The organism is Barnesiella intestinihominis YIT 11860, from assembly GCF_000296465.1.
Classification (GTDB): domain Bacteria; phylum Bacteroidota; class Bacteroidia; order Bacteroidales; family Barnesiellaceae; genus Barnesiella; species Barnesiella intestinihominis.
The window spans coordinates 173015-228901 of sequence record NZ_JH815205.1; the positions used below are offsets into that span (position 1 = coordinate 173015).

General features: G+C 43.2%; 63 protein-coding genes and 6 tRNA genes (2 of these 69 only partly in view). 21 read left to right on the forward strand and 48 right to left on the reverse strand.

Annotated features, from left to right (window positions below):
* From rpoC to rpsU, 16 genes are all read right to left on the reverse strand, one after another.
* Window positions 1-1312, reverse strand: partial view of a DNA-directed RNA polymerase subunit beta' gene (gene rpoC / locus HMPREF9448_RS09570; protein WP_008862367.1) — the beginning only. The gene continues 2963 nt to the left of window position 1, outside the view; 1312 of the gene's 4275 nt are visible here — the first part of the coding sequence; the start codon lies at window positions 1310-1312; its stop codon lies off the left edge, out of view.
* A gap of 71 nt (window positions 1313-1383) precedes the next feature.
* A complete protein-coding gene (rpoB, locus tag HMPREF9448_RS09575) occupies window positions 1384-5196 on the reverse strand; it encodes a DNA-directed RNA polymerase subunit beta (protein ID WP_008862368.1) in 3813 nt (1270 codons plus the stop codon).
* Window positions 5197-5300: 104 nt separating this feature from the next.
* Window positions 5301-5675, reverse strand: a complete 375-nt coding sequence (gene rplL, locus HMPREF9448_RS09580; RefSeq protein ID WP_008862369.1) for a 50S ribosomal protein L7/L12 — start codon at window positions 5673-5675, stop codon at window positions 5301-5303.
* 51 nt (window positions 5676-5726) lie between these two features.
* Window positions 5727-6242 (reverse strand): 50S ribosomal protein L10, encoded by a 516-nt coding sequence (gene rplJ / locus HMPREF9448_RS09585; protein ID WP_008862370.1) that lies wholly within the window; start codon window positions 6240-6242, stop codon window positions 5727-5729.
* A gap of 11 nt (window positions 6243-6253) precedes the next feature.
* On the reverse strand, window positions 6254-6952 hold the full coding sequence (gene rplA / locus HMPREF9448_RS09590; protein ID WP_008862371.1) for a 50S ribosomal protein L1: 699 nt from the start codon (window positions 6950-6952) through the stop codon (window positions 6254-6256).
* Between the two features lie 15 nt (window positions 6953-6967).
* A complete protein-coding gene (rplK, locus tag HMPREF9448_RS09595; protein WP_008862372.1) occupies window positions 6968-7411 on the reverse strand; it encodes a 50S ribosomal protein L11 in 444 nt (147 codons plus the stop codon).
* A gap of 63 nt (window positions 7412-7474) precedes the next feature.
* Window positions 7475-8020: a transcription termination/antitermination protein NusG gene (nusG, locus tag HMPREF9448_RS09600; RefSeq protein WP_008862373.1), complete on the reverse strand. Its 546-nt coding sequence runs from the start codon at window positions 8018-8020 to the stop codon at window positions 7475-7477.
* 16 nt (window positions 8021-8036) lie between these two features.
* Window positions 8037-8234, reverse strand: a complete 198-nt coding sequence (gene secE / locus HMPREF9448_RS09605) for a preprotein translocase subunit SecE (protein ID WP_008862374.1) — start codon at window positions 8232-8234, stop codon at window positions 8037-8039.
* Window positions 8235-8251: 17 nt separating this feature from the next.
* A tRNA-Trp gene (locus HMPREF9448_RS09610) sits at window positions 8252-8324 on the reverse strand.
* A gap of 62 nt (window positions 8325-8386) precedes the next feature.
* Entirely contained in the window at window positions 8387-9571 is a 1185-nt protein-coding gene (tuf, locus tag HMPREF9448_RS09615) for an elongation factor Tu (RefSeq protein ID WP_008862375.1), read from the reverse strand.
* A 43-nt stretch (window positions 9572-9614) separates the two neighbouring features.
* Window positions 9615-9686, reverse strand: a tRNA-Thr gene (locus HMPREF9448_RS09620).
* Between the two features lie 9 nt (window positions 9687-9695).
* A tRNA-Gly gene (locus tag HMPREF9448_RS09625) sits at window positions 9696-9771 on the reverse strand.
* Window positions 9772-9779: 8 nt separating this feature from the next.
* Window positions 9780-9862: transfer RNA gene (locus HMPREF9448_RS09630), tRNA-Tyr, on the reverse strand.
* A gap of 164 nt (window positions 9863-10026) precedes the next feature.
* Window positions 10027-10329, reverse strand: a complete 303-nt coding sequence (gene hpf, locus HMPREF9448_RS09635; RefSeq protein WP_008862376.1) for a ribosome hibernation-promoting factor, HPF/YfiA family — start codon at window positions 10327-10329, stop codon at window positions 10027-10029.
* Window positions 10330-10342: 13 nt separating this feature from the next.
* Window positions 10343-11224, reverse strand: coding sequence for a tyrosine-type recombinase/integrase (locus tag HMPREF9448_RS09640; protein ID WP_008862377.1), 882 nt, complete (start codon window positions 11222-11224; stop codon window positions 10343-10345).
* 79 nt (window positions 11225-11303) lie between these two features.
* The gene (rpsU, locus tag HMPREF9448_RS09645; protein ID WP_008862378.1) at window positions 11304-11495 is read right to left on the reverse strand and encodes a 30S ribosomal protein S21; all 192 of its coding nucleotides are present in this window, start codon (window positions 11493-11495) and stop codon (window positions 11304-11306) included.
* A 254-nt stretch (window positions 11496-11749) separates the two neighbouring features.
* Between rpsU and HMPREF9448_RS09650 the strand changes: the two genes are divergently transcribed.
* The 3 genes from HMPREF9448_RS09650 (at window position 11750) to HMPREF9448_RS09660 (ending at window position 15369) form a co-directional block, all read left to right on the forward strand.
* Window positions 11750-13528 carry an aminopeptidase P family protein gene (locus HMPREF9448_RS09650; protein WP_008862379.1) on the forward strand — a complete coding sequence of 593 codons (1779 nt, stop codon included), beginning with the start codon at window positions 11750-11752 and terminating at the stop codon, window positions 13526-13528.
* 25 nt (window positions 13529-13553) lie between these two features.
* A complete protein-coding gene (locus HMPREF9448_RS09655) occupies window positions 13554-14072 on the forward strand; it encodes a gamma carbonic anhydrase family protein (RefSeq protein ID WP_008862380.1) in 519 nt (172 codons plus the stop codon).
* A gap of 259 nt (window positions 14073-14331) precedes the next feature.
* Window positions 14332-15369: a YeiH family protein gene (locus HMPREF9448_RS09660; RefSeq protein ID WP_008862381.1), complete on the forward strand. Its 1038-nt coding sequence runs from the start codon at window positions 14332-14334 to the stop codon at window positions 15367-15369.
* Window positions 15370-16220: 851 nt separating this feature from the next.
* On the opposite strand, the gene HMPREF9448_RS09665 is transcribed toward HMPREF9448_RS09660, so the two are convergent.
* From HMPREF9448_RS09665 to ribD, 9 genes are all read right to left on the reverse strand, one after another.
* A complete protein-coding gene (locus tag HMPREF9448_RS09665; protein ID WP_008862382.1) occupies window positions 16221-16745 on the reverse strand; it encodes a S4 domain-containing protein in 525 nt (174 codons plus the stop codon).
* Between the two features lie 17 nt (window positions 16746-16762).
* Window positions 16763-17608 (reverse strand): glutamate racemase, encoded by an 846-nt coding sequence (gene murI / locus HMPREF9448_RS09670; RefSeq protein ID WP_008862383.1) that lies wholly within the window; start codon window positions 17606-17608, stop codon window positions 16763-16765.
* Between the two features lie 76 nt (window positions 17609-17684).
* Window positions 17685-18200: an OmpH/Skp family outer membrane protein gene (locus HMPREF9448_RS09675; protein ID WP_008862384.1), complete on the reverse strand. Its 516-nt coding sequence runs from the start codon at window positions 18198-18200 to the stop codon at window positions 17685-17687.
* A gap of 58 nt (window positions 18201-18258) precedes the next feature.
* A complete protein-coding gene (locus HMPREF9448_RS09680) occupies window positions 18259-18774 on the reverse strand; it encodes an OmpH/Skp family outer membrane protein (RefSeq protein ID WP_008862385.1) in 516 nt (171 codons plus the stop codon).
* Between the two features lie 145 nt (window positions 18775-18919).
* On the reverse strand, window positions 18920-21553 hold the full coding sequence (locus tag HMPREF9448_RS09685; protein WP_008862386.1) for a BamA/OMP85 family outer membrane protein: 2634 nt from the start codon (window positions 21551-21553) through the stop codon (window positions 18920-18922).
* Window positions 21554-21586: 33 nt separating this feature from the next.
* The gene (locus HMPREF9448_RS09690) at window positions 21587-22324 is read right to left on the reverse strand and encodes an isoprenyl transferase (RefSeq protein WP_008862387.1); all 738 of its coding nucleotides are present in this window, start codon (window positions 22322-22324) and stop codon (window positions 21587-21589) included.
* 7 nt (window positions 22325-22331) lie between these two features.
* Window positions 22332-23006, reverse strand: a complete 675-nt coding sequence (porG, locus tag HMPREF9448_RS09695) for a type IX secretion system protein PorG (protein WP_008862388.1) — start codon at window positions 23004-23006, stop codon at window positions 22332-22334.
* Between the two features lie 79 nt (window positions 23007-23085).
* Window positions 23086-24576, reverse strand: a complete 1491-nt coding sequence (locus HMPREF9448_RS09700) for a DUF6242 domain-containing protein (RefSeq protein ID WP_008862389.1) — start codon at window positions 24574-24576, stop codon at window positions 23086-23088.
* Between the two features lie 209 nt (window positions 24577-24785).
* Window positions 24786-25841 carry a bifunctional diaminohydroxyphosphoribosylaminopyrimidine deaminase/5-amino-6-(5-phosphoribosylamino)uracil reductase RibD gene (ribD, locus tag HMPREF9448_RS09705; RefSeq protein ID WP_008862390.1) on the reverse strand — a complete coding sequence of 352 codons (1056 nt, stop codon included), beginning with the start codon at window positions 25839-25841 and terminating at the stop codon, window positions 24786-24788.
* 120 nt (window positions 25842-25961) lie between these two features.
* On the opposite strand from ribD, the gene prmC reads away from it, so the two are divergent.
* The 10 genes from prmC (at window position 25962) to HMPREF9448_RS09755 (ending at window position 32616) form a co-directional block, all read left to right on the forward strand.
* Window positions 25962-26822, forward strand: a complete 861-nt coding sequence (gene prmC / locus HMPREF9448_RS09710; RefSeq protein ID WP_040296160.1) for a peptide chain release factor N(5)-glutamine methyltransferase — start codon at window positions 25962-25964, stop codon at window positions 26820-26822.
* A complete protein-coding gene (locus HMPREF9448_RS09715) occupies window positions 26815-27282 on the forward strand; it encodes a regulatory protein RecX (protein WP_008862392.1) in 468 nt (155 codons plus the stop codon). Before prmC ends, HMPREF9448_RS09715 begins: the two co-directional genes overlap by 8 nt.
* Window positions 27279-27974, forward strand: coding sequence for a ComF family protein (locus HMPREF9448_RS09720; RefSeq protein ID WP_008862393.1), 696 nt, complete (start codon window positions 27279-27281; stop codon window positions 27972-27974). Before HMPREF9448_RS09715 ends, HMPREF9448_RS09720 begins: the two co-directional genes overlap by 4 nt.
* Before the next feature lie 282 nt (window positions 27975-28256).
* A complete protein-coding gene (gene pyrE / locus HMPREF9448_RS09725) occupies window positions 28257-28913 on the forward strand; it encodes an orotate phosphoribosyltransferase (protein ID WP_008862394.1) in 657 nt (218 codons plus the stop codon).
* Complete coding sequence (locus tag HMPREF9448_RS09730) at window positions 28910-29332, forward strand: SRPBCC family protein (RefSeq protein ID WP_008862395.1); 423 nt, start codon at window positions 28910-28912, stop codon at window positions 29330-29332. The genes pyrE and HMPREF9448_RS09730 overlap by 4 nt, the downstream gene beginning before the upstream one ends.
* 45 nt (window positions 29333-29377) lie before the next feature.
* Window positions 29378-30718: an argininosuccinate lyase gene (argH, locus tag HMPREF9448_RS09735; RefSeq protein WP_008862396.1), complete on the forward strand. Its 1341-nt coding sequence runs from the start codon at window positions 29378-29380 to the stop codon at window positions 30716-30718.
* Window positions 30719-30781: 63 nt separating this feature from the next.
* Window positions 30782-31774: an aldo/keto reductase gene (locus HMPREF9448_RS09740; RefSeq protein WP_008862397.1), complete on the forward strand. Its 993-nt coding sequence runs from the start codon at window positions 30782-30784 to the stop codon at window positions 31772-31774.
* On the forward strand, window positions 31771-32259 hold the full coding sequence (locus tag HMPREF9448_RS09745; protein ID WP_008862398.1) for a hypothetical protein: 489 nt from the start codon (window positions 31771-31773) through the stop codon (window positions 32257-32259). The genes HMPREF9448_RS09740 and HMPREF9448_RS09745 overlap by 4 nt, the downstream gene beginning before the upstream one ends.
* Before the next feature lie 192 nt (window positions 32260-32451).
* Window positions 32452-32524 (forward strand) — tRNA-Gly (locus HMPREF9448_RS09750).
* An 8-nt stretch (window positions 32525-32532) separates the two neighbouring features.
* Window positions 32533-32616 (forward strand) — tRNA-Leu (locus tag HMPREF9448_RS09755).
* A 549-nt stretch (window positions 32617-33165) separates the two neighbouring features.
* Here the strand turns inward: HMPREF9448_RS09755 and HMPREF9448_RS09760 are convergent.
* From HMPREF9448_RS09760 to HMPREF9448_RS09780, 5 genes are all read right to left on the reverse strand, one after another.
* Window positions 33166-33498, reverse strand: a complete 333-nt coding sequence (locus tag HMPREF9448_RS09760; protein ID WP_008862399.1) for a helix-turn-helix domain-containing protein — start codon at window positions 33496-33498, stop codon at window positions 33166-33168.
* A gap of 5 nt (window positions 33499-33503) precedes the next feature.
* On the reverse strand, window positions 33504-33845 hold the full coding sequence (locus tag HMPREF9448_RS09765) for a type II toxin-antitoxin system RelE/ParE family toxin (RefSeq protein ID WP_008862400.1): 342 nt from the start codon (window positions 33843-33845) through the stop codon (window positions 33504-33506).
* A gap of 217 nt (window positions 33846-34062) precedes the next feature.
* Window positions 34063-34362, reverse strand: coding sequence for a hypothetical protein (locus HMPREF9448_RS09770; RefSeq protein WP_008862402.1), 300 nt, complete (start codon window positions 34360-34362; stop codon window positions 34063-34065).
* A 172-nt stretch (window positions 34363-34534) separates the two neighbouring features.
* Window positions 34535-34867 carry an SH3 beta-barrel fold-containing protein gene (locus HMPREF9448_RS09775; RefSeq protein WP_008862403.1) on the reverse strand — a complete coding sequence of 111 codons (333 nt, stop codon included), beginning with the start codon at window positions 34865-34867 and terminating at the stop codon, window positions 34535-34537.
* Window positions 34868-34974: 107 nt separating this feature from the next.
* Window positions 34975-35262 carry a hypothetical protein gene (locus HMPREF9448_RS09780; protein WP_040296161.1) on the reverse strand — a complete coding sequence of 96 codons (288 nt, stop codon included), beginning with the start codon at window positions 35260-35262 and terminating at the stop codon, window positions 34975-34977.
* 167 nt (window positions 35263-35429) lie between these two features.
* On the opposite strand from HMPREF9448_RS09780, the gene HMPREF9448_RS09785 reads away from it, so the two are divergent.
* From HMPREF9448_RS09785 to HMPREF9448_RS09795, 3 genes are all read left to right on the forward strand, one after another.
* Window positions 35430-35723 carry a helix-turn-helix domain-containing protein gene (locus HMPREF9448_RS09785; protein ID WP_008862405.1) on the forward strand — a complete coding sequence of 98 codons (294 nt, stop codon included), beginning with the start codon at window positions 35430-35432 and terminating at the stop codon, window positions 35721-35723.
* 65 nt (window positions 35724-35788) lie between these two features.
* A complete protein-coding gene (locus tag HMPREF9448_RS09790) occupies window positions 35789-36334 on the forward strand; it encodes a DUF4468 domain-containing protein (RefSeq protein ID WP_008862406.1) in 546 nt (181 codons plus the stop codon).
* A gap of 25 nt (window positions 36335-36359) precedes the next feature.
* A complete protein-coding gene (locus tag HMPREF9448_RS09795) occupies window positions 36360-37121 on the forward strand; it encodes a Fic family protein (protein WP_008862407.1) in 762 nt (253 codons plus the stop codon).
* A 960-nt stretch (window positions 37122-38081) separates the two neighbouring features.
* On the opposite strand, the gene HMPREF9448_RS14640 is transcribed toward HMPREF9448_RS09795, so the two are convergent.
* The 12 genes from HMPREF9448_RS14640 to HMPREF9448_RS09855 all read right to left on the reverse strand — a co-directional run bounded on the left by HMPREF9448_RS14640 (window position 38082) and on the right by HMPREF9448_RS09855 (window position 44381).
* Window positions 38082-38264 (reverse strand): hypothetical protein, encoded by a 183-nt coding sequence (locus tag HMPREF9448_RS14640; RefSeq protein WP_008862408.1) that lies wholly within the window; start codon window positions 38262-38264, stop codon window positions 38082-38084.
* 208 nt (window positions 38265-38472) lie between these two features.
* Window positions 38473-38664 (reverse strand): hypothetical protein, encoded by a 192-nt coding sequence (locus tag HMPREF9448_RS09805; RefSeq protein ID WP_008862409.1) that lies wholly within the window; start codon window positions 38662-38664, stop codon window positions 38473-38475.
* Entirely contained in the window at window positions 38648-38830 is a 183-nt protein-coding gene (locus HMPREF9448_RS14645; RefSeq protein ID WP_157260367.1) for a hypothetical protein, read from the reverse strand. The genes HMPREF9448_RS09805 and HMPREF9448_RS14645 overlap by 17 nt, the downstream gene beginning before the upstream one ends.
* Window positions 38811-39119: a hypothetical protein gene (locus HMPREF9448_RS09810; protein WP_008862411.1), complete on the reverse strand. Its 309-nt coding sequence runs from the start codon at window positions 39117-39119 to the stop codon at window positions 38811-38813. Before HMPREF9448_RS09810 ends, HMPREF9448_RS14645 begins: the two co-directional genes overlap by 20 nt.
* A gap of 321 nt (window positions 39120-39440) precedes the next feature.
* Complete coding sequence (locus HMPREF9448_RS09815) at window positions 39441-39752, reverse strand: hypothetical protein (protein ID WP_008862412.1); 312 nt, start codon at window positions 39750-39752, stop codon at window positions 39441-39443.
* Between the two features lie 10 nt (window positions 39753-39762).
* Window positions 39763-40035 (reverse strand): hypothetical protein, encoded by a 273-nt coding sequence (locus HMPREF9448_RS09820; RefSeq protein ID WP_008862413.1) that lies wholly within the window; start codon window positions 40033-40035, stop codon window positions 39763-39765.
* Window positions 40036-40073: 38 nt separating this feature from the next.
* A complete protein-coding gene (locus tag HMPREF9448_RS14855; protein WP_008862414.1) occupies window positions 40074-40886 on the reverse strand; it encodes a DUF6291 domain-containing protein in 813 nt (270 codons plus the stop codon).
* 45 nt (window positions 40887-40931) lie between these two features.
* Complete coding sequence (locus HMPREF9448_RS09835; RefSeq protein ID WP_008862415.1) at window positions 40932-41207, reverse strand: hypothetical protein; 276 nt, start codon at window positions 41205-41207, stop codon at window positions 40932-40934.
* A 12-nt stretch (window positions 41208-41219) separates the two neighbouring features.
* Complete coding sequence (locus HMPREF9448_RS09840) at window positions 41220-41798, reverse strand: hypothetical protein (RefSeq protein ID WP_232297243.1); 579 nt, start codon at window positions 41796-41798, stop codon at window positions 41220-41222.
* The gene (locus HMPREF9448_RS09845) at window positions 41753-42043 is read right to left on the reverse strand and encodes a helix-turn-helix domain-containing protein (RefSeq protein ID WP_008862417.1); all 291 of its coding nucleotides are present in this window, start codon (window positions 42041-42043) and stop codon (window positions 41753-41755) included. Before HMPREF9448_RS09845 ends, HMPREF9448_RS09840 begins: the two co-directional genes overlap by 46 nt.
* Window positions 42044-42291: 248 nt before the next feature.
* Window positions 42292-43134, reverse strand: coding sequence for a hypothetical protein (locus HMPREF9448_RS09850; protein ID WP_008862418.1), 843 nt, complete (start codon window positions 43132-43134; stop codon window positions 42292-42294).
* Between the two features lie 23 nt (window positions 43135-43157).
* Window positions 43158-44381: a tyrosine-type recombinase/integrase gene (locus HMPREF9448_RS09855; protein ID WP_008862419.1), complete on the reverse strand. Its 1224-nt coding sequence runs from the start codon at window positions 44379-44381 to the stop codon at window positions 43158-43160.
* Window positions 44382-45208: 827 nt separating this feature from the next.
* Here HMPREF9448_RS09855 and HMPREF9448_RS09860 point away from each other — a divergent pair.
* Window positions 45209-45670: a hypothetical protein gene (locus tag HMPREF9448_RS09860; protein WP_008862420.1), complete on the forward strand. Its 462-nt coding sequence runs from the start codon at window positions 45209-45211 to the stop codon at window positions 45668-45670.
* A 98-nt stretch (window positions 45671-45768) separates the two neighbouring features.
* Here the strand turns inward: HMPREF9448_RS09860 and HMPREF9448_RS09865 are convergent, their stop codons facing one another.
* A complete protein-coding gene (locus HMPREF9448_RS09865) occupies window positions 45769-46665 on the reverse strand; it encodes a helix-turn-helix domain-containing protein (protein ID WP_008862421.1) in 897 nt (298 codons plus the stop codon).
* Between the two features lie 233 nt (window positions 46666-46898).
* Here HMPREF9448_RS09865 and HMPREF9448_RS09870 point away from each other — a divergent pair, with 233 nt between their 5' ends.
* From HMPREF9448_RS09870 to HMPREF9448_RS09880, 3 genes are all read left to right on the forward strand, one after another.
* The gene (locus HMPREF9448_RS09870) at window positions 46899-47438 is read left to right on the forward strand and encodes a flavodoxin family protein (protein ID WP_008862422.1); all 540 of its coding nucleotides are present in this window, start codon (window positions 46899-46901) and stop codon (window positions 47436-47438) included.
* Between the two features lie 211 nt (window positions 47439-47649).
* Window positions 47650-48204: a flavodoxin gene (locus tag HMPREF9448_RS09875; RefSeq protein ID WP_008862423.1), complete on the forward strand. Its 555-nt coding sequence runs from the start codon at window positions 47650-47652 to the stop codon at window positions 48202-48204.
* Window positions 48205-48219: 15 nt separating this feature from the next.
* Window positions 48220-49050 carry a carboxymuconolactone decarboxylase family protein gene (locus HMPREF9448_RS09880; protein ID WP_008862424.1) on the forward strand — a complete coding sequence of 277 codons (831 nt, stop codon included), beginning with the start codon at window positions 48220-48222 and terminating at the stop codon, window positions 49048-49050.
* Window positions 49051-49210: 160 nt separating this feature from the next.
* Here HMPREF9448_RS09880 and HMPREF9448_RS09885 read toward each other — a convergent pair whose 3' ends face one another.
* Together HMPREF9448_RS09885 and HMPREF9448_RS09890 are read right to left on the reverse strand one after the other, a co-directional pair.
* The gene (locus HMPREF9448_RS09885; RefSeq protein ID WP_008862425.1) at window positions 49211-50068 is read right to left on the reverse strand and encodes an aldo/keto reductase; all 858 of its coding nucleotides are present in this window, start codon (window positions 50066-50068) and stop codon (window positions 49211-49213) included.
* A gap of 1 nt (window position 50069) precedes the next feature.
* Window positions 50070-50918, reverse strand: coding sequence for an aldo/keto reductase (locus HMPREF9448_RS09890; RefSeq protein WP_008862426.1), 849 nt, complete (start codon window positions 50916-50918; stop codon window positions 50070-50072).
* A gap of 126 nt (window positions 50919-51044) precedes the next feature.
* Here HMPREF9448_RS09890 and HMPREF9448_RS09895 point away from each other — a divergent pair, with 126 nt between their 5' ends.
* Complete coding sequence (locus HMPREF9448_RS09895) at window positions 51045-51872, forward strand: helix-turn-helix domain-containing protein (protein ID WP_008862427.1); 828 nt, start codon at window positions 51045-51047, stop codon at window positions 51870-51872.
* 61 nt (window positions 51873-51933) lie between these two features.
* Here HMPREF9448_RS09895 and HMPREF9448_RS09900 read toward each other — a convergent pair whose 3' ends face one another.
* The 3 genes in view from HMPREF9448_RS09900 to HMPREF9448_RS09910 are tightly spaced (at most 13 nt apart) and all read right to left on the reverse strand, a layout consistent with a single transcriptional unit that may run on beyond the window.
* A complete protein-coding gene (locus HMPREF9448_RS09900) occupies window positions 51934-53541 on the reverse strand; it encodes an efflux MFS transporter permease (RefSeq protein WP_008862428.1) in 1608 nt (535 codons plus the stop codon).
* Entirely contained in the window at window positions 53525-54580 is a 1056-nt protein-coding gene (locus tag HMPREF9448_RS09905; RefSeq protein ID WP_008862429.1) for an HlyD family secretion protein, read from the reverse strand. Before HMPREF9448_RS09905 ends, HMPREF9448_RS09900 begins: the two co-directional genes overlap by 17 nt.
* A 13-nt stretch (window positions 54581-54593) precedes the next feature.
* Window positions 54594-55887 carry the 3' portion of a TolC family protein gene (locus tag HMPREF9448_RS09910; protein WP_008862430.1) on the reverse strand. 26 nt of this gene lie beyond the right edge of the window, so the window shows 1294 of its 1320 coding nt (coding positions 27-1320); its start codon lies beyond the right edge, outside the window; its stop codon occupies window positions 54594-54596.

Here is a 55887-nt window from a genome sequence, read left to right on the forward strand (position 1 = left end):
TCGGGGCACGGTTCAACAGCACGGGGTGTCCCTTCATCACGTGTTCGAGGATATCCCATACCACAGGCTCTTTGCGATCGACGATTTTCTTAGCCGATTTTACCGTCTTAACGATACCACGCTCGATAAGTTTACGGATAATAAACGGTTTATACAATTCGGCCGCCATATTTTTGGGCAGACCGCATTCGTGCATTTTCAATTCGGGACCTACGACGATAACCGAACGCGCAGAATAATCGACACGTTTACCCAACAGGTTTTGGCGGAAACGTCCTTGCTTACCTTTCAAACTATCGGAAAGAGACTTTAACGGACGATTAGCCTCGGTTTTCACTGCGCTAGACTTGCGAGAGTTGTCGAGCAAAGAATCCACAGCCTCCTGCAACATACGTTTTTCATTTCGAAGAATAACCTCAGGAGCCTTGATCTCCATCAATCGTTTCAAACGATTGTTACGGATAATTACCCGACGGTACAAATCGTTCAAATCGGAAGTAGCGAAACGACCGCCATCGAGAGGAACCAATGGACGCAATTCGGGAGGGATAACCGGTATGACTTTCAAAATCATCCATTCGGGCCGGTTCCTACCCTTAGAAGCCCGGAACGACTCAACGACTTGGAGCCGTTTCAAAGCCTCGGTTTTGCGTTGCTGAGAGCCATCGGTGCTGGCACGATGACGCAAATCGTAAGACAGCTCATCGAGATCCAAACGAGAAAGCAGATCGTAGATAGCTTCTGCTCCCATCTTAGCGATAAACTTATTCGGATCGGTATCTTCGAGCATCTGATTTTCACGAGGAAGTGAATCCATGATGTTCAAATATTCCTCTTCGGAAAGCAAATCGTAAGTAGCCAAGTCCGATTGAGGTCCCGGCTGTATGACAATATAACGCTCGTAATAGATAACAGCGTCCAATTTCTTGCTGGGCAATCCCAACAAATACCCAATCTTATTGGGTAACGAACGGAAATACCAGATATGAGCTACCGGAACAACAAGCTGTATATGCCCCATGCGTTCGCGGCGCACCTTTTTCTCTGTTACTTCCACACCACATCGGTCGCACACGATACCCTTGTAGCGAATACGTTTATATTTTCCGCAATGACACTCGTAATCTTTTACAGGTCCGAATATACGTTCGCAGAAAAGACCGTCCCGCTCGGGTTTATAGGTACGGTAATTGATGGTTTCGGGTTTCAAGACCTCACCGCTCGAATTTTCCAGAATCTCTTCGGGCGAAGCCAAACCGATCGAAATCTTCGAAAAGTTACTCTTTATTTTGTTATCTTTTCTAAAAGCCATATGTTTTTAATGTATAAAGAGTTATTGGCCGACTGTCACATTTCTGCGACAGTCTGGCCATTGGATTTTATTTATTCTAAGTTGACGCTAAGACCAAGACCTCTCAATTCATGCAATAACACATTCAGAGACTCGGGAATACCGGGTGTCGGCATGGGTTCGCCCTTAACGATTGCCTCATAAGCTTTCGAACGTCCAACCACGTCGTCCGACTTGATCGTCAGGATTTCCTGCAAAACATGAGAAGCACCGAAGGCTTCGAGAGCCCAAACCTCCATTTCTCCGAAACGCTGACCACCGAACTGTGCTTTACCACCCAAAGGCTGTTGCGTAATCAAAGAGTACGGACCGATGGAACGGGCATGCATCTTGTCTTCAACCATGTGACCCAGTTTCAGCATATAGATTACCCCCACCGTAGCCGGCTGGTCGAAACGCTCGCCTGTGCCACCGTCATACAAATAGGTCTTACCATAACGAGGAAGCCCGGCTTTATCGGTCCAAGTATTCAAATCATCAAGGCTCGCCCCGTCGAAAATCGGAGTCGCAAATTTTTCTCCCAACTCGGCTCCAGCCCAACCTAAAACGGTCTCGAAAATCTGTCCCAAGTTCATACGAGAAGGCACACCCAACGGGTTCAAAACGATATCGACCGGAGTTCCGTCAGCCAAGAAAGGCATGTCTTCCTGACGAACGATACGCGAAACGATACCCTTGTTACCGTGACGTCCGGCCATCTTATCGCCCACGCTTATCTTACGCTTCTTGGCAATATACACTTTGGCCATTTGCACGATACCAGAAGGAAGTTCATCTCCGATAGAAATATCGAATTTCTTACGACGCAACTCGGCATCATATTCTTTATACTTCTTCAAATAATTGATGATGGTAGCGCGTATCAATTCGTTCTTAGCGGCATCGGTCGTCCACTTGCTTACCTGTACCGTCGTATAATCGATTTTATTCAGAACAGCCTGAGTGAATTTCGTTCCCTTCGACACGACATCGGTTCCCATGAAATCTTTCACACCCTGAGAAACCTTACCTTGTGTCAAAACAAGCAACTTATCGATGAGAATGGCTTTCAAACCGTTCATCTTTTCTTCATATTCCTCGTCGAGTTTCGGAAGAATGGCTTTGTCGCTGAGTTTCGATTTTTTCTTTTTAATGGCACGAGAGAATAGATTCGTACCGATAACGACACCTTTCAACGAAGGAGTAGCTTTCAAGGAAGCATCTTTCACATCGCCGGCCTTATCACCGAAAATCGCACGAAGCAATTTTTCTTCGGGAGAAGGATCGGATTCTCCTTTCGGAGTAATCTTACCGATCATAATATCTCCGGGATTAACCTGAGCTCCGATACGAATAATACCACGTTCATCGAGGTCTTTCGTAGCATCCTCGCTTACATTGGGAATATCGGAAGTAAGTTCCTCCATACCGCGCTTGGTCTCACGCACTTCCAACGAATATTCATCGACGTGAACCGAAGTAAGAATGTCTTCACGAACGACACGCTCGTTCAACACGATAGCATCCTCGTAGTTATATCCTTTCCACGGCATGAATGCGACTTTGAGGTTACGTCCCAAAGCCAACTCGCCATTCTCGGTGGAATAACCTTCGGTAAGAATATCCCCGGCTTTAACCCGGTCTCCCTTGTGGCAGATAGGACGCAAATCGATAGTCGTGCTCTGGTTCGTTTTACGGAACTTGGGTATGATATATTCTTTTACGGAATCTTCAAAACTTACAAATTCTTCATCTTCCGTACGATCGTAGCGAATACGAATCGTAGTGGCATCGACAAACTCGATAACGCCATCGCCCTCGGCCGTAATCTGCGTACGAGAATCGCGAATCAACTGACCCTCGATACCCGTTCCCACAATAGGAGCTTCGGGACGCAATAAAGGAACTGCTTGGCGCATCATGTTCGACCCCATCAATGCACGGTTCGCATCATCGTGTTCGAGGAACGGAATCAACGATGCCGCGATAGAAGCTATCTGAGTAGGCGACACGTCCATCAAATTCACCTGATCGGGCGACACGACGGGGAAATCGGCCTCCAAACGAGATTTTACCCGATTGCGGACAAATGTACCGTCGTCATTCAACGGAGCATTACCCTGCGCTACCACCAAGTTTTCCTCGGCTTCGGCGGTCAAATAAACCACACCCTCGGGCGACAAATCTACTTTCCCATTTTCTACTTTTCGATACGGAGTTTCGATGAAGCCCAGATCGTTAATTTTAGCATATACACAAAGAGACGAGATCAAACCGATATTAGGACCTTCGGGAGTCTCGATAGGACAAAGACGTCCATAGTGCGTATAGTGCACGTCACGAACCTCGAAACCGGCGCGTTCGCGAGACAAACCGCCGGGACCCAAAGCCGACATACGACGCTTGTGAGTAATTTCGGCCAACGGATTCGTCTGATCCATGAACTGCGACAAAGCGTTCGTCCCGAAGAATGTATTGATAACAGACGATATCGTCTTTGCATTAATCAAATCGATGGGAGTAAACACCTCGTTATCCCGCACGTTCATTCTCTCACGAATGGTACGCGCCATACGAGCCAACCCCACTCCGAACTGATTATATAATTGTTCTCCTACCGTGCGCACACGACGGTTGCTCAAATGGTCTATATCATCGACATCGGTCTTCGAGTTAATCAACTCGATAAGATATTTGATAATTTCGATGATATCCTCTTTCGTAAGCACCTTCACATCGGGCGAGGTAGAGAGGTTTAATTTCTTGTTTATTCTATAACGTCCTACTTCTCCCAAATCGTAACGTTTCTCCGAGAAGAAAAGGTTGGTAATCACCTCGCGGGCACTGGCATCATCGGCAGGCTCGGCATTACGTAATTGGCGATAAATATACAACACGGCTTCTTTCTCCGAGTTGCTGGAATCCTTTTGCAACGTATTGAATATAATCGAGTAATCCGACGTGTTGCTATCCTCTTTATGCAACAAGATATTTTGGACTCCCGATTCGATAATATCGGCAATATGCGATTCTTCAAGGACAGTTTCACGAGGAATGACAATCTCGGTACGTTCGATAGAAACGACCTCACCGGTATCCTCGTCTACAAAGTCTTCCACCCAAGCCTTAACGACATTACCCGCCAATCTGCGGCCAATGGCTTTTTTCAAACTTGCTTTGGAGACTTTCAAGTCTTCTGCCAAACCGAATATTTCGAGAATATCCTTATCGGTCTCGAAACCAATCGCACGCAACAAAGTGGTAACGGGCAACTTTTTCTTCCGGTCGATATAGGCATACATCACGTTGTTTATATCAGTGGCAAATTCAATCCAAGAGCCCCTGAACGGAATAATACGTGCCGAATAAAGTTTTGTACCGTTAGCGTGTATACTTTGTCCGAAGAACACGCCCGGAGAACGGTGCAACTGCGAAACGACAACACGTTCGGCCCCATTGATAACAAACGTACCCTTAGCAGTCATATAAGGGATAGGACCTAAATAAACGTCTTGAATTACCGTAGCAAAATCCTCATGATCAGGATCGGTACAGTATAATTTCAATTTGGCCTTTAACGGTACGCTGTAAGTCAACCCTCTTTCGAGACATTCTTCAATCGTATATCTCGGCGGATCGATATAATAGTCCAAAAATTCGAGGACAAAGTTATTGCGCGTATCAGCAATGGGGAAATTCTCGGCGAATACCTTGAAAAGCCCTTCGTTTTTTCTTTTTTCAGGCGGGGTGTCGAGTTGCAAAAAGTCTTGAAATGACTTCAACTGAACTTCAAGGAAATCCGGATAAGGAAGCGGATTCTTAATTGAAGCGAAATTTACGCGTGGTTTACCTATTGTAGAAGACATTTATAAAAGGGATTAAGTGAACTTAATTAAAAATATATACACAAAAAGGTTAAGAATCACCGAGTGAGATGATTCTTAACCAAACTCTCTGATTAACAGATGTATTATTTAAGTTCAACTTCTGCTCCAGCTTCTTCCAATTGTTTTTTCAAAGCCTCAGCATCAGCCTTAGCAAGACCTTCTTTGATGTTGTTAGGAGCACCGTCTACAAGGTCTTTTGCTTCTTTCAAGCCAAGTCCGGTGAGTTCTTTCACCAATTTAACGATAGCAAGTTTATTTGCACCAGCAGCTTTCAAAACAACATCGAAAGATGTTTTTTCTTCAGCAGCAGCTCCACCAGCGGCAGGAGCAGCAGCAACAGCAACAGCTGCAGCAGCAGGTTCAATACCATATTCGTCTTTCAAAATTTGAGCAAGTTCGTTTACTTCCTTTACGGTCAAGTTAACTAATTGTTCTGCAAAAGCTTTCAAATCTGCCATTTTTGTATGAATTAAATGTTATTATTCGTAATAATGTTTTTTGTATAAATTTTATCTTTCTGATAGAGTCTGCAATACTCCATGTAAGGTAGAACCACTTGACTGAAGAGCCGATACAACATTCTTTGCAGGAGATTGTAAGAGGGCGATAACCTCAGCAATAAGTTCGTTTTTGCTCTTGATAGCAACAAGTGCATCAAGCTGATCGGCTCCGATATAAAACCCTTCTTCTACATAAGCGGCTTTTAGAACCAAATCTTCAGAAGTCTTTCTGAACTCCTTAATCAGCTTTGCAGGTGCATTGCCAACATTTGCAAAGAACATCGTTGTAGAACCCTTCAAAGAACCATACAAGGGCGAATAATCGGTATCGAGCCCTTCCAGTGCCTTGTGTAACAAAGCGTTCTTAACAACCATCATTTTGATACCTTCTTTGAAACATGCACGACGTAAATTGCTTGTTTTTTCAGCATTCAACGTTGCTGTTTCTGCAAGGTAAAAGCAGCTGTACTCCTTTACAGTTTCTGCTATTTGCGCAATAATAGTGCCTTTATCTTCCTTTCTCATAATTCCTTGTTTTAGATCTCGTCAACTGATTTAGGATCAATCTTGATACCCGGGCTCATTGTACTCGAAAGATAAATACTCTTGATATAAGTACCCTTAGCAGCAGTAGGTTTCAGTTTTATCAATGTCGAAACAAATTCTTTCGCATTATCGCGAATCTGATCGGCAGTAAACGAAATCTTACCTATAGAGGCATGTACTATACCATTCTTATCGACTTTGAAATCGATTTTTCCTTGTTTTACTTCTTTTACAGCTTTAGCGACATCGGGAGTCACAGTTCCGCTCTTAGGATTAGGCATCAAACCACGAGGGCCTAATACACGTCCCAAAGCACCGATCTTACCCATGATAGCAGGCATCGTAATGATTACGTCGATATCGGTCCAACCGCCTTTGATCTTCTCGATATATTCGTCCAATCCTACGTAATCGGCTCCGGCTTCCTTAGCGGCAGCTTCGGCATCGGGAGTACAAAGTACCAACACACGCACTTGCTTACCCGTTCCATGAGGCAACGATACGACACCTCTTACCATTTGATTGGCTTTACGAGGATCAACGCCTAAGCGTACATCAATATCAAGCGATGCATCGAATTTGGTATAAGTAATATCTTTTACCAATTGAGATGCCTCGCCGAGTGAGTAGGCCTTCCCTGCTTCAATCTTTGCTAAAGCTAACTTTTGATTTTTTGTCAGTTTACCCATTTCAATTGAAGTTTATTAGTTATTTACCGGGAATTCCCCTTTTACGGTGATACCCATACTTCTCGCTGTACCAGCAACCATTTTCATCGCCGATTCTACCGTAAAACAGTTCAAATCGACCAATTTGTCCTCGGCGATTGCTTTTACCTGTTCCCAAGTAATCTCTCCTACTTTTTTACGGTTAGGCTCCGCAGAACCGCCTTTTACTTTGGCAGCTTCCATAACTTGAATAGCTACGGGAGGAGTCTTAACGACAAAATCGAAAGATTTATCGCTATAATAGGTAATTACGACCGGCAATACTTTACCGGCTTTGTCTTGGGTACGGGCATTGAATTGCTTGCAAAACTCCATGATGTTTATACCCTTAGAACCCAATGCAGGTCCTACGGGAGGAGAGGGGTTTGCTGCACCACCTTTAATCTGTAATTTGATCTGTCCAGCAATTTCTTTAGCCATTGTTTTTAATTTTGATATTATTAAAATACCGAGAGGGTTCATACAAGCGCGTAACCTCTTGTATTACTCCCGCTCTACTTGCGAATTTTCCAGCTCCAACGGAGTCTTGCGACCAAAAATTTTAACCATTACTTTCAGTTTCTTTTTCTCGTTGTTCACCTCCTCGATAATTCCACTAAATCCGTTAAACGGACCATAGTTTACTTTTACCGTTTCACCGACATGATATACAACGGCCGGTTCGTCACCCACCTCCTGCATCTCGTCGACTGCGCCCAACATACGATTAACTTCCGAAGGCCGTAAAGGCTCCGGCTGATTGGATTTTCCGCCCAAAAAGTCAATCACATTCGTTGTATTACGCAAATGATGAACAACCTCACCTACTAAAATGGCTTCGACAAAAACATAACCCGAGTAAAGATTTTTCTCCTTTACCACCTTTTTCCCGTTACGTACGGTGTAAACTTTTTCGGTAGGTATCAAGACCTGAAATACATAATTGCCAAGATCGGTATTCTTGATTTCTGCATCAAGAACTTCTTTGACCTTGTTCTCTTTTCCGCTTATGGCACGCAAAACGTACCAGCCTTTTTTTTCTTCAGACATTGATTTACCTCCCTAATTAAAGACCTCCGTAAATAAGGTGCATGATTTTGTCAATACATTGATCCATTGCAAATATGACTATAGCGATAATAAGGGAAGCAAACATAACCACCACAGCACTATTTGCCAACTCCGACTTGGTAGGCCAAGAAACCTTATGTACCAATTCGTTATAAGAATCTTGGATATCGGCAAGTATTTTCAATTTCTTCATTGTTTCACTAAATTTTGCACGGGTCGAGAGACTCGAACTCCCGACACCTGGTTTTGGAGACCAGTGCTCTACCAACTGAGCTAGACCCGTATAAAATCAGCCCCACAAAGAGGCTGATTTTGTAGTTTTATAAAAACTAACCCTTTATAGAATTAGTCCAAAATATCTGTGATCTGACCAGAACCTACCGTACGGCCACCTTCACGGATTGCAAAACGCAAACCTTTGTCGCAAGCCACCGGAGTGATAAGTTTCACATTGATAGTAACGTGGTCACCCGGCATTACCATTTCTACACCTTCGGGAAGAGTGATTTCACCCGTTACGTCGAGCGTACGAATGTAGAATTGAGGACGGTAGTGATTGTGGAAAGGAGTGTGACGACCACCTTCTTCTTTCTTCAAGATATAAACCTGAGCTTTGAACTCAGAGTGAGGTTTAACCTGTCCCGGGTGGCAGATAACCATACCACGTTTGATTTCATTCTTGTCGATACCACGGAGCAACAAACCAACGTTATCGCCAGCTTCGCCTTCGTCAAGAATCTTACGGAACATTTCAACACCGGTTACAACCGATTTCTTGTCTGCTCCCAAACCGAGGATTTGAACTTCATCACCCACTTTTACGCGACCTGCCTCGATACGACCAGTAGCAACAGTACCACGACCCGTAATAGAGAAGACGTCTTCAACAGGCATCAAGAAAGGTTTATCAACATCGCGCGGAGGCAGAGGAATCCAATTATCGACAGCATCCATCAACTCCATCACTTTCTCTTCCCATTGAGGTTCGCCATTCAATGCGCCCAATGCAGATCCACGAATAATAGGAGTATTGTCACCGTCATATTCATATGCTGAAAGCAATTCTCTCATTTCCATTTCAACGAGTTCGAGCATCTCTTCATCGTCAACCATATCGCATTTGTTCAAGAACACAACGATACGAGGAACGTTCACCTGGCGAGCCAACAAGATATGCTCACGAGTCTGAGGCATAGGACCATCGGTAGCTGCAACTACGATAATAGCACCGTCCATCTGCGCAGCACCAGTTACCATGTTCTTCACATAGTCGGCGTGACCCGGACAGTCCACGTGTGCGTAGTGACGATTTGCAGTTTCATATTCTACGTGAGAGGTATTGATGGTAATACCACGTTCTTTTTCTTCAGGAGCGTTATCGATAGAATCGAAAGAACGCAATTCTGAAAGACCTTTTTTTGCAAGAACCGTAGTGATAGCGGCGGTCAAGGTCGTTTTACCGTGGTCTACGTGACCGATAGTACCAATATTTACGTGTGGTTTGGTACGTTGAAACTGTTCTTTTGCCATAGCTTTGTATTATTTTATAAATGATTAGCTTTCTAAAAACTTGAGCCGATGACGGGACTTGAACCCGTGACCTCTTCCTTACCAAGGAAGTGCTCTACCGCTGAGCTACATTGGCATTTATTCTTGGAGCGGAAGACGAGGCTCAAACTCGCGACCCTCAGCTTGGAAGGCTGATGCTCTATCAACTGAGCTACTTCCGCATTTTTTGTGGGCAAAGATGGATTCGAACCACCGAAGGCGTAAGCCAGCAGATTTACAGTCTGCCCCATTTGGCCACTCTGGTATTTGCCCTTATATTAGCCTTTACAAGACCTTAAATTTACATCTCCCCCCCTCTACCACACACATCTTTCCTTTTCAGAAGAATGCACCCGTTTATCAAAGATTGAGTCGGTGAGAAACGGGTGCAAATTTAGGCATTAATTTTAAATTACAAAAATATCAGTACATTTTTTTTACTTTTCACGCATCTTTTCTTTGGTTTTCAGAAGCTGCTTAACGAGAGCCTCGACAGCCATATCGACCGCCTCTTCAAAGGTATCGGCAACCTTGCAGGAAAACATATCCTCATTTCTCGGAACAAGAACCTTAATTCCAGCCTCTTTGTTCTGTGCCGTTTCCGGTTTTACCACTTTCAAAGAAACTTCGACGGCTATAATCCCATCGTAATATTGTTCTAATTTAGAAACTTTTTTCTGAATAAATTTTTCCAACTTTTCTGATGCATCGAAATGAATCGCTTGAATACGGATTTCCATATTTCCTCCTTTTTTATGACTTTCTTTTCGGGAAAGCCTGGTTATAACTTTGTTTTAGTTCTTCAAACGTTATATGTGTATATACCTCGGTTGAAGCTAATGAATGATGTCCGAGCAGTTCCTTGACACTATTGAGAGTTGCCCCGTTATTCAGCATAGCCGACGCGAATGTATGACGCAATACATGCGGACTTCTTTTATCGAGCGAACAAACTTTCGACAAAGACCCATTGACTACCCGATAAACTAACTGCGGATATAACGGTTCCCCATTTTCCCGAACGAAAAAGAAGCCACAATCATCTCCACACGACTCTTTACGAGCCTGCCGATAACCGGCAATCATCTGCGACAATTCCTCTCCGTACGGAATCAGCCTCTGTTTATTCCTTTTTCCCGTCACCTTTATCTCTCCTTCACGCACATCAGTATCCCTCAACCCTATCAATTCGGCTCGGCGCATACCCGTATGATAAAGCATAGCGATAATAAGTTTGTTACGGACCGCCTCGAAACCTTCGCCATACGACACATCGTCCAAAAGCTCATTCATGGAGTCCTGCCGAAGATAAACCGGCATTTTCTTATGTACCTTAGGCAAAGGAATATTTTTCACAGGGCTTTCCTGAATATCCGATTGCACCACAAGATAGCGGTAAAAAGCCCTCAAAGAAGAAATCTTACGGCAAATACTACGAGCCGACATTCCTCCTTCCGACAAAAGAGCTACCCATTCGCGAATGCAATCGGAGGTTACCTTTTGCATCTCAATACCATCACACTCGGTTTCAAGGAACTTTTTAAACTGAAACAAATCGTTTCTATATGACAATACGGTATGAGTAGAAAGATTCTTCTCATACCGGATATATTCTAAAAACGATTCGATCGGCATATTCTCGTAGCTTTTAACTTACGCTACGAATATAAAGGAAATTCTTGAAAAATCCAATATTTGCCAACAACAAAAAAAATTAATCTTCTATCTGTTGAAGTTTCTGAATGTAGATAGCACGCATCATTTTTTTGCGGTTCGTAACAGATGGTTTTTCAAATGCCTGACGGTTACGCAATTCCTTAACTACACCTGTTTTTTCAAATTTCCGTTTGAATTTTTTCAAAGCCTTCTCGATGTTTTCGCCTTCTTTTACTGGAACTATAATCATAATTATTTAGAAATTAGTTTATTTGTTTCTTTTGAATAAATTGCGGTGCAAAATTATAGATTGTTTTGTGATTAACAAAACTTTCGACCGCTAAAATATACTCGAAAATAAATTTTACACAAAATCGGCACGATTATATCCATCTTTCTATTCCAATATTTTCACAGCCTTTTATCTTCTTATTTTACTAAATATCGTTACCTTTACACACGGTTGATAAATATTTATCGACAATAACTCTAAACATTCAGATTATGAGTAAATCGACATTACCCCGACTCAAAGCCCTGCGTGACGAAATGGGCAAAGCCGGTATTACAGCTTTCATCATACCGGGAACCGACCCGCATCAAAGCGAATACTATGCCAGCCATTGGGCGGCACGAACTTGGATTTCCGGATTCGACGGATCGGCTGGAACTGCGGTCGTCACAACCAATCAAGCCGGATTATGGACCGACTCGCGGTACTTCCTCCAAGCCGCTCAACAACTGGAAGATTCCGGGTTCGAACTTTTTAAAGAAGGACTGCCCGACACTCCCACCATCGAGCAATGGCTACTGACCACTCTACCGCAAGGTGCGACCATCGCCATCGACGGCACACTGTTCGGGGCATCGAAAGCCGCTGCGATAAAACAAAACTTCGAGAGCCACGGCTTCCGATTCGTATCCGATTTCACTCCGTTCGACTCCATTTGGGAAAAACGCCCATCGATCCCCAAAAACGAAGCCTTTATTCACGATGAAAAGTACAGCGGAGAATCTATCTCGGATAAAATAGCCCGAATTATGGAGCAAGTACGCCAGGCAGGAGCCGATGCTCTGTTACTGGCGGCTCTGGACGAAATTGCTTGGGCATTTAACATACGGGGAACCGACGTAGAATGCAATCCGGTCGTCATTTGCTATGCATACATAGACGACTCCCAGCGTATTCTTTTTATCGACAAAGCCAAAATCAACGATACGGTCTGCCAATACCTGCAAAAAAATAGCGTAGAAATAATGCCCTATGAAAACATTTTCGACTTCGTAGCAACTCTACCGGCAGAGAAAAAAGTATTCGTAGACACCAACAAAATCAACTACACCTTATTAAATAAACTGCATGCCATACCCGTATCGGGCCAATCCCCTATCGCTCTACTGAAAAGCATCAAAAACGAGACTCAGCTTGCCGGAACACGCGAGGCAATGATACGCGACGGTGTAGCATTGGTTAGATTCTTCCGTTGGTTAGAAAAAAATATCGACAGCGGCAAAGTAACCGAAATAACAGTTGCCGAGAAACTGCGAGAGTTCCGCTCGCAACAAAGTCTTTATGTAGGAGAAAGTTTCGCCACTATCGCCGGATTCAACGAGCATGGGGCCATTGTCCATTACTCGGCGACACCCGAAAGCAATGCGATCATTTCTCGCAAGGGATTCCTGCTCATCGACTCAGGGGCGCAATATCTCGACGGGACTACCGACATCACTCGCACCGTATCGTTAGGCAATCTGTCCCCTCGCCAAAAGCGGGACTTCACACTGGTAATGAAAGGGCATATCGCTCTCGCCTCTTGTCATTATCCGCAAGGTACGCGCGGAGCCCAACTCGATGCCCTCGCCCGCCATTTCCTATGGGACGACCACCTCAACTACTTGCACGGGACTGGTCATGGAGTCGGGCATTTCCTCAATGTCCACGAGGGACCACAAAACATACGCCTCGAAGAAAATCCCACGCCTCTCATGCCGGGCATGATTACCTCTAACGAACCGGGATTATACCGTACCGGCGAATATGGCATACGTTGTGAAAATTTAGTCTTGACAGTGCCCGATTACGAAAATGAATTCGGCATGTTTTACCGGTTCGAGACTCTTACCCTTTTCCCCTTCGATACCGAGGCTCTCGATATTCCCATCATGACCGAGAAAGAAATCGAGTGGCTCAACAGCTATCACGAAATGGTCTATGACCGATTAAGTCCGATGCTTGACGAGGAAGAGCAACAATGGTTACACCGCAAAACAACAGCAATTTAATCCAAGTTAAAATTATAAACTAATCATGGCACTTATAAAATCAGTACGGGGATTTACCCCGAAAGTCGGTAAAGACTGTTTCCTCGCCGATAATGCAGTTCTCATCGGCGATACCGTTATCGGCGACGAATGTAGTATCTGGTTCGGAGCCATCTTGCGAGGCGATGTCAATTCTATTCGTATCGGCAACCGGGTTAACATTCAAGACGGATCGGTATTGCATACTCTATACGAAAAATCCACCATCGAAATCGGCGACGACGTATCCATCGGACACAACGTTACCATACACGGAGCTACCATACACGACGGAGCCCTCGTAGGCATGGGCTCGGTAATTCTCGACCATGCTGTCGTAGGCGAAGGAGCCATCGTTGCCGCCGGATCGGTTGTGTTGAGCAAGACAGTCATCAAACCGGGTGAGCTTTGGGGCGGAACACCGGCCAAATTCATCAAAATGGTAGACCCCGAACAATCGAAAGAGATCAATCAAAAAATCGCCAAAAACTACCTGATGTATTCCAAGTGGTACGAGGAAGAATAGTCTTTCCGTAATATCATGCAAAGGGACTGCCGATTAGCAGTCCCTTTGTCTTTTGATAACACGGTACAATGATCGAAATAACCTATGGTTATAACCGATAACCACAAAGAAATCCCATATTCGAAATGAAATCTCTACCTTTGCGTCCGAAAAGGGAAACGACACCCGGAATGAACGTATATCGCATTCCGCATTAACTGTATCAAACGGCAAATTTTCCCCAACTCGATTATAAAAAAACAATTTAATTCATTTTGATATGTTCAGCGAAAAACAAGGAAATGTCCTCCACGGTATTCTGTTGATTGTACTTTTTTCATTCTCCGCCTTTTACATTGCAGAATTCCAATTTATAAAAAATCTATCACTCAGCCCCCTCATCGTAGGCATCATACTGGGTATGCTCTACGCCAACAGCCTGCGTAACCGATTGCCCGAGACATGGGTTCCGGGCATAAAATTCTGCTCGAAACAAGTACTTCGTGCCGGTATCGTCCTCTACGGATTCCGGTTGACCTTCCAAAGCGTTATCGCCATAGGAGCCTCGGCCATACTCATCGACGTGATTATCGTCACCTGCACCATTCTATTGGGTTTCTTGGTGGGGAAACTGTTGAAGATGGACAATGACCTCGCCCTGCTCACCGCCACAGGTAGCGCCATCTGTGGAGCCGCTGCTGTTTTGGGTGCAGAACCGGTAGTAAAAAGCGAACCCCATAAAACAGCAGTTGCTGTCTCGACGGTTGTCATTTTCGGTACGCTCTCGATGTTCATTTATCCCATTCTTTACCGAGCCGGAGTATTCGACCTCACACCCGAACAAATGGGACTCTACACAGGCTCTACCTTACACGAAGTAGCCCACGTGGTAGGGGCGGGTAACGCGATGGGGAAAGAGATTTCCGACTCGGCAATCATCGTAAAAATGATTCGAGTCATGCTCCTTGCCCCGGTTTTACTCATCATGAGTTTTGCCTTAGCCCGCCGAGCCGTAAAAGCAGTCAAAGGAGACAAAAATACAACCGTCACTCAGCGAGGAAAAATCACCATTCCCTGGTTCGCATTCGGTTTCCTTGCCGTTATCGGATTCAATTCGTTCGATTGGCTTCCCGTTCCAGTAGTAGACGGAATCAATAGCCTCGACACCTTTATGCTTACAATGGCTATGACAGCTTTGGGAGCCGAAACCAATTTCGAAAAATTCAAACAAGCAGGAGCCAAACCATTTCTTTTAGCGGCCATATTGTATATATGGCTGTTGGGAGGAGGTTATCTGCTCGTCAAATGGTTAGCATAAATCATAATCACATCAAACGACAACGGGCTGAATCGTAAATTTACCACCTCTCCCTACGGGCATTCCCCGGATTTCATCTATGATGAGCAGAAAGAGAGGAGCCCTGACTCTGTCATCTCCACTGCCGGTATTTTTTAACCCCTCCGTCTCTACGTGCCACCTCCCCTATATTTTGCGTTGCAAAACACAGAGGAGGAGGTTAACACCGATAGTGTCATACTAAACCCAATTCAATAGAAAATTCGAGGGAGTAGATTTGAATTTTAACGATGAATCTTTTATCGAATACTTCGTTCCTGTTCTCTTTGGAGAGAGGTTAAAAAAGATTTCATAAGATTTTCGATTGAGGGTTTAACCCCTTTGCCCGGCGGGCATTCCCCCTATTCACTTCGCAGCACAAGGGAGAAGGAGAATACCCTCAAAGTTCCAAAGAGATAAAAGGCTGTTCAAAGCGACACTTTCAATCCCCTCCCCCTACTCTCACAACATCATAGGACATTTCACATTCCACCTTTATTTTTTTGAAAAGTGACAATATCGATATTTAGAACAACGAATGATTACATATCGCTTTGGAGTGGGAATCTGAAACACCTCCCCTGTGTTTTGCAACGCAAAATATAGGGGAGGTGGCACGTAGAGATGGAGGGGTTGAAAACGACATCTCATCAGCCGGTTTATATCGGACATATCCCTGCACCCACCGTATTCCACAGCATTACAGGATGCTGTGGAAGCAGCGGTATAAGTGAGAGACCGAAGGAAAAGAAGTTTCGAGGAAAGGGGTTATAAAAAAGATACATCGACGAACCCACTATCGTTTAATATCTCTCCAAAAAAACTATTCTCAACTATTTAATTTTCTTTTTCACATTACCAGAAGAGGCTTTTCCCGGAACCAACTTGGTTCGGGTTCTATTCTTACTTTTTTCCTCTCCTTCCTTCACGACTTTTTTCGGAGCATAAGTCTTCGGCTTTCTTCCTTGATGCGAAGCCTCATCGGACTTCTTCACCATCGAATTTTTGGAACGACGATTCGGACGAAGTTCCTCCTGTCCACTGGCAAATCTCTCTCGGCCCCCTCGTTGCTTCTTTTCAACCTCGGGATTTTCAGCTCCCGATAGTTTCTCTTTACGAGAAGAACCGTAACGGCGCAATTTATACTCCCGCTGTTCCATAGGGATAAAATGCAACGGTTCCCCGTCTATTTTCACTTTATCGCCTTCGGCCACCCGGCTACCCAACGTAGCCAACTCGCCGTTGATAGTCACCCGCTCATCGGCAATCATTTTATCGGCTTCCCGACGGGAACAAAATCCCGAATCACTAATGTACTTATTGACCCGAATACCCGATCGTATCACTTTCTTTACCATAATCAAAACTCTATATTTTATCCCAACACTATATGCTCAGCCTCTACCGGCTCATTCAAAAACAGGGTCGCTGCCTCGGAAAACTTTCGAGGCGATTCCGTCGTCAGATAGCGGCAACCGCCCTCTTTCGAGCAACGACTCTCTATCTCGGGATGCCGTTTCAAGTAATCGTCCAACCTGTCGGTCACCAAAGGACCTTGCAAGACTACCGAAATAGACGGAGGAAGATAGGCCCTAATTTTGTCGAGTAACAACGGATAATGGGTACACCCCAATACTATCGTATCAATTTCATCGGACTGCGACAAAAGTTCGTCGATATATTTCTTAACAAAATAATCGGCTCCCCTCCCTTGTGCTTCGTTGTTCTCCACCAACGGAACCCACATGGGACATGACTGTCCGTATACCACGAATTCGGGATACATCTTCTTTATCTCCAACTCATAGGAGCCCGACTGTATCGTACCCGGTGTAGCCAAAATCCCGATATGCCCCGTACGCGACAGTTCGGAAAGCGACTCGACCGTCGGACGAATAACCCCCAAAACCCGTTTATCGGGAGCGAGACGAGGCAAATCTTTTTGCTGGATACTACGAAGCGCCTTTGCCGAAGCCGTATTGCAAGCCAAAATAACCAAAGAGCACCCTTCGTCGAAAAGATGAAATACAGCCTGCTTAGTAAATTCATATACGATCTCGAACGACCTCGTACCATAAGGAGCCCGCGCATTATCCCCCAAATAGAGATAATCATATCGAGGCAGGCCTTTACGCACCTGTTCGAGAATAGTAAGACCTCCGTATCCCGAATCGAAAATTCCGATGGAACCTACATTAGTAGGTATTTTTGTCGCATCCATTATTAGAAGTATAAATATGGAAAAAGGATGATAACGTTCTTATCATCCTTTTCGCAACCCCTCGACGAGGGAATAATTATTTCAATCCCAATTTCGCTTTCACCAACGGAGTCACATCTTCACTGGGTGCTCCCTGATAAATAACGATAGGATAAGCCAAATCAAAAATATAAGTAAATTTACCCTCTGCCCCTACCGACTTAATGGCATCCATCAACTTCTGTTGAATAGGAGCGAAAAGAGCTTCTTGTTGTTTTTGAATATCCTGAGACGCCATTTCCCGGAAACTCTCGATACGAGATTGGGAATCTTGAACCTCCTGCATACGACGAGCACGTATCGTCTCGGGAATCGTATCGCCCAATGCCATATACTCTTTATACTTCTTCGTGAACTCTTCTTGAATTTTTACAAACTCATCTTCATATTTCTTATTAATATCTTGAAGAGTTTGCTCGGCAGTTGCCTTCTCTGGCATCAACATAAAAATCTCCTGAGAGTTAACGGTACCGAATTTAAGGGCTTGTTGCGCTTGTGATACAAAACTCAAAGAGCAAATGCACACTGCGGCGAAAAGAAATTTCTTAATCATACTATAATTTTTTTGTTTCTATACTGTAAGTTATGAATAATGGCACAAAAGTAAGCATTTATTTTGAATATCCTAACTTTGTGAGCACTTCATTACTAATATCTATCTTCGGCGACGCAAAAATAATATTCGGAGAAGAAGCTCTATCGATAACCATCATGTAGCCTTTATCTTCCGAAATCTTCTTAATGGCATTATAAATATCGTCTTGAATAGGCTTCATAAGACTTTCGCGCTTTTTGAACAACTCGCCCTCAGGGCCGAAATACTTACGGCGCAATTCAACGACCTCCGTCTCCTTATCACGGATTTCCTCTTCTCGTTTTACCTTCATTTCCTCGGTAAGAAATACCAAATCCGATTGATAGTTTTTATACATTGTTTTAGCTTCGGCCGCCTTGTCGTCACACTCTTTTTGCCAACGTTGAGACACTTGGTTCAACTGTTCGTTGGCCATTTCGTACGAAGGAATATTTTTGAGTATATATTCCATATCGACCAAAGCATACTTCTGAGCTACCGACGACGCAGTAAAAGCTAGTACCGCCATCGCAAAAAGAACTATTCTTTTCATATCGTTATTCTATTTAATTAAACATTCCCGTTTCAATAAACCATATAACATAAAACACTTTCTAAAAAATAAAGATAGCGCGATTCTACCAAATCGCGCTATCCTTTTAGAGCATTTAACACAAACGTATCTGTTTTTTCACAAATTAAAATTCCTGACCTAAGATAAAGTGGAAATGGCCACCCCCTTTCTCTCCTTGTACTTTATCGAAACCATAAGCCCAGTCGATACCCATCAATCCGATCATCGGCAAGAAGATACGAACGCCCACTCCGGCCGAACGTTTCAGAGAGAATGGATTGAAGTTTTCGAGCGATGTCCACGCATTACCGCCCTCGACAAAAGCTAAACCATATATCGTAGACGAAGGCTGCAACAAGAACGGGAAGTGCAACTCCATCGAGAACCGGGTATAAGCCCGACCGTCGGAATAGGGCGTAAGAGCACCGTTATCATAGCCCCTCAACCCGATTGTTTCCGTAGCATATGTATAAGACCCGGTCATACCGTCGCCACCCACATGGAATGTTTCGAAAGGCGTTTGCTTATACTTGTTATACGACCCCAACAATCCGAAATCGGCACGTCCCATAAGCACAAGTGTATATTTTTCGGAGTTATTCAACGGGGTATATACACGGCTCTTGAATTTTATTTTATAATATTCTATCCAGCGATATAACTCTTCTCGGTCGGCTCTCGACGAACTCTCATAGAGGCTCTTGTAATCTTTCTTAGAGAATAATGAATAAGGAGGAGTAAATTGAGCCGATAACGTAAATTGAGAACCTCGACGTGTATAAATGGGATTATCTATCGAACTTCTACCCAGCGTCAATCCCAACGTAAAACTGTGAGAAGTACCGTTCTGCATATAGTACAGATACTCCCAATTTTTAAGAATATATGCCTGATAGCCCAATTCTGCCATAAAAGTAAAATAGTCATCGGGCCACTCCAAACGTTTCCCGAATCCGAAGGAAACCCCGATCATCTGCAAAGACTTGTTCGGGTCTAAGGCATTTTCATAAGCATTTTGATAATAATCGTCATAATAGGAGTTACCCAAGTAGCTGTTTCCCCAGTAACCTCCATACAAAGAATTATTGTATAAACTGTTGTAGCTTCGGCTCAAAAAAGAACTTTCGATACCGGTCTGACGGCTATAATAAGCCGAGAACTGGAACGAGTTCGGACGTTTTCCTCCGAACCACGGATCATAAAACGAAATACTATACTGCTGATAATAACGTGCATTCGTTTGCGCACTGATCGTAAACGTTTGCCCGTCGCCCTGCGGAATGATACCTTTAAACGATTTAGGGTTGAGCAAATTCTTGATGGAGAAATTCGTAAACTTCAAACTAAGTTTTCCGATAACACCCGTCTGCCCCCAACCGGCCGAAAATTCGATTTGGTCGTTGGCTTTCGATTCGAGATTATAAACCAAATCGACAGTACCGTTTTCTTCGTTCGGTTCCGGTTTTATATCCATTGTCTCAGGATCGAAATGCCCGGTTTGAGCTATTTCACGAGCAGAACGCATCAAGTCCGATTTACTGAACAACTCTCCCGGTTTCGTACGTAATTCCCGACGGATAACATGCTCATACAAACGGTCGTTACCATTGATGACAACCTTGTTGATACGGGCCTGCGGACCTTCGAACAAACGTATCTCCAAATCGATGGAGTCGTTCAGCACATTGCCCTCGATAGGAACCAACTGAAAGAAAAGGTATCCTCTGTCCATATATAAATTGGCAACCGCATCTTCATCTTCCATCGTTCGCTTGTTCAGCATTTTCTGATTATAAACATCGCCCGGCTTCATACCCAATACAGCCGAAAGATAATCCGACGGATAAATCGTATTGCCTACCCAGTCTATATTTCGGATATAATATTTCTTTCCCTCATCGATTGTCAGGTAAACATCTACCGTTTTATCGTTATACCGCACCACACTGTCGTTTACGATAGCGGCATCCCGGTATCCCAACTCGTTATATTTCTCGATAATCAGATTTTTATCATTCTTATAATTCTCTTCGACAAACTTTTTCGTTCGGAACAAATGAAGCAAATTACCCTTTTCATTGGTTTTTTTCATAGCCCATTTTATTTTCCTATCCGACAAAACCTCGTTCCCGTCTATATATATCTTATGGACCTTAACTTTCTCTTTCTTATCCACATAAATATCGACGATCACCTCGTTCTCATGGGTCAGGTCATCGGTCTGTTTTATGTTCACCTCTGCATTCTTAAAACCCTTTTCCTCGAAATGTTTTTTGATAATCGTCGTGGCACGATCCACTATATTGGGAGTTATCTGGTTTCCTTTGACCAACCCCAAGCGCATTTCCAAATCTTCCCGCTCACTTTTCTTAATCCCGTGGTAATTTATTTCCGAAATACGCGGTTGTTGTTTTAATTGTATTTCGAGCCATGCCTTATTGCCATAGGCCTTCGTCCACTTAATCACGACATCGGAAAACAAACCTTGCCTCCAAAATTTTTTGGCTGCCTCGGTAATGGCATTACCGGGTATTTCGATAACCTGTCCTACTTCCAACCCAGAGTAACCTATCAATACATAATCCTCATAATTGGGAGCCCCGGTAACCGTGATACCGGCAATCTCATATTTCTGCGGAATGGCCGAATAAACGACCTTCGGATTATATATCGTATCGAGTTTCTCTTCATTCTGTGCGGTCACAGCCTGCACACAAAAAGACAAAAACAAAAAAACAGCCAAACTTTTCAAAGGCATATAATATCGCATTTTCAATCTCTTTTTCTTCATTTATAGTTGTTCGCTCGTTTTTCCGAAACGACGTTCTCTGGCTTGATATTCGACAATGGCTCTATAAAGGCTTTCGCCGGTAAAATCGGGCCAGTATTCTTCTGTAAAATAAAATTCGGCATACGAGAGTTGCCACAACAAAAAGTTACTGAGTCGTATTTCTCCTCCCGTCCTAATTAACAAATCGGGATTAGGCATATTCACAGTTGTCATGAACTCATCGACTGTCGTTTCCGTAATGTCGTCCACCGACAATCTACCCTTTTGAACCTCCTGTGCGATACACCGGGCCGCGCGAGCGATTTCCCATCGGGAAGAATAGCTCAACGCCAAGTTCAAAACAATACGCTCACCTCCCGACGTATCACGAATACATTTCAACAACCGTGCTTTCACATCAGATGGCAAGCGGTCCAAATCGCCGATGACCGACAAACGGACTCCCTTCTCTACCATTCCGGGAGTTTCCCGCTCTATACCAAAAACGACCAAAGCCATAAGAGCATCGACTTCCGCTTGCGGACGATTCCAATTTTCCGTCGAAAAAGCATATAAAGTAAGGTATTGCACCCCTACTTCGGCAGCTGCATCCGTTATCTCATGAACGACATCAAGACCTTTGCGATGCCCCTCCGAACGGTCCAGCCCTCTCTCCTTAGCCCAACGCCCGTTGCCGTCCATAATAATGGCAATGTGTTTGGGCACACGAGTTAGATTTATCTGCTCTACGTAAGTCATTCCTCTTTCAACGATTATCGTTGTTACAAATTTCTTTTTTACGGCCGAATTCATACGTGATTGAAAACAAAGTCGTCGAAAACCAATCCGTATTTTTCAGCACACTGCTTTCTATATGGTAAGGATCTGCGAGTGCCTTTCCGTCGAAACTGTCTCCCAACGTTTTGTGCATAGCAAATTCCAAACTTATATTCCATCTCGGAGCTATTTTATATTTAACCCCGGCTCCCAAAGAAGCATCGAAACTCACATAACCGCCTCCGACAGTCGAATATCCTACTCCCACCCCCGCCAACAAATATGGAGAAAGCCGTTTCGTTCCCAGATAAGAATATCCCATTCCATAATTAAAGAAATTGAATTCTATCTGTCCTCCCAACCGATATTGCCAACTCTCAAACGAGTAATCACTTCCGTTGGGGAAACGATTGTCAAAATCACGGGTATCGCCTGAAAACTGCATGGCTGAAATATCGGTCTTTACAGCCCACCGATAATTCAACAAAAAACGGAACACTCCGCTTATCGCAGCACCCGGCCGATGCCACGGCGAAACCTGATTGGCATCGCCCATATAACAACTTATTCCACCCGCTATCCCCGCATCATAACGGAAATCCTGTGCAGATAAAACAGCTGTACTACTCATTATTATCACTATAATCGGAATTATTTTTTTCATGCGTGTGCCATTTTTACGAGCCTACATACATAAAACGAAATAAACCGATGAAAAGTATCTTTTTTCTTCAAAACACTCATTATGGTATCGGCGGATATCTCAACCTACCGATTGCTCCTCGCCATATTTCATTATAAATATCACCGGAGTTATTTTCCCCTCCGAATATATAAATATAAGGAATCTGGTAATCGCTCGTACGAGCAACCGACATAGCCGGGACCCTCCGAATAGGCATAAACTTCCACAACGAAGCCGCGCTCCGAGAGGTAAAGTCCGCATCGACAACCATCACCGAAGCAAAAGCCCGCGGATTGATATAGGTAGGCATAGCCAACGACTGAGGAGCCTTGCTCCATGTATTGCCGTTATTTACCGAAACATATACCGAATCGGCTACCCCGGCAGCCTCGCGCCCCCCGATCACAATCCACGATGTGTATTGCGTCGTTATCCAGTACTCACTGGTCGTAAAAGTGAAATACGGAAACAGAATGGCTCCCTCGCACGGTTTTATCGAGCCTTGTAATTGAGCCCAAGCCTCACCGTCATATCCCCATGTCGCACCGGTCAGATTATCGTCGGCCATTCGTCCGCCCACCATAATGGACTGGGGAGAATCCAAATCATACTCCGACGCGAATGTCACCATAGGGCTACTGCCCGTAATGGGGAAATTAGCAGCTGTCGGATAAGGTACAAATCCAGCAGGACGAGGATAGCAATCGTGTTTATAAACACCGTTCTCCGACACGACACCCAACAGCCTCGACTTCCACGTTCCTACCAACGAATAAAACGTTTGCCCGGTCGAAGTCCACTCTACACCATTTTCCGACCGATATAGCTCGCCGGTTTGCGAAAGCATATACAAAGCCTCATCGGTAGCTTGTAAAGATTTCAAATCAGGTATAAACGATAACGACAAAGGCTGCGGTGTCCAGTCATCGGCATAAGGATCTTCCGCCGTATATAATGTACAAGTCGAATTAGAGACTATGAAAGATTGAACTTTCCCTTTATAATAAACGGCTTTTTGCGCATCGACCGTTGCTTGACTGCCACACGGTAAAGGCCGAACGCCGAACATGGTATTCCAATACAATGAGTCGGGGTCGATTTGATGGACATTTACCTTAACGGAATACCACTTCACGGTCGTACCGTTTTGAGCCGTCACCTCCAACGAAACTTTCGACGTAAAATCGATAGAATCGGTAGGATTGGCTATATAGTCTATCGTATCGTTCTTGGCAGGATCGCCTTTGTCCATATAAATCTTAGCCTGTGCGACGTTATCGAACGAGATATTCGCAATCAATGCGGAAACATCGGTTCCGACAGGTAAAGAATCGGCATTATAAATCTGGCCTTTATTCAAGTCTATCGTAAAAAATATCGTATCTAAATGAGCTAACACCGAGTCATTGGCCGCCAAAGAAAAACCGGAAACCCGTACGCTCTCCGATACAGTATATGATATAACATCATCTTCGGTCGAATTACACGAAATGCCGGATAAAAATAAAGCCGCTATACACAGAAAAAAATATATTTTTTGCTTCTTCATTAACTGATATGAGTTACAGGTTTGCAGTTACAATCGGCAAATTTAGCAACATTTTTTTCTTTGTACACTACAAACACCGATAATTATAATTATTTATGGATAAACCGATTCATATACATCGATTTCCCAATTCAAAAATAAATAAAAAAAGAGAGATAGCCGTTTCATTTTAGACGAACCGAATAATTGACACGGCAAATAATCTGTTTTTACCTATTTTCATACCAGTCTATTTTTGCTTCGCCACAATATTCAGAGCGCACAAGCAGCCCCTTTACGACAGGCGCGACAATTCCATTTCCCAGAAACATCGGCCCGGTTTCTACTCTCGTTTCGTCCCAATATCCCGAATCTAAAAATGACTGTAACAATACAGCTCCCCCTTCTACCAAAAGATGTTGTATGCGTCGACGGTATAGTTCGTTCAACAAACCGGGTATTAAATCTTTCCCGAAAGGGAGGCGAATAACTTCGACAGAATCGGGCAAAACCGGATAAACAATATCCTTCGCCGTAATAACAAGCGAAGGCAATCCATCTGTAAACACGTGCGAACCAGACGGAACGCGGGCATGTTCGTCGAGAACGATTCGCAAAGGTGAACGCCCGTACCACAAACGGGTAGTCAGCGACGGATTATCGGCAACTGCCGTGTTCGTCCCCACCAATATGGCATCTGCTTCGGCACGCAAACGATGTACCCACACAGACGAAACATCGTCCGAAATCCGAATGGCAAGTTCTCCCGGTTTCCGAATCCGGTCGATATAACCGTCCCGACTCTGCGCCCACTTCAAAGTAACGAAAGGACGCTCATCGATTTGGCAGGTCATAAAAGTTCGGTTCAAAGCCTTACATTCTTCTTCCAATACCCCAATGACAACTTCTATACCGGCCTCCCGCAACCGGGCGACACCCTGCCCCGACACCTTCGGGAACGGATCGAGGCAGCCGACAACGACCCTCGGTATCTTCTTTTGGACAATCAAGTCGGCACAAGGAGGAGTTTTCCCGTAATGAGAACAAGGCTCCAAAGAAACATACAATGTACATTCCGGCAACAGTCCTGCATCCCGCACCGAATTTATGGCATTCACCTCGGCATGCGGTTGACCGTAACACCGATGATATCCCTCTCCTATAATTCGCCCCCGATGTACGACGACCGCACCCACCATCGGATTGGGTGACACGTATCCTCGACCCAGAGAAGCCAACTGCAAACAGCGTCGCATGAAAACGGCATCCATATCTGTTTTATCCATATTCCGATTTTTTTATTAAAGCCCGATTTGATCGGTGTAGTTTTTCTGCACGAAATATCTATTCCCAAAAATCAAAACAGTTTCTTAACTTTGCATGGATTTACAAATATCGATCTACCCATGCAACAAAGTATCGATCTGTTACGGCGCAAACTGGGAGAAATCTACCCTCCCGGAGAAATCACCGGATTCACCCGAATGATTTTCGAATCCCTGTGCGGCTATACCCCCACCGATATTCTGCTGCACAAAGATACGATTTTATCCGAGGATATACACCGTAAAATCGAACGTATAACCGACAGGCTCTCGCAGCAAGAACCCATTCAATACATTTTGGGATATACCGATTTTTGCGGGCGGCGTTTCGATATTGCCCCCGGAGCTCTCATTCCCCGCCCCGAAACAGAAGAATTGACAAGACTCGTTATAACGGAAAACTCCGGTCAACCTTCGCGCATAGCCGATTTGGGAACAGGAAGCGGTTGTATTGCCGTTACTCTTGCGCTCTCGTTGTCCGACAGCAAGGTCGAGGCATGGGATATCTCGACAGAGGCTTTGGAAATTGCTCAGCGTAACGCCCGAAAACACAATGCTCATGTAAATTTCTTTCAACGGGATATTCTCCGTTACGATGTATCAGAACTACCAGAGGAATCATTAGACATCATCGTCAGCAACCCGCCCTATATCCGCCGATGCGAGAGCCGATCCATGAGTGCCAATGTGCTGGAATACGAACCTCATATAGCCCTGTTCGTCCCGAACGAAAGCCCTCTTCTGTTCTATGAAAAAATAGCTATGGACAGCGTTCGGCTTTTATCCCCCGGAGGCAAGCTCTACTTCGAAATCAACGAGGCACAAGGCGAAGCATGCGCCCGTATGTTGGAAGCAGCGGGATATAAGCACATCAGAATCATCAAAGACCTGTATGAGAAAAATCGATTCGTTTCTGCTATAAAACCCATACGACATGGCTAAAACACTAACTCCGCCCGAAGCCCTCCACCGATCGGCCGCCCTCTGCTCTTCATCGGAACACTGTATAGCCGACATACGGGAAAAGCTCTCCCGATGGGGTATCGGAGAGCCGGATGCCCGAACAATCGTCGAACGACTCGTTCAAGAAAGATTCATCGATGAAGGAAGATACGCCATTGCTTTCGCCAAAGACAAATTCCGTTTTTCCGGGTGGGGACGAATAAAAATCCGCTATGCCCTGCAACAGAAACGAATCGGGAATAGTGACATCGTCAATGCCTTATCTCTCATCGACGAGGAAGCATACACGACCCGCCTCGCCGACCTGCTCGAAAAGAAATCTCGTTCGATTAACGACGAAGATGTCGAGGTTCGACGCTCCAAATTACTTCGTTTCGCCGCGTCCCGAGGGTTCGAAACCGAATTAGTTTTTCGCATCCTTAAAGAAATCGAATCATGAAAACGCCCCCGTTCCTCAAAGATTTCATCGATTTGTTCTTTCCCCGGCTCTGCCCGGTCTGTCAACGGGCGTTGAACAGGAATGAAGAAAACATTTGCACCACCTGTTTGCATCGATTACCGCGCACCGGTTATCACCTCGACCCGCTCAGCCCGATGGCACAACTTTTTCTCGGAAAAGTTCCCATTGAAAAATGTGCGGCATTTTTCTTTTTCTCCACGCCGAGCGACGCCCGGCAACTCATACACCACATCAAATACCACGGAGGAAAACAATGTGGTTTCACCTTAGGGAAAATTTACGCGAACGAACTGCTGCCCAGCGGATTTTTCGACGACATAAACGCGTTGGTTCCCGTCCCCTTGCATCCGGCGAAATTACGCCGCAGAGGATACAATCAAAGCGAATGGATTGCTCGGGGAATCGAACAAGTCACCGGAATCGAAGTCTACACAGAATGGTTATACCACTCCCAAAACACTAAATCGCAAACTGGAAAAAATATCTACGAACGCTGGCTGGACACCCGCACCGCTTACGAAACGGACTCAGAGCTCGATTTATCCGACAAGCATATCCTGTTAGTCGACGACGTTGTAACCACAGGCGCGACTCTTCTGGCTTGCGCACAGGCGCTCTATCTTCACGGGAAGCCCCGAATCAGCTGTCTCACACTCGCTGCGGTACTATAAGAAGCTGTTTTAAATTTATTCCGAGACAGATTGAGCCCTATGTTGAAGCAGATCGGAGTCCGAGATTTTTGTCAATAGCGGGCTATTGACAAAAATCAAGGGATTCAAGATGCCAAACAGGGGCTCAATATGGCCGGAACATACCTGCTTGAAATGATAATATTATTTCTCTATAAATTTAAAACAGCGTCTAAATATTTTCATATTTTTCACCTGCCATTCGACCGTTTATCTGCTATTTTTCTTACCTTTGTGTTTTAAATATTCTAAACATTATTCGTCATGAAAACGGTAGAACGATTACTTGCTGAAAAACTATTAAAAATCAGTGCTATCAAACTACAACCCGAAAATCCTTTCGTTTGGGCATCGGGCTGGAACTCGCCCATATATACCGACAATCGCAGAACACTCTCTTACCCCGAAGTCAGGACGTTTATTAAAGTAGAGCTCTGCCGGGTAATTATGGAAAACTTCGGCGAAGTAGATGCCATTGCAGGTGTAGCCACCGGAGCAATCGCACAAGGGGCACTTGTCGCCGAAACCTTAGGATTACCTTATGTTTATGTACGCTCCGCACCGAAAGACCACGGTTTGGAAAACCTCATCGAAGGAAATTTAAAACCCGGTCAAAAAGTAGTTGTCATCGAAGACCTCATTTCTACCGGAGGCAGTAGCTTAAAAGCAGTCGAAGCCATACGAAACGCAGGCTGCGAAGTAATCGGTATGGCCGCCATCTTCACCTACGGATTCCCCGTAGCGGCCCGCAAATTCAAATCGGCACAAGTCGAATTGATTACATTGAGCAACTATAATGCAATGCTCGAAACCGCATTGGAAACCAATTATATCAAACCCGAAGACCTTGAAACATTGCAGGAATGGCGTAAAGACCCGGCAAGCTGGCAAGGTCCCAATAACAACACGCCTTCGGTATGACAAGTTTCGAAAGTAAAACGGTACGAATAGCCCACTCCTCCGAGCGGGTCTTTGAATTGCTTTCCGACCTCTCCAACCTCGAAAGGTTCAAAGGAGCCTTGAATGCTCCCGGAAACGAAAAGCTGAAAATTACAGGTTACAACAAGGACAGCCTCTCTATCGAAGTGAGCCCCATAGGATCTATCACTTTCAGAATCATAGATCGGGAACCCAATAAAACGATAAAGTTCGAAGCCGAAAACTCCCCGCTTCCTCTCAATCTGTGGATACAGTTGGTCTCAACCGGAGAAAATGAAACGGCATCGCGTATCACGGTCAAAGCGGAACTTAACCCTTTCATCAAACCGATGGTCTCCAAGCCATTGCAGGAAGGTGTTGATAAAATGGCCGATATGCTTGTCATACTGCCCTACGAATAAAAAGTTATTTTAATTTTTTCATCTGACAACAAAAACGTAACTCGAATGGCGCAAAAACTTTGGGAAAAATCGGTACAAGTCGATCGGGACGTCGAACAGTTCACAGTCGGGAAAGACCGGGAAATGGATTTATATTTGGCTCCTTTCGATATACTGGGATCGCTGGCTCATATCTCCATGTTGCAATCCATCGGGTTGCTTACCGCCGAGGAACTGAAACAACTCACCGAAGAGTTACGGAACATCTATCGGGATACCGAAACCGGTAAATTTTTAATCGAAGAAGGTGTCGAAGACGTGCACTCGCAAGTCGAACTCTTATTAACCCGCAAATTGGGCGACATCGGAAAAAAAATCCATAGCGGGCGCTCCCGTAACGATCAAGTATTGGTCGACCTCAAACTCTTCACCCGTTCTCGCTTGCAGAATATCGTAAAAAAGACGAAGAAACTATTCGATACCCTCATCGCCCAAAGCGAGAAATACAAACAAGTACTCATGCCGGGGTACACCCATTTGCAAGTCGCTATGCCCTCCTCTTTCGGACTATGGTTCGCCGCCTATGCCGAAAGTCTGGTAGACGACCTCATCGTCATGCAAGCCGCCTACCGGGTGTGCAACCGCAATCCGTTAGGGTCAGCCGCAGGATACGGCTCTTCATTCCCGCTGAATCGTACGCAAACCACCGATAGCCTCGGGTTCGAAACGATGGATTACAACGTCGTGTACGCTCAAATGGGACGAGGAAAAACCGAGCGTATCGTAGCCTCCGCTATCACATCTATTGCCGCGACTCTCGCTAAACTGGCATTCGACGCCTGTCTGTACAATTCGCAAAACTTCGCCTTCATTAAATTGCCCGATGCCTTCACGACCGGTTCGAGCATCATGCCCCATAAGAAAAACCCCGATGTTTTTGAATTGACACGAGCCAAATGCAACAAATTACAAGCATTACCCTATCAAATCACACTCATCGCCAATAACTTGCCATCGGGTTATTTCAGAGACCTACAAATCATCAAAGAACTGTTCCTGCCCTCGTTCGACGAATTGGAAGAATGCTTGAACATGGTCGACCTCATGATTTCTCAAATTGCCGTCAATGAGCATATTCTCGACGACAAACGATATGATTATATGTTCAGCGTGGAAGAAGTAAACCGGCGAGTACAAACAGGTACACCTTTCCGAGATGCCTATAAACAAGTGGGATTGGAAATCGAAGCCGGGAAATTCTCCCCCGACAAGCATATCCATCATACCCACGAAGGCAGCATCGGTAATCTGTGTAACGACCGCATCACGGAACTCATGCGAAAAACGATCGACTCTTTCGACTTCGCTCGTACCGAAGCGGCAGAAGCTCGACTCTTAGGTCGCTAATAAATTATTTTAGACAGACATTTCATAGCGGTAAATCGAACTGCTTCTAAACATACGACAATTATGGAATATAAACCTCAACCAGACCGCTATACCAACGGAATGCTTTATCGCCGATGTGGAGACAGCGGCATACAACTACCCGTCATATCCCTCGGATTTTGGCACAACTTCGGGAACACCGACTGTTATGCCACCGGATTGGAATTGGTCGAATATGCATTCGACCACGGAGTATGCCACTTCGATTTAGCCAACAACTACGGCCCCCCGGCAGGCAGTGCCGAAGAAAACTTCGGACGCATGATGAAACAAAGTTTCGCCGCACATCGCGACGAAATGTTCATTACGTCGAAAGCCGGGCACGAAATGTGGCCCGGCCCCTACGGAGGATGCAGCTCCCGCAAAAATCTCATGGCAAGTATCGACCAAAGCCTGAAAAGAATGAACCTCGACTATGTCGATCTCTTTTACAGCCACCGATACGACGGAATTACCCCCATCGATGAAACCATGCAAGCCCTCGTCAATATCGTCCGGCAAGGCAAAGCCTTATATATAGGACTATCCAAATATCCGGTCGACAAGCTATTGTATGCTTTGAACTACTTGCACGATGCCGGCGTTCCGTGCTTGGCCTATCAAGATCGCTACAACATGTTCGACCGTCACATAGAAAAAGAACACCTGCAAATTTGTATGGAAAAAGGCATCGGGGTAGTGGCATTCTCCCCGTTGGCACAAGGCATACTCAGTTCCAAATATTTGAACGGCATACCGGCCGATTCACGAGCAGCCCGTCCCGAAGGTTACTTGAAACAATCCGATGTCACTCCGGATAAAATCGCTAAGGTAACCCGTCTTCGGCCAATCGCAGAACAAAGAGGACAAAGCATATCGCAATTGGCGATCGCTTGGATACTACGCCGCAAAGAAATCGGTAGTGTAATTATCGGAGCCCGCAACCTCGACCAGTTGAAAGACAGTTTGCATGCAGTGGATAATTTGTCCCTCTCACCGTCCGAAATAGAACTCATAGAAAACATATTGAAATGAAACGAACAGGCAACATTCTCATTCTCCTCCTTATCACAATCATCGCTACAAGCTGCGACGGAGGCGACCGCGACCGCATACCGGCTGCCGCCGTCCGGGTAGAATTTGCCAACCAAGCCATGTGGGACCAATACGGTGTAAGCGGTAGTTTCATACACCGCCAGTTCATTCTCAACCAGAAAATTCCGGCAGGATTTCCCTACACCCTATCTTCGGCCACAGGATACGGAGGGCTCATGCTTATTACTAACGAACACGGTGTGCCCTACGTCTACGACCTCTGTTGTCCCGTAGAAATCAACTCCAACATAAGAATCAAATTCGACGAGAACAATCTTTGCCTAAGATGCCCCAAATGCGGTTCCACCTACGACATCACCACAGGAGGTCCCATGACAGGGACGGCAAAAGACGGTCGTTATTTCTTGCAAAGTTACAATATAGCTCCCTATGGCTCAGCCGGAGGCCAGTTAATATACCGTTGATATTGACTTTTAGCTAAGAACTCCACCCCTGCTTTAATGTAAACAAGAGGAGAAAAGTTAAGAAATACAGCAAAAACACGACTTAAAATTCCCCTCCATCGGGCGGGAAAGTCTCAAATAAAACTTTCCATTAGATTTTCGAGCCGTAATTTTGCAAAAACAAAAAAGCATTTTATCTTTGCACTCGCAATTGCGAAAATAGCTCAGTTGGTAGAGCACAACCTTGCCAAGGTTGGGGTCGCGGGTTCGAGTCCCGTTTTTCGCTCTAAGGCTGCCCGAATGGTGGAATGGTAGACACGAAGGACTTAAAATCCTTTGGCTATTGCAGCTGTGGGGGTTCAAGTCCCCCTTCGGGTACTGCATAGAGCTGTTAATCATTTGATTTTCAGCTCTATTTATTTTTACAGGTAGCCAAAGGGTAGCCAAAAGACACATTACTCCCTGTTTTATCTCCATTCTTATATACGTGTGCAGACGATTATTACGGGTAATACCCCTATGAAGATCGTATAATAAATGAGGGGGAATTCCCCCTATTTAGATTTGCTTAAAAGTATATGAAACTCATACACTTTTTTGATATTATCATTATATTTGTATGTCCTTATTAGTTATCCTTTTTGTCTGGTATTGGGAAGGGGGTATGTCCAATTTTGGTGAGCCCCTTCTTTTATACCTCATCGATAAAAGACAAATTTATGGATATAACAAAGTAAGGAAAATTTTCCCCACTATTTTACGCTCATTGATGAGAGGTAAATTAGATTGCAAGTTGGACGTTTTAACCGAGTGGGGGAATTAGGCAGGTTACAGGAAACGCCCTAAATTATAAATGGTTTATAAGAGTATAAAGCAAAAAAAGAGGGCGCAAAACGCCCTCCTCGTTATGGATCCTGCTTTATATGCTTACCACAAAGCAACTTTTCCGCCTATTCCCAAATCAAGGGTGGCCGTTGTAATTCCCAAAGCCTTAAAAACTTTGCTCATAGTAGGAAGTGTTATTATACACTTACCGCTCTCCAACTTACAAATTTGAGAGCGTTTCACGCCTACTTTTTTGCCTAATTCCTCCTGTGTGAGGTTCTGTTTGAGCCTTTCTGCCTTGATAGCCTCTCCAATGTAATAAGCCTGCAAATCATCTTTGAGTTGAGCTTCCATAGCGTCCCTTTCGGGAGTGCCCACCTTTCCCCATACATCATCTATCAATTTGTCTGCTGGTGTGAAATTCATCTTTGCCATATCTGTTACTTTTTATCATTAAAATATTCTTTCCTTATTCTCTCTGCCTTTTCTATCTCCTTTTTAGGGGTTTTCTGCGTCTTTTTCACTATCCCGTGAGTAACCACTACCAAAGCCCCTTTCTTGGTGTCCCAGAAAGCAAACAGACGGTAACAAATTCCGTTGAAAAGCGTCCGTAACTCCCATATATCAGAGTTTTCCAATTTCTTGAAAACGTCCTTTTCTATTAGACCACTCTGCACTCTACGAATATTATACGCTATCTTCTGCTGTGCCTTGAATGGCTGCTGCCTTACAAAACTGTTCGCCTCATCGCTTAGTATTATGGTTATCGTATGCCCGTCCATATCGTTTCTTGTTATATTTACAAAGATAATAATTTGTTTCCAAATTAGCAAACAATCGTATCTGTTTTTATTCTATTTTAGAAAAATTTCTCTCTCGGCTTGCCGTTCGTCTTACTCCACCCGGCATGAAAGCTCGGAGGGGAGATGTTCAGGAAATCGGGATCCGATATATTATAAACATCGGTATCTCTTATGTTAATGTTCAAAATATTTCGTTTCATATCGCCTTAAAATCCAATCGGCCTAAATTGTCATTTATAGACTTAATGATACTTTCCTGTATCAAGGTCCCGCATTGGGTTGTTAGTTGTATAAAGTGATCTGTATCATTATCTGATACAATTCCGTACTTGTTTTTCCAGTTGCAAAAAGAGTTCTCTATATCTCGCAATCCTGCCAACATGATTAATAACTCCCTTGTCTGTCCACTGATGACTGCGTTACGCATGGTATCGACGCTACGATGTTCGATTACTTCTACTGTCTGCTCATCTTGTTTTAATTCGGTTGTTTCCATATAAAAAAAGTTTATTGTTTAACGATGTTCGGAATAGCGGGAATCCTCCCGGACACGTCCGCTACCGGTGGGATAGCTTACTTTCACAAGCGGCTGCCCCGTCTATAATTTAACAAACATATAAAAGCCCCCTATTAGGGTAGGGTAACCCGGAGCGGATAAACCGCTCCTTTTAACTGCATACTTCTACCAAGTTCGCCCGCTTAAAAGAGCGATATTCCTGTCTCTCGGTGTCATAGTACGTTTGCAACGTCTCATTTGCCTTTCTTCCTGTGCCCTGTGTCGGCGGTAGTATAGACTCTTTCAGTGTCCCGTATGCCTCTCTTATCGTCCCGTCTATCTTGCGGAAATAAAACCGCACGATCCGATGTTTCATTTGTACTTTTAACTTCATATTTGCCCATGCCGTTTTGAGAGCCTCCGACATCGTATATCCGTTGCGTTTTACAAACTGCCATGCAAGGCTCATAATCTCGCTTAACTGTGTTCTGTTCCGTGTACTCATATCTTTATTTATTTTGTTGGTCTTTATTAAAGTAGCCCGGCTTTTGTTTCCCCAGTGACCGGGCTACCGTCTCATGCTGTTTTGGAAGAGCACGTGTATTTGGTGTATCAATCTCCGCAATAACGCCCGCTTTGGCTTCTGTAATACTCCGTTATCCCTCTTTCCATTGTTGCGTCAAATACAACCGATTCGGGCTTTTGTGCGGGTTCCAACTTTTTCATTAACCGGCGAGCCTCTTTTTCGGCTTTGCGGGCTTCCGCTTTCATCTTAAACCATGCGTTCCTCAAACAAGCACTGAACGACTGGCAGAACTCACGGCCGAGAACCGAGATAGAGCGTTTATACATTGACCATGCCATTTTGAAAAGTTGCGATTTGTCGATTTTCGTTTTCATATCTTTGTTTGTTTTTGTTTTACTTTGTTGATACAAATGTAAGTACTTTATTTTACATTACAAAATAAAATGATAAATAAAATACTACATTTAACATTTATTTGTAAGTAGTTTATTTTACACTTTTATTATTGTTGTATTTTTGTAAAAAAATAACAATACTAGATATGAATCGAATAAAAGAACTACTCAAAGAAAAGGGGGTAACAATTAACGAGTTATCCGATAAATTAGGTATAAGTAGAGTAACATTATCAAGCCAAATAAATGGAACGGCGAACATTATTTCGTATGAGAAAATTGCAAAAGCATTAAATGTTCCGATGTGGCAACTATTTGCATCACCGGAAGAAACAAAAGGAGAAGATCTAATTGCCTTAATTCAGTACAAAAGTGACTATTACAAAGCAACTTCGGTAGATGAATTAAAAAAAATCATATTCCAGATAGAAGAGAAATAGGAAACTGTTTATCTATTTGTGTACCTGTATATTAGTTTGTCGAATAATTCTAAATATGTAATAACATGAAGAAAGTACTTTTTATGGTAATATGCTTGCTTGCCACATTGTCAATCAATGCCCAAGAGTTCAAATTTGAAAAGATAATAGAGGTAAATAAAACCCAATCGGAGTTGTATTCGCTTTCAAAGATGTTCGTTGCTGATTTTTGGAACTCTGCCAAGAATGTAACTCAAAATCAAGATGATGCAGCACACACAATCCAATTAAAGGCAATAAAAGACATTGAAGTAAAAGCCGGAATGGGACTGGTGAATTTATACACGTATAAGTATTCCGTAAAGCTGCAAGCAAAAGACAACAAATGTAGAGTACAAATATACGATGTTGAGTGTATAGAAGCGTATCAAGTTGGGTTAGGAAAGGAATACAAAATTCCACAGATACAGCCATTCACAGGAAATGACACAGACCAAAAAACAAAATCAATGGGAAAGGGCGTTTCAAAGAAAAAGGCTGTTGAAATGATGCAGGAATTAAATTCGTTTTTTAATTCAATAATAGCATCCTACGAGAAGCAATTAGAAAACTCTGCTGATGATAATTGGTAATATCTAGTATAAAAAAACAATTATTATGAACGAGGAAATAACAAAGCTATTGCTTCAATGCGACACGTTGAAAGCCCGTTTGTTGGGGCTGCGCCCATTACCACCGGATGCCCTGCAAAAGATAGAGAATGCGTTTGCCATTGAATACACCTATGAAAGCAACCGGATCGAGGGAAATACGCTCACACTGCAAGAAACGGAGTTAGTAGTGAACGAGGGGGTTACTATCGCCGGAAAGTCAATGCGGGAACACCTTGAAGCAATTAACCACGTTGAAGCGATAGACTACATAAAGGACTTTGCAAAGGGAGGTATGGAAATATCGGAGCGCACAATCAAGGAAATACACGCTATTGTGCTACATGGAATAGACAGAGAGAATGCCGGACGTTATCGGGGCGTGCCTGTTATGATTTCGGGAAGTACACATGTCCCCCCACAGCCGTATTTGATACAACCACAAATGGAGGCTTTTATGACAAGGTTTGCCGAAATGGAGGAGCAAGGCATTCACCCGGTGCTCATTGCGGCTTACCTTCATGATGAGTTGGTACGCATACACCCGTTTATAGACGGGAACGGGCGTACATCTCGGCTTCTGATGAATCTATACTTACTCCGCAACGGTTATACACTGGTAAATCTCAAAGGCAGCAACGAGGACAAAATAAGCTATTACAAGGCACTGGAAGCCTCTCATACGGAGAACAATCCGGCAGAGTTCCAAAAGGTCGTTATACGGGCTGAAATAGAATCTTTAAGCCGGTATCTCTCAATTGTAGGATAGTATTGTCTGGATTTGAATTAAAGATTATGAATGAAGCAATGATTTTATTAGTAACAACAGCAGAATATTTTTAGGGAATTACACTTTGCTGTGTACCTTCAATAACGGAGAAAAGAGGAAGGTGGATTTACCCCCCTATTAAACTATCCCGCCTATGCCGAACTTAAAGATGAAAAAGAGTTTGAGCGTTACGGGGTGGACGGTATGGTATTTTGGGCGAACGGTGCAGATATAGCTCCGGAGTTCCTTTACGAGAACGGGACTCCGGTAAGTTGAGGCAATAGGAAATATAACACAGTGGGGGTATGTCCAATTTTAGTGAGACCCTTTATTTTATACCTCATCAATGAGAGATTAAACGGTGATTCGGATAATACGCAACTGTCTGCGTATTTAAATATTTTACCTTGCCGTAATCATGCTGTAATTTTTCCGGGTATTATGCTTTTACATATACCATTTTTTGGGTATGTAAAATACATCTTTGATGAGGTATATAATTAAGTATTTGATTTATAGGTTTTTCGGAATTCCGACAGGGGCATTTATAAACTCTACTGCTTGCCGGCAACATTTTATATTAAAATATTCCATTTGTTTGCGCTCAAAATTGCGCTCAAACTGATAATCAACATTTTAAGTAAAGCGGAAAATTCCGCCGTATTCAATATGGTTAGTTGCAGTGCAAAACTGTTTTCAAATTGATAACATGTTAGTTAGAAAGGAAAAATCCCTGCAAACTGATAAACAATAAGTTACAATCTTAATGTTAAATCCGTAGATTTTACGGAATTAAAAAAGTGCATGAATTTCATACACTTTTATTCAATTATCCTTATATTTGCAATGTATCTCCGTCTGGGCGGGCGGAGAGGTCGAGCACTATTGGAGTCCTGCTTGCACATGGATTGTGTGGGCGGGCTTTTTTAAATCCCCGAAATTAGGGGATTTACATACAGTCTATAAATTTTTAGTATTTCTATTCCGCTTCTGTTCGAGCCTATCGGCCGCATTCTTAATTATTCCCGCCAATATACGAGCGTATGACACGCTTAAATCACGATAGACATTCCCGATATGGAGACGGATAACTGTTCTGGTGTCCTCAACTCTGACATGTCCGTATTTTACACGTTTCACCATAACAAATACTATTTAATTACATCATAAATATCTCTCTCGCTTACCTCTTTTCGATTTGCTGGGATTTCTCCTTGAAAAGGATAAATTATACCAAACAAGAAAGAAACGCTCTTAAATCGCCTTATTTGGCTTTATTTTTCAAAAAAGATAGGGATATAGCCTTAAACGATACCCCTATCTGCGTCCTTACGTGGGGTTGCGTGCAGCTTCACACGCCTATTTTGCCGTTTTTTCCTGTCTCCGGCTCTGTATCTTCATTATCTGGCAAAGACTTAATGAGCTCTAAAAACAAATTATCCTCTTGGCTATTGAGCTCTTCTAAGTCTCTCGTGTTAATTACACCGTTCTTTAACCATTTTAATAAGATAATGCGCTTTTGGCGATCAATTTGTATTCTCATCTATTTGCCTCCTTTCTTCTTCTCTATATTGGTTTGTGAGGTTTTTCAGAGCCTCCACCCATTCCTCGTCCTCGCCCTTTATCGGTAAATCTCCCGTGTTGAGTTCACCTTTTTTTAGCCATTTTAACAAGACAATTCTTATCTCCCTATTTAGTTTCATTCTCATCTGAAATGCCATTCGTTAATTTATCGATAAGTTCGTCCATCTCCTCGTCGGTCAAATCTTCAAACTTGATGTTGTTAGAAGTTTCCCTTTGTTTGGGAGCTACATATTCCAATAACTTAAATAAGAGTTGTAGTCTCTCTTTGGGTTCGAGTACTTTCAAATCTGATTTCATTTGCTCCCAATTAGCGGATAACGTTTGTACGATCCACTCTTTTGCCGTCTGGGTCGCCTTGTTGGGCGTCCCTTTTTTGCGGCCTCCTGTTTTTAAACAGCCTTTTTTTCGTCCCATTTTTTTCTATTTTTTCTATTTTAAAGAAAATACATCTTTCTTTCTTCTTTTATAACATCGCCGTCCGGCTCTTTTTCGACGTCCCATTTTTTCACTTCATTCTATTTTAGAAAAAAATTCACATTTACCAGTCCTTAAAACTTCTTCTACCTCATAGCTACAAAGCGGATCCGGCAAAATCGTTTGTCCTCTTGCTGTACATACGACTATATAGCCGTCATACTCGTTGAAACCCGGAATCTTATTTTTGCAATTATCACAAATAACCATATTCTTAAATTTGAGGGTAGCACCCGTTTAGAGTGCTACCGTATGGAATTATTAGACGAATGTGTCTGCCAGATTATCCAAAAAAGCATCTTCTTCCGGGGATAACTCCTCCGGCTTCATGACCCCGGCGATAGCGTCTATCTCCTCATCGGTATATGCATCCCGTTCGCCTATCGCCTCTTTCAGACGCTTTTTTATTCTTTCTACTTTTTCACGGGCTTCTTTTTCTGCTTTGTCATATTCGTTACCAAATACCCCGTTTCCTTTGCCGTCCATAATATTATCTATTGCCTTGTCCCATTCTTTTTCCGCTTCTTTTAGCTCGTCTTGCAGTGCAAGTACTTTTACTTCTTCTTTTCTCATAATTTTGCTTTTACATGTAATTAAACATTCTTTTTATGGCTATATAGGCGTTGTATAAATCTTCTCTCGACACAATGAATTTCTCTTTGCCGGCAACGTCGGAAATGAACCTTCCGGACAATTCAACCGTTTCTATTTCCGATCCCATCTTGTTGAGCAAATCCCGTGTTCTCAACATTAGGTTTTCCGTCTCTTTTGGGGTTATCGCATACACACAACACCCGGCAGTGACGAGTACCCGCTCGCCGTCTGCTTTAATTTTAAATTTTACTGTTTTTTCCATTTTTCAAATTGTTAAATATTGGTTTTTGATTGTCGGGGCTAAAAAGGCAGAGCAGATTCTCCCCCGTCTTGTAAGTTGCCAGTATCTCCCGTTGCCAGCTTGGTAGCGATGGCTTCTGCAAACTCTGCATATCGCTCCTGTTTGGTCTTGGAATTAGGTTTTTGATGGATTCCGGATTGCTCATCTCGTGCTCGTTTTAATTCAATTCTTAACCAGCGGGCAAAGTGTTGTTGTGCATCGCTGACGCTTTTTCTTGCAATACCCTCGTTTTGAAGTTTACGGATATAAGCCTCGATATAGAGCCTCGATTCGCTCTCGTCGATGTGGTTGTTCATCGATAGTGTTTCTATCCACGTTTGATTTGAGAGTAGTTCTTCACGTAGATCTGTCAGTGGCTTGTCAACGTCTTTGCCAAAATCTTCTTCTTTTTCTTTGCTTCTCGATAGAGAAGTTTCTTTTAAATCATTATCATATACATTATCATTATCATATACAGTTACGTTTGTTACATCATGACAGCATTTGTTAGTTTTGTTATCATTTGTTACGTTTGTTGTTTTTACACCGTTTCCAGTATTTCCCTTTACATACCTCGATGCCATTCCCTTTTTACCGGCCTCGCTCCGCTTGGCTACAATATCATTGTACTTATTCGTATTGTAATCTATTTCTTTTTTAATGAAGGAGAATGCCATTTTAGCCATAGGTTTCAGCTCCGATAGTGTCCCCGTTGCAACATACTCAATAATTGCATCGTACACTTCAAGTCTGACCTCCGCAGGATAATCCAATAGTATCTCTTGCCATTCAACATTAAAAATGAAAGATTTCTTTTTCGAATTTACAGCCATTACAATATCCCTTTTTTAAGTGTCTGATTTGTCCGGTTTGTTGTTCTAATTCAATACTATGTTATTAAGTGGATCCGTTTCCTCTAAAATCGTCCATTCAGGGAAATATCCAATAGATTTTATTACGCTCTCACCCACCTTGTTCTTCATATCTTCCAGTGAGTTAAACCCGATAGCCCTTGCAAATCCGTCGTCTATTTTCAGCTCTTTCAGATTCGTATTTTTCCATATCTTAAAGGTGAGCGGTATATTGTCAAATCTGTTCTCGACAACTATTTTATATTTGCTCGTTTCTTCTATTGTTTTTGCATTTCTTTTCATCGCCTTGTATAATTATAACACGTTTGATTGTTTCCTTAAATAATTGAGAATCTCGTCAAAACCGCCCATACATAACTGCTTGCAATACGAGGGTATGAGCACTTTTGCACCCTCCAACACTATAAGCTCTATTTCCGACGGTATGATTTTCTCGGCTTCCGATGTGGCGGTCTCGTCTTGGTGGACTATGAACAGAAAACCGTCGTTTTCATACCCGTACAGTGGGTTAGGCTTTTCTTTCCCTTTTACCGTGTATGTTCGCACCGCCGGGGCATAGCCATACGCATAACCGCTCAATTTCCCGTCCATAAAATAATCCTTCAATCCTGTAAAATTTAGGCTGTCTTTGGCTTGTAGCCTCATCTGTGGCGCACTTGATTTGCAGCTCGTCTTAGGCACGAGGAACATAGATACACGACCGTCACGGCCTTTTAATTTTTCCATTGGCGCATAGTTGCCGGCGGTCGCCGTAATCACATACTTAGGTGTTTTACTGCCGTTTCTCTCCAACGACAAACGGGCATAATAGATAATATTGGGGGTTATCATTTTACACCCCCTCCCACGCAATACTCTTGCGCCTTTTGCCATATTTCCTCGTCGGTAGATACCCGGTTACTCTGCATCCACTCTTCAAGCTCGGATCTATTAAAATAACACATTTTACCGGTTGGGCTTTTGTAGTGAGGAACTTTACGCCCCATTGTCAACTTGTACAAATAACTCATCGATACACCCATGTAACGGGCTGCTTCTTCACTTGTCAATACTGGTTTTGTAATACCGATAATGTTTTCCGCAATATAATCGGCAAACTCTTTTGCTTTCTCTTCCATATTTTTTTTGATTTGAGAATTAAGGCTTTCAGGGCTGAGGTGCAAGGCTCGCCCGTCTTTACCCGTTGTAATCTTCTGGGATAGGCTTGCACTCGCTATCCCTCTGAACACATGGACGAAGATATAGAGTATAAGAAATAAAAAAACACACCGGTATGTTACCGGTGTGTTTAGTCATTTTGAACCAAAATCACACAAAAAAAGAAAACTTACTTATTACTACCAGTATATAAGAGTATTTTTAGCGTTTATTCTGTGGAAGTATAACATAATTCATCGAAAATATCATCTACCTTATCATGTCCTTTTGGTAAATAATTATTATCCCCTTCCATACTACGCGCCTCCATTCCATTGATTTGTAACCAGTTTTTTCGTGCATTCCCTAAATTTTTCCACCCAAATTTTAATTTAAAAAAGTTCCAATTTGTAGTCGGATTCCCGTTTGAATATTTTTTTGAAAGATTCAATTTTGACGATACCTCTTGGCAAAAGTAGTCTTGTAATTGTTTTGTGTCTAACCAATCATTATTTTTGTCAATAAGCCCCTTATCTATGGCGACTTCAACTATATCCTTTAATCTTCCGTCCTCAATAAGCATAATATCCCTATCATTATCAACCGTTATTTTAGTTGAATTACTATACTCATTTATTATGCTTATTTGGCACATTGTTTTACTCAAACATTTATAAATTTCATGCCCTATATTATCTAAATAACGATACAATTCATGAACAAAATCCACCCCTTCATCGATCTCGTTTTTACAGCACGTATAATCTATATACTTTTCCATATACATGTTTGATTTTTTACTCATAGCAAACAAAATTTCCGCCTTTGTTTTTAAATCTATTGGGCTGTTTTCTATCTGTTCAAATTGATATTTAATGCGAATTTGCCCAAAGATTATATTTTCAAAATCCGATAATTTTGTGTCTAATTTAGACCATTTTATAACATAGATTTCATTTTTCCATAACTTATACCTGCAAAGTGAAAAACCTCTTTCTTCACAACATATAATAATTTCATAGTACTCTTTACAAAGCCGCTGCATATCAACTTCTGACTCCATGTTTTCCATATCGTTCTGTATAAATAAGTTTATTAAATATCAAGTTCCGGCAAGCTGTTTATTGCGTCCTGTTTTAGCTTGTCTATGGCGTGCATATACTTTTCTGTCATTTGTAGGCTACTATGCCCCAAAAGACTCGATACCGTCTTTATATTAGCTCCGTTATTAAGGATATTTACAGCAAAACTATGCCTCGCACAGTGCCAACTAATATTTTTATTGATTCCGGCTCTTTTTACCCAACGTTTCAATGATTTTAAGCACATTTCATAACTCGGCAAAGGAAATATCAAATCGTCCTTGCTATTGGAGTTTGCCGGCATACCTATCAACTTTAACAAACTATCGTTAAGAGGTATAACAACTCCGCTTTTTGTGCTATGTCCTTTTGTCTTGTTCTGCTCAAACCTCAACAGCTTATTAGAATAGTCCACATCGGCAAATGTAAGCTCTTTAACATCACAAAATCGCAAACCGCAGTAGAGACAAAAAATAAATGCCCGCCTTATGTTGGGGTTCTCATTTTCCCGTTTTGTACTTACCAAAAGTTGTATCTCCTCCTGTGATAGTATTTCTTTCCTTAGTTGGCTGTCATCTACTTTTATAGAAATCCCGGAACACGGATTTATCCGCATTACACCATGCTCGACTGCATGTTTTATCACTTTCTTAAAACGTGCATATAGGCTTCTCGCCCCCTCCCCGACACTCCTGCTTTGCAAATACTCTGAAAAGGATAGAATCATATCCTTAGTAATCTGATCCGGCCTAATCATATCCTTATACTTGTTATATTCCGGTGTCTCATTAAGAAAATCGACAAACCGCCCAAATGCAATCTGGATCATTCTAATATCTTTCTTAGTGTAATTATCTATATATGTCCGGAAATAGTCTAAAAAATTTACTTTTCTATTGCTTTTAAGTCTATATCCTTCTGTCATTTCTAACAGTTCCTGCCCCTTCTCAAACCTTATCTTTTTTGCCAATTCCAACGTATCTTTATTCTGTTGCCTCTCTATCGGTGTCCTTGGTGCTTGCCAGAGGTACAAAGACAAATGCTCCCTTTTCCGGTCTTTCCTCGTAACTTCTCTGCCAAGTTTTTCGTTATATATTTTTTGATACCCCAAATAATAATCGAGAAACAAACTTTCTCTACCGTCCGATAATACCTTAGCTCCGAGTTTGGGGTTATCTGTCGTATCTTGACTAATAATATATGTATTATCGCTCCTCAACTTTTTTTTAGTAGCCATTTCTTTTAAATTCCTTTGTTTGCAAATATAGGAATTTTTTTATCCCGAGTAGCCAAAGGGTAGCCAAAAATATGAAAATATAATCTTAAATTTGAATACATAAGATAATATAAAATTATTTTCATATCTGATTTTCTTGCACTTATATTCAAATTTTAATATCATTTTTTCACGGTGTTACACCCCCTTCGGGTACTGCATAAGGCTGTTAATCTTGCGATTTACAGCCTTTTTTATTTTAAACACCCAAAATGTCCACCCCGCCAAAACGGCTCAGTCGATAATTAACGGGGATTGTTCGTGTTTGTCCTCCTCCCCCTGCCGTGTCCCGTAGCCTTACGGGGTTTCACATATAAAATCGGAACAGAAACGAAAAGGGAATACGTCTCAACCTCTCCCCCTGTGTTTTGCGCAGCAAAATATAGGGGGAGTGCCCGTAGGGCGAGGGGGTTAATATATACAATCAAATATTGCTTTGCGACACAGGGGAGAAGATTGAATACTTTTTATCTTACCGGCAAAAATCACACGACAAAAGAGAGCCGCAATACTCCTTGTCTAACTCTTAGAACAGCGAAAGATTAGTATGACACTATCGGCGTGCTTTTTTAACCTCCTCCCCTGTGTTTTGCGATAGCAAAATATAGGGGAGGTGTCCGCAGGACGGAGGGGTTAAGTCCCATCAATTCCACCTATATCAAGTACCCCCTGATACATTCTTCTCTCTGTTGAAAAGAATTGACAAACAAGAGATCTTTTCAAACTTTGTTCAATCATGCCATAAAATCGTACATACCGTCACATACTTTTGCTCCAAAAACAAAAGTATGGAAAATCTCGAAAAACAATTTGAACAAGAACTATCGGCAAGTCGAATGCAAATAGAACTGCTGCGTAATCAAGTGTTGTTACAGTATTACACACAGCTCCTCGAACTCGATCCCCTTTTGCAACCCCAAGAGGTAAAAGCCCTGATGAGCTGTATCAACACGCTCGAACGTTACGCCCGTAAATATGATTCCAAAAAGAAACATAATGATACGACACAAGCCTCTTCGGCAACACAGCAATCGGCACGCAGCGATAACGAAAACATAGATTCCATACCTGACAACAACCAAAAACAAGACCCTTGTAATCTAACAATAGTCAATCCTCTGACAATTGTCAAAGAAACATCGCCCCATCAAATCCCCCTCGTCCGACCGGTAAAAAATCAATTACCTAAAATGATAAAGGCAACAACGCCCGGCAATCCCAAAGGAAAAAGGAAAAAGAAACGTAAATAAAACCTCGCTCAGAAACAGGTCCAAATTGTTTCGAACCATTCTCAAAATCAATATTTCAAAACCTCCGACCGAATTCCAATAAAAAAGTATCCCGGAAATCAATTCCGCATGCGATACTCATTAGGGGTAACACCCACTTTCTGCTTGAATAAACGACTGAAATGTTGTGGATACTTGAACCCCAAGCTATAAGCAATTTCACTGACCGAAAGACTGGTATCGAAAATACGGTCTTTCGCTACTCCGATCAACTTAGCTTGTATATACTCCTGTGCAGAATTTCCGGTCTCTTTTTTAATCAAGTCACCAAAATAATTAGGCGACAAATGCAAGGAATCGGCACAATATTGAACCGACGGAAGCCCTATGATTTGAGGTTTCTCCGATTGAAAATAATCGTTCAACAAATTCTCGAAGCGAGTCAAAATATCTTTATTCACATGGCTGCGAGTAATAAATTGTCGGTCATAAAACCGAACGCAATAATTCAAGAACAATTCTATATTATTTACAATCAATGTCTTGCTATGCTTATCGATAGCATGTTGCAATTCCGACTCTATATTATGAAAACAATCGAGAATTACTTTTCGTTCCTGTTCCGACAAATGAAGCGCCTCATTCGATTCATAAGAAAAGAAAGTATAGTTCTTCATCTCGCGTACAAGCGAAGTACCCCGTATCAAATCAGGGTGGAACAAAAGAGCCCAGCCCTTAGGCTGGAAATATTCTCCATTATTGACAATCCCTACGACTTGTCCCGGAGCCAGAAAAACAAGCGTTCCTTCTTGATAATCATAATAATTCCGACCATAACGAATATCCCCGCATTTCACATCTTTCAAAAAAACGGCATAAAAACCAAACCGTTGAAGAGAATGCAGCATAGGCTTGCATTTCGAAAAATCGACAACGCTGACTAACGGGTGCAAGGTTTCTTGTCCCATCATATCGTTATATTGGAATATATTGTCAAGTTTCAAAATCTCGTTCATAATCGTTTGTCTTTCAAAATTCCACAAAAAAAAAGAATACACTCTCAAAAATATTTAATCATACGAAACGCAGTCATTCTCTGTTTTACGAAAACAAAGTTAATACTTTTCCAAATAGGTCTCATACCTCAACTTCCGAATCCGTAAAAATGGTATATCTATCTGTAATCTATATACAAAGCCCTTACGATTTCCCTTCTAATTTTGTCTCACGAATCTAATGGTAAAGAAACATGAACAAAAATGTACTGATACTTTCTTCAAGCCCGCGGCGAGGCGGCAACTCCGACCGCCTATGCGATGCTTTCCTACAAGGCTGTAAAGATGCCGGGCACACGGTCGAAAAAATATTTCTAAAAGACAAACACATAAACTACTGCACAGGTTGCGGTATATGTAGCATGTACGGCAAGCCTTGTCCGCAAAAAGACGATGCCGCCGAAGTGCTCGAAAAAATGATTGCCGCCGATGTCATAGTCATGGCAACGCCCGTCTATTTCTATACGATGAGTGCACAGATGAAAACCCTCATCGACCGTTGTTGCGCCCGTTACACAGAAATCACAAACAAAAATTTTTATTTCATCGTAACGGCCGCCGAACCGAGTATCCCGGCTATGGAACGCACGATTGACGGATTCCGAGGATTTCTCGACTGTCTCGAAGGAGCTCGTGAAAAAGGGATTATCTATGGAACCGGGGTATGGAAAGTCGGAGAAATAGAAGGAAAACCCGTTTTGAAAGAAGCCTATGAAATCGGGGAAAAAATTTAGAAGATGTTTTAAATTTATTCCGAGACAGATTGAGCCTATGTTGAAGCAGATTGGAGTTCGAGATATGCAGTCAATAGCGGGCTATTGACAAAAATCAAGGGATTCAAGATGCGAGACAGGGGCTCAACATGGCCGGAACATACCTGCTTGAAATGATAATATTATTTCTCTATAAATTTAAAACAGCTTCTTAATAAACAATCAAATAATTATGACGAACAAAATAATATTAATCATGATGTTGCTCACATGCCTATCCACTCCCGCTCAGAAAAAGGAGATCGGCGAGAAAATACTTGTCGTCTATTTCTCACACAGCGGTAATACCCGCACCGTTGCAGAACAAATTACCCGACCGACCAGAGCCGACTTGTTCGAAATACAACCCCAAGAAGCCTATCCCACCGACTACCATTCAGTCGTGAATCAAGCTAAAAAAGAGATAAATACCAACCATCGCCCTGCGCTGAAAAACGATGTACAAGATTTCGATAAATACGACATAATATTCGTCGGCTCGCCCAACTGGTGGAGCACCATAGCGCCACCGGTAGCTACATTCTTGGAAAGACACGATTTCTCGGGAAAAACCATCGTTCCTTTCATGACTCATGGAGGAGGCCGATTCGGGCATTCTATTTCCGACATGAAGAAATTATGCCCCGATGCATCTTTCTTAGAAGGTCTGGCAATCAGAGACAGTTATGTAAACGACAATCGTCAAGACGTAGTTAAATGGTTGCAAACACTAAAACGCCTTAATTAATTAAATGATTATGTTATGAAACAAAAAATAGTTCTGATAATAGGAATATCTTTAAGCTTAACATTTGGTGTCGAAGCTAAAAACGATAAAAAAGATACGACGATGGACAGAATAGAAACATGTAAACAAAATTATACCCGATTGTTCGGTGGTGAAGCTCTCTCAGGGAAAGGAAGCGACCCCGAGTTGATGGATATACTTCAAAAATTCATTTTCGGCGAAGTATTCGAAACCGGTTCTCTCGACCACAAAACCCGCGAGATGATTACGTGTGTCACCTTAGCCTCCATGCAAACACTCCCCCAGTTGAAATCCCATGCAGCAGCGGCACTCAACGTAGGAGTATCTCCGATAGAATTGCGCGAAGCCATCTATCAATGCGCCCCATTTATCGGATTCCCCAAAACATTGAATGCCATTTCGACAATTAATGAAGTCTTTCAAGAAAAAGGAATCCCTTTACCTTTGGAAGCACAAGGAACGGTGAATGAAGACAACCGATACGAAAAAGGGAAAGAAATACAATACCCTCTATACGGCGACGAAATAGCCCGAACATTTAGTAACTTACCCGACGAAATGAATGAAAGTCTCCCTCGGTTTCTCACCGAAGTAGGTTTCGGTGATTTCTATACCCGTTCTGGACTCGACATCAAAACAAGGGAGCTACTTTCTCTTTGTGTATTAGCAGCTATCGGAGCTGAATCTCAAATACATTCGCACAGCAAGGGCAATATCAAGGCTGGAAACGACAAAGCCACCCAAATCGCAGCGATGATACAATGCCTTCCCTACATAGGATTTCCAAATGCGTTGAATGCGATTCGTATTATCGACGCTTTATAATACATTACAAAGAAATAAGATTTGAAGAAAACGATCCAATCTTAATTCTCTCTCCGAGGCCTATCCGATAAAAAGCGGGAAAAGGGAAATGGATTTTTCCCTTTTCCCGCTTTTTCTGTGAAAGAGGTCGGGCTATATACCCATACCACAACAACGTCTATCAGCTGTTTGGATTAAACTTTTTGTCATATTCCAATAAATACCTTGCCATATCTGGATCATTGAAATCAACTTTAAGTTTACCGGTATCCATTCTTCGAATGGTCTCCTTATCCTCTTCTGTCAGTTCAAAATCGGCTATATTGAAATTGCTCGCCATACGATCCTTATGAATAGATTTAGGAATAGCGACAATGCCCTCGCTCGTTAGAAACTTCAAAGCCACCTGTGCATTGGTTTTACCATATTTCGTACCGATAGCCTTCAAAGTCTCATCTGTAAAAAGTCTGTCCGACCCCTGTGCCAAAGGGCCCCATGCCATCAAATGCATCCCGTAGTCGTTGATTAATTCTCGCATCCTCTTCTGTTGGGAAAAGACGTGCGTTTCTAACTGTAACACAGAAGGTTTCACTTCCACATTCTCCACCAAATCTACGAATCGGGCATCATAGAAATTACTCAAACCGATAGCACGCACCATACCGTCTCGGTACGCTCGTTCCATAGCTCGGTACGTCCCGTAATAGTCTCCGAAAGGCTGATGTATGAGTAACAAATCTATATAATCGGTTTTCAATTTTCGAAGCGACTCACCGATACTTCGGAAGGCCTTCTCCTCTCCTGCATTGGAAATCCACACTTTGGTCGTAATAAACAATTCGTTGCGAGGTACACCACACTTCTCGATAGCCCGTCCTACACCGTCCTCATTATAATAGGCCTGTGCTGTATCGATTAATCGATAACCTACTTCAATGGCATCCAGAGCGCAACGTTCGCATTCCTCCGAATTAACAAGGAATACACCATAACCCAACACCGGCATCTCGACACCGTTGTTCAATTTAATTGTCTTCATTTCAGTCATGTATTTTATGAGTTCCTATTGCTCTTACAGTCGGCAAATCCATATCGTCATAAATTGGACTCTTTCTCGTGTCCAATCCCGCGATAGCTTTCATTTCCTCATCTGTAAGAATAAAATCGAAGATATTCAAATTCTCTATCATTCGTTCCTTGCGCACGGTCTTGGGTATAACCACGATGTTGCGCTGGTTGAGCCAGCGAAGCACGACCGCCCCCACGCCTTTACCGTGCCGTGCAGCGATTTCTTTCAGCACCGGGTGATTGAAAATGTCGTTCTGCCCTTCGGCGAAAGGAGCCCATGCTTCATGTTGGATGCCCTCCTGTTGCAGAAACGTATTGGCGGCTTGTTGCTGAAAAAACGGGTGAGTTTCCAACTGATTCACAGCAGGTCTTACCTCATTGTGCAGAAAAAGATCTTGCAATCGTTCGTCAGAAAAGCTCGTCACACCAATAGCGCGAATACGGCCCTCTTTATACAACCGTTCCATTGCCCGCCATGCCGCATAATAATTCCCATAGGGTTTATGCATCAGATACAGGTCGAGGTAATCGAGACCCAGTTTCTTCATTGAGAGATCGAATGCTCGCAGGGCATCGTCATACTCATAATCCTGTACCCACAATTTGGTGGTAATGAAAAACTCTTCGCGTTTTATGCCGCTTCGACGAATGGCGCTCCCCACCTGTTCCTCGTTAAAATAAGCGGACGCCGTGTCTATCAGACGGTAACCGACTTCTATTGCATCGGTTACAACCCGTTCTGTTTCATTCTCAGGGATTTGGAAAACGCCGAAACCTATGGCCGGCATCATCACCCCGTTGTTCAGTCTTACATCTTTCATATCTTTCTGGTTTGATTGCCTGTTGCAAAGTTACCGCACACTCATCGCTCTATTGTTATAAAAATCGAGGATAAATTTTCACTATTCGTGGTTTTCGGTTATTTTTGAGACAAAAGAAAAACGGTTATGGAACAGACGGACTTCGACGGAATTGTTTTTGCCGACACCTTGCAAGATTTCAATAACTTGCGTTATGCGGGGCATATTGTTCATACCCTTTGCTGCGGCGGCAATATGGGATTTACCTTTCAAGACACACGCTACAATATTGCAGTGGGCGATTATGTCATTCTGCCTAATGGAGAACTCGGTTCTGAGTTTTCAATATCCGACGATTTTCAAGGTATTTTAATGAGCCTTTCGGAAACCTTTGTCGCCTCTATCGCTATCCGTAGCAATTACGGCATTATAGGACATCTATCGCTTTTACAAAATCCCGTTATGAAACTTTCTCCCCACGACTTTCGGATATGTGAAGCTGCCTTGCGAGTCCTTCGTATGCGCATGACCGAAAAAGGGCACTCGTTTTATGAAGAATTGCTCGGTAGTCTACTGACCGCACATATTCTCGACCTTTACGATATCCATGCCCGTAGCCGTAACGTATCGCAACTGTCGGAACATACAGCCTCGCAATTACGTAAATTCATCGAATTACTGTACAACGGCGAATACATACGGAACAGGGAACTCGACTTTTATGCTTCCCTCCTCTGTATCACCCCGCATTATTTGTCGGAGCTGTGTCGAAAAGTAAGCGGGCGCCCGGCTACTTATTGGATAGACCGCTTTACCATTCAGGAAATCACTCGCCTACTTCGTCAAAAGGAACTATCCCTGACGGCAATTTCCGAGCGAATGAATTTCTCGTCCGTTTCTTATTTCAGCCGTTATGTACAAAAGCGACTCAAAATTTCACCATCGGAATACCGAAACTGTTATACTCGGGACTGAACCTACTCCACCAATACTTGTCGCTTGGAAAACGTACGATAATCCATCGGTGACATTCCTGTCAACGAATCGTATCTTCTTTCCTTCCCTCTTTGGAAAAGCCCATCGCAAACAGACGACCGACGACCGGAACCCGAAAAACTTTGATGCGATGGACAACTTTCGTATAACGAGCGAAAAGAATGAAAATCAGCAGTAAAATACCGGCAAGAACGGCATAACCAAATACCTCTTTAACCGACACCAATATCACCTGTCGTTGCAATTCACCGAAATATATAGAGAATGGCAATCGTACCGTAACCGGATTCAACGAATCCAACACTCCGCCTAATGTATAATAATTGGACTGCACGGTGATTTTGAACAACCGGGAAACCACCGCCGTAGCTATCGGGCCTCCGATTCCCTCCCTCACGAACCCAACGGCGCAAAGAGACTGAAAGAAATGGCGGAAGGGAATTATCTGAGAAAGATAGGTAGTCAATACAATATAAATCATCGTATTACCCATATTTCTCAAAACGACGGGCAGGTAGAGCTTCTCGATGTTCGTGTCGGGTGAAATCAAAAAATACATTATAATCAGATACGACACCACCAAAACAAACCCGATAAATGTCGCCATCTTATAACCCGTTCGGAGCCGAGCCAAGACCAACCACGAGGCCAAAGCCCCCAAACCGACACCCAACAGAGAAGGGAAATTCAAAGAGACATTATTCAATGTATCGTAATGAAGTATTCCCCCGGTATAAACACCCTGCAATACAGTCGATACAGCTGTCAGGAAGTTCAAGGCAAAAAATAAGAACATCACCGTAAAGAAATGCTTGTACTTGAAAGTCTCCGCCTCCACATATGGATGCCGGATATGCCCCATACGATACAAGTTGAGAGTCAGAAAGAAGAAGGCACAAACCAACGCCAGTCGAATATAGGGAGAATCGAACCAATCGTAATAGTCACCATAATTAAATGTAAAAGCTGTTAGTAACAAAACTACACTCCAAAGCACAAGCCCCACCCAATCTATGCCGTAAAGAGGTAATGGCGGACGTAAATAGAACGGGCGCAAGAACAGATGGGAAAGAAGAATAACCGCAAGCAACAACCCCACAGCCAGATAGTGCATATACCGCCAACTGTAAAAGTAGGTGAGATAAGTCGCAGTCAACCCCGATAACTGAATATAACCGAAAATAGATAAATAAATAACAGGGAAAAAGACAGCGAAATCGCGAGTAGGAGTTATGCGTAACTGTATGGACGAGAAACACTCGAACGTACCCCACATTCGTAAGAATCCCGCGATAAAACAGGTCACAGCCAATAACGGTAGATTGCGAGTCTGCATGGTCACGAGATTACAAACGATAAGTCCGATCGCCACGGCAGGCAAGATCGTCCGCGTAGGGAATCGGAATTTCAATCGAAACAAAACGGGAAAAGCCATCGTTAACCCTATGAATGAAGCATACCCGGCCATGAGAATATCTTCCTGCATCAGCGAGGTGGCTCCCATCATCTCGTTCACCGAAACCAAATAGATTCCCCCCGAACACTGAAATACCATAATACAAAACAAGAATATCCCTACCCGAGCCCACATAGGAACCCACTCTTTGAAAGCGGGAATCTTGCGCATTAAATCATCGAGCGGCGTCATAGTCCTGGTAGTTTACCTCGCACTCCACATTCAATCCGGCCCGTAACCGATTCATATCCTCCGGGGTATTATCGGCAGAGAAAACAATTTTGACCGGAACCCGCTGCTCCACTTTCACGAAATTACCAGCTGAATTGTCTTGCGGGACAACAGCGAACTGCGCTCCCGTAGCTTTGGATATGGCTTGAACACACCCCTTATAAACCACATCGGGAATGGCATCGATTTTCATATCGACCCTCATGCCTTCGACAATACGGGTGGTCTGAGTCTCCTTGTAGTTAGCGATTACCCATTTTTCTTTTTCATCGACTATCGATAACAACGTCTGCCCCGGTTGTATAAGCTGTCCTTCCTGTATGGTCTTACGAGAAGTCACACCATCACAGGGAGCCAATACCACCGTATAAGAAAGATTCAATTTCGCCAAATCCAAAGCAGCCGAAGCCACGGCGACAGCTGCCTCGTTTTGATTCAACCTCTGGGTTTGTTCCTCTTTCACCAAAACAACGGAACGTTTTTGGCGAACCAACATTTCATACTTCGCCTTCAACGCCTCGTAATTGGTCTTCACGCCGTCATACTGTTGTGGAGTAACCGCCTCCTCGGAGAGCAATTTTTTATAGCGCACATAATCTTTCTCGGCATTTTTCAACAACACTTCTACCTCGTCAATACCGGCATCGGAAACTGCCAAATTATTGTGTGCTGTCGAAACCGCCGTTCCCATCGCACTCCGACCGGCTAAGGCATTTTGATAATCGGCCTCGGCCTGAGCCACCCGCAAACGGAATTCCGTATCCTCGATAAGTAACAAAGTATCGCCTTTATGGACAAACTCATACTCATCGAAATATATCTTTTGTATGAAACCCTGCACCCGACTATTGACCGGCACGATCTGCTGCCGTACCTGCGCATTATCGGTATATTCTACTTGCCCTAAGTGGACGAATCGCGAGCATACCCACACGAACCCAATCATCAACAAAATGATGACAACAAGGTTAAAAACTATTTTTCGAGTTCTCTTATTCATGACTGTAAACAATTTATAATGTTCCGGTTAAATAAAGAAGTTTATAATAATTGAAAGCAATATCGATTTGGGCATTTGCCAACTGTACCTCGGCCGATAACTTGGCATTACTTGCATCGAGCATATCGGTAATAAGCGACAATTCGTTCTTGTAACGATTCTGAATCACGGCATAATTCTGACCGGCAAGTTCCACATTCTTTCGACGGGTATCGAGCTGTTCATAAGCCTCGACATAGCGTGTATAAGCCGCCTGCACAGCCAATTCGGTCTGTTCGCAAACATCGTCATAATGTTCTTTCGTACGGCGAATAGTCAATTTACTGCGGCTAACCGACTTATTTGTCTTATACAACGAGGCAAGATTATATTTCACCCCAACTCCCACATACCAATAGTTGAAGTTCTTGTCGATGGGCGGAACTTCGATAGTGATAGGACCGTCAAAGTGATTTCCTGCCACAAGAGCTATTTGGGGTAAACGTTCTGACTTCACGATTTTATCCTGACGCTCATTCATCTTCACAGCCAATTCCAACAGCCTCAACTCCGGTGAGTTTTCGACGACCTTCTCCCTCCAATAAGCTTCATCGCCCATAGGAAGCGCCCGGGAAAGAATAGTCGTATCGGGATCTATCCACACATTTTCGTCCATTCCCAGATTCGTAACCAAATTCCGATTGAGTATTCCCAACGTATTTCTGATTTGTACGACCGTAAATTCCAAATCGGACAACAGCAACTCGTATCGGGTAATGTCGTTCTTCAACGCTAGCCCCTCGCCCTGCTTCGCCTTGATATCCTTCAATAACTGCTTGGTCTGCTCAATATTTTGTTCGTAAACCTTCAATATATTCCGATGTTTAAACAGATCGAAATAGTATCCGGCAAGCAGAAACCTCACTTTATTCCGGTCCTTCTCCCAGTCGAGCCGAGCACTCTCCTCTTGTAATCGGGCTATCTGTATACCGTTGGAAACGGCCCCACCAGAATAAATCACTTGTGAAACTTCCAAAGCGAAATTATTCCCCAAATGGGGAATGGGAGCCCGTTCCATTTGGGTGAAATCACGCTCCATCAACGTACCGTCACCCAGATAACTGAACGAAAGCGATGCCCTTATATCGGGCAACTTGTCGTTCTTAGCGACCCTCACTGCTTCACGGGCCTCATCAATAGCTGTGACGGAAGGCCGTAGCGATTTGCTGTTACGATCGGCCAACGAGAACATCTCCTCCATAGTAACGACCTGTCTAACATGTTCCTGCGCACATACACCTTTCACACATAGCGACGCATATAACATC

Bases quoted from the DNA above. Each gene is read 5' to 3' on its own strand.
- rpoB (WP_008862368.1), bottom strand. From the start codon at position 5,196: ATGTCTTCTACAATAGGTAAACCACGCGTAAATTTCGCTTCAATTAAG.
- rplL (WP_008862369.1), bottom strand. From the start codon at position 5,675: ATGGCAGATTTGAAAGCTTTTGCAGAACAATTAGTTAACTTGACCGTA.
- rplJ (WP_008862370.1), bottom strand. From the start codon at position 6,242: ATGAGAAAGGAAGATAAAGGCACTATTATTGCGCAAATAGCAGAAACT.
- rplA (WP_008862371.1), bottom strand. From the start codon at position 6,952: ATGGGTAAACTGACAAAAAATCAAAAGTTAGCTTTAGCAAAGATTGAA.
- rplK (WP_008862372.1), bottom strand. From the start codon at position 7,411: ATGGCTAAAGAAATTGCTGGACAGATCAAATTACAGATTAAAGGTGGT.
- nusG (WP_008862373.1), bottom strand. From the start codon at position 8,020: ATGTCTGAAGAAAAAAAAGGCTGGTACGTTTTGCGTGCCATAAGCGGA.
- secE (WP_008862374.1), bottom strand. From the start codon at position 8,234: ATGAAGAAATTGAAAATACTTGCCGATATCCAAGATTCTTATAACGAA.
- tuf (WP_008862375.1), bottom strand. From the start codon at position 9,571: ATGGCAAAAGAACAGTTTCAACGTACCAAACCACACGTAAATATTGGT.
- hpf (WP_008862376.1), bottom strand. From the start codon at position 10,329: ATGGAAATCCGTATTCAAGCGATTCATTTCGATGCATCAGAAAAGTTG.
- HMPREF9448_RS09640 (WP_008862377.1), bottom strand. From the start codon at position 11,224: ATGCCGATCGAATCGTTTTTAGAATATATCCGGTATGAGAAGAATCTT.
- rpsU (WP_008862378.1), bottom strand. From the start codon at position 11,495: ATGATTATAGTTCCAGTAAAAGAAGGCGAAAACATCGAGAAGGCTTTG.
- HMPREF9448_RS09650 (WP_008862379.1), top strand. From the start codon at position 11,750: ATGAGTAAATCGACATTACCCCGACTCAAAGCCCTGCGTGACGAAATG.
- HMPREF9448_RS09655 (WP_008862380.1), top strand. From the start codon at position 13,554: ATGGCACTTATAAAATCAGTACGGGGATTTACCCCGAAAGTCGGTAAA.
- HMPREF9448_RS09660 (WP_008862381.1), top strand. From the start codon at position 14,332: ATGTTCAGCGAAAAACAAGGAAATGTCCTCCACGGTATTCTGTTGATT.
- HMPREF9448_RS09665 (WP_008862382.1), bottom strand. From the start codon at position 16,745: ATGGTAAAGAAAGTGATACGATCGGGTATTCGGGTCAATAAGTACATT.
- murI (WP_008862383.1), bottom strand. From the start codon at position 17,608: ATGGATGCGACAAAAATACCTACTAATGTAGGTTCCATCGGAATTTTC.
- HMPREF9448_RS09675 (WP_008862384.1), bottom strand. From the start codon at position 18,200: ATGATTAAGAAATTTCTTTTCGCCGCAGTGTGCATTTGCTCTTTGAGT.
- HMPREF9448_RS09680 (WP_008862385.1), bottom strand. From the start codon at position 18,774: ATGAAAAGAATAGTTCTTTTTGCGATGGCGGTACTAGCTTTTACTGCG.
- HMPREF9448_RS09685 (WP_008862386.1), bottom strand. From the start codon at position 21,553: ATGCCTTTGAAAAGTTTGGCTGTTTTTTTGTTTTTGTCTTTTTGTGTG.
- HMPREF9448_RS09690 (WP_008862387.1), bottom strand. From the start codon at position 22,324: ATGACTTACGTAGAGCAGATAAATCTAACTCGTGTGCCCAAACACATT.
- porG (WP_008862388.1), bottom strand. From the start codon at position 23,006: ATGAAAAAAATAATTCCGATTATAGTGATAATAATGAGTAGTACAGCT.
- HMPREF9448_RS09700 (WP_008862389.1), bottom strand. From the start codon at position 24,576: ATGAAGAAGCAAAAAATATATTTTTTTCTGTGTATAGCGGCTTTATTT.
- ribD (WP_008862390.1), bottom strand. From the start codon at position 25,841: ATGGATAAAACAGATATGGATGCCGTTTTCATGCGACGCTGTTTGCAG.
- prmC (WP_040296160.1), top strand. From the start codon at position 25,962: ATGCAACAAAGTATCGATCTGTTACGGCGCAAACTGGGAGAAATCTAC.
- HMPREF9448_RS09715 (WP_008862392.1), top strand. From the start codon at position 26,815: ATGGCTAAAACACTAACTCCGCCCGAAGCCCTCCACCGATCGGCCGCC.
- HMPREF9448_RS09720 (WP_008862393.1), top strand. From the start codon at position 27,279: ATGAAAACGCCCCCGTTCCTCAAAGATTTCATCGATTTGTTCTTTCCC.
- pyrE (WP_008862394.1), top strand. From the start codon at position 28,257: ATGAAAACGGTAGAACGATTACTTGCTGAAAAACTATTAAAAATCAGT.
- HMPREF9448_RS09730 (WP_008862395.1), top strand. From the start codon at position 28,910: ATGACAAGTTTCGAAAGTAAAACGGTACGAATAGCCCACTCCTCCGAG.
- argH (WP_008862396.1), top strand. From the start codon at position 29,378: ATGGCGCAAAAACTTTGGGAAAAATCGGTACAAGTCGATCGGGACGTC.
- HMPREF9448_RS09740 (WP_008862397.1), top strand. From the start codon at position 30,782: ATGGAATATAAACCTCAACCAGACCGCTATACCAACGGAATGCTTTAT.
- HMPREF9448_RS09745 (WP_008862398.1), top strand. From the start codon at position 31,771: ATGAAACGAACAGGCAACATTCTCATTCTCCTCCTTATCACAATCATC.
- HMPREF9448_RS09760 (WP_008862399.1), bottom strand. From the start codon at position 33,498: ATGGCAAAGATGAATTTCACACCAGCAGACAAATTGATAGATGATGTA.
- HMPREF9448_RS09765 (WP_008862400.1), bottom strand. From the start codon at position 33,845: ATGGACGGGCATACGATAACCATAATACTAAGCGATGAGGCGAACAGT.
- HMPREF9448_RS09770 (WP_008862402.1), bottom strand. From the start codon at position 34,362: ATGGAAACAACCGAATTAAAACAAGATGAGCAGACAGTAGAAGTAATC.
- HMPREF9448_RS09775 (WP_008862403.1), bottom strand. From the start codon at position 34,867: ATGAGTACACGGAACAGAACACAGTTAAGCGAGATTATGAGCCTTGCA.
- HMPREF9448_RS09780 (WP_040296161.1), bottom strand. From the start codon at position 35,262: ATGAAAACGAAAATCGACAAATCGCAACTTTTCAAAATGGCATGGTCA.
- HMPREF9448_RS09785 (WP_008862405.1), top strand. From the start codon at position 35,430: ATGAATCGAATAAAAGAACTACTCAAAGAAAAGGGGGTAACAATTAAC.
- HMPREF9448_RS09790 (WP_008862406.1), top strand. From the start codon at position 35,789: ATGAAGAAAGTACTTTTTATGGTAATATGCTTGCTTGCCACATTGTCA.
- HMPREF9448_RS09795 (WP_008862407.1), top strand. From the start codon at position 36,360: ATGAACGAGGAAATAACAAAGCTATTGCTTCAATGCGACACGTTGAAA.
- HMPREF9448_RS14640 (WP_008862408.1), bottom strand. From the start codon at position 38,264: ATGGTGAAACGTGTAAAATACGGACATGTCAGAGTTGAGGACACCAGA.
- HMPREF9448_RS09805 (WP_008862409.1), bottom strand. From the start codon at position 38,664: ATGAGAATACAAATTGATCGCCAAAAGCGCATTATCTTATTAAAATGG.
- HMPREF9448_RS14645 (WP_157260367.1), bottom strand. From the start codon at position 38,830: ATGAGAATGAAACTAAATAGGGAGATAAGAATTGTCTTGTTAAAATGG.
- HMPREF9448_RS09810 (WP_008862411.1), bottom strand. From the start codon at position 39,119: ATGGGACGAAAAAAAGGCTGTTTAAAAACAGGAGGCCGCAAAAAAGGG.
- HMPREF9448_RS09815 (WP_008862412.1), bottom strand. From the start codon at position 39,752: ATGAGAAAAGAAGAAGTAAAAGTACTTGCACTGCAAGACGAGCTAAAA.
- HMPREF9448_RS09820 (WP_008862413.1), bottom strand. From the start codon at position 40,035: ATGGAAAAAACAGTAAAATTTAAAATTAAAGCAGACGGCGAGCGGGTA.
- HMPREF9448_RS14855 (WP_008862414.1), bottom strand. From the start codon at position 40,886: ATGGCTGTAAATTCGAAAAAGAAATCTTTCATTTTTAATGTTGAATGG.
- HMPREF9448_RS09835 (WP_008862415.1), bottom strand. From the start codon at position 41,207: ATGAAAAGAAATGCAAAAACAATAGAAGAAACGAGCAAATATAAAATA.
- HMPREF9448_RS09840 (WP_232297243.1), bottom strand. From the start codon at position 41,798: ATGGCAAAAGGCGCAAGAGTATTGCGTGGGAGGGGGTGTAAAATGATA.
- HMPREF9448_RS09845 (WP_008862417.1), bottom strand. From the start codon at position 42,043: ATGGAAGAGAAAGCAAAAGAGTTTGCCGATTATATTGCGGAAAACATT.
- HMPREF9448_RS09850 (WP_008862418.1), bottom strand. From the start codon at position 43,134: ATGGAAAACATGGAGTCAGAAGTTGATATGCAGCGGCTTTGTAAAGAG.
- HMPREF9448_RS09855 (WP_008862419.1), bottom strand. From the start codon at position 44,381: ATGGCTACTAAAAAAAAGTTGAGGAGCGATAATACATATATTATTAGT.
- HMPREF9448_RS09860 (WP_008862420.1), top strand. From the start codon at position 45,209: ATGGAAAATCTCGAAAAACAATTTGAACAAGAACTATCGGCAAGTCGA.
- HMPREF9448_RS09865 (WP_008862421.1), bottom strand. From the start codon at position 46,665: ATGAACGAGATTTTGAAACTTGACAATATATTCCAATATAACGATATG.
- HMPREF9448_RS09870 (WP_008862422.1), top strand. From the start codon at position 46,899: ATGAACAAAAATGTACTGATACTTTCTTCAAGCCCGCGGCGAGGCGGC.
- HMPREF9448_RS09875 (WP_008862423.1), top strand. From the start codon at position 47,650: ATGACGAACAAAATAATATTAATCATGATGTTGCTCACATGCCTATCC.
- HMPREF9448_RS09880 (WP_008862424.1), top strand. From the start codon at position 48,220: ATGAAACAAAAAATAGTTCTGATAATAGGAATATCTTTAAGCTTAACA.
- HMPREF9448_RS09885 (WP_008862425.1), bottom strand. From the start codon at position 50,068: ATGAAGACAATTAAATTGAACAACGGTGTCGAGATGCCGGTGTTGGGT.
- HMPREF9448_RS09890 (WP_008862426.1), bottom strand. From the start codon at position 50,918: ATGAAAGATGTAAGACTGAACAACGGGGTGATGATGCCGGCCATAGGT.
- HMPREF9448_RS09895 (WP_008862427.1), top strand. From the start codon at position 51,045: ATGGAACAGACGGACTTCGACGGAATTGTTTTTGCCGACACCTTGCAA.
- HMPREF9448_RS09900 (WP_008862428.1), bottom strand. From the start codon at position 53,541: ATGACGCCGCTCGATGATTTAATGCGCAAGATTCCCGCTTTCAAAGAG.
- HMPREF9448_RS09905 (WP_008862429.1), bottom strand. From the start codon at position 54,580: ATGAATAAGAGAACTCGAAAAATAGTTTTTAACCTTGTTGTCATCATT.